Raw genomic sequence first — 57671 nt, 5'->3', positions numbered from 1 at the left:
GGACCACAAGCCCTTTGAAACCTCCACCCCGGTGCGCCGGCTGCTGATCGCCGGCGGCGGCACCGCCGGCTGGATGACGGCCGCGCTACTGGGCAAGCTGCTCGGCAAGCAGTTGCAGATCCAGCTCGTTGAATCCGAGGAGATCGGCACCGTGGGCGTGGGCGAGGCCACCATTCCGGCCCTGCACACCTTCCACGAGCTGCTCGGCCTGGATGAGCCTGAGTTCATGGCCGCCACCCAGGCCACGATGAAGCTGGGCATCCAGTTCGAAGGCTGGCGCGCGCCGGGGCAGGACTACATCCACTCCTTCGGCATGACGGGCAAAGACCACTGGAGCGCCGGCTTCCAGCACTTCTGGCTCAAGGCCCAGCGCGAAGGCATCGCCCGCCCCTATGGCGACTACTGCCTGGAGCTGCGCGCCGCCGAGGAAAACCGCTTCGCCCACCTGCCGCGGCACGGCATGAACTACGCCTACCACCTGGACGCCGGCCGCTACGCACGCTTCCTGCGCGCGCTGGCCGAGCGCCATGGCGTGCAGCGCATCGAGGGCAAGATCGCCCGCGTCGAGCAGATCGAACCCTTCGGTGCGATCCAAGCCCTGGTGCTGGCCGATGGCAGCCGGCTCGAAGCTGACTTCTTCATCGACTGCACCGGCTTTCGCGCTCTGCTGCTGGGCGAGACCCTGGGCGTGGGCTACGAGGACTGGAGCCACTGGCTGCCCTGCGACCGCGCGGTGGCGGTGCAGACCGCCAGCGTGCGCGAGGCCCCGCCCTACACACGCTCGATCGCCCATCACTTCGGCTGGCAGTGGCGCATTCCGCTGCAGCACCGGGTGGGCAATGGGCTGGTCTCCAGCAGCAAGGAGCTTTCAGACGCCGATGCGCCGGAGGTGTTGAAGCAGAACGTCGAAGGCGAGCTGCTGATCCAGCCGCGCCTGCTGCGCTTCACGCCCGGCCAGCGCCACCGCGTGTGGTCGCACAACTGCGTGGCGGTGGGCCTGTCCAGCGGATTCATCGAGCCGCTCGAATCCACCAGCATCCACCTGATCCAACGCGCCGCCATCCGTCTGGCCCAACTCTTCCCGGCCGGCGGCATCCGCGCCGTCGATGTCGAGGAGTTCAACCGCCAGGCTGCGCGCGACATCGAGCACATTCGCGATTTCATCGTGCTGCACTACCACGTGACCGAGCGCGACGATTCGGACCTGTGGCGGCATGTGCGCACGATGGAGATCCCCGCCACGCTGCGCCACCGCATCGAACTCTTCCGCGAATCCGGCCGCGTGTTCAGGCCGGCGGATGAGTTGTTTGCGGAGAACTCGTGGATTCAGGTGATGCTGGGGCAGGGCATCGTGCCCAAGGCCTATCACCCGGTGGCGGATCTGATGGGGCGGGCCGAGCTGACGCAGTTCCTGGAGCAGATTTCGCGGGATGTGGAGCGGACGGTGGGGAGCTTGCCGTCGCATCAGGAGTATGTGGAGCGGCTTTGTGCGCCGGTGCGGGCGAGGGAAGCTGCCCTGGTTGCTTGAGCTTCCGATTGCTGCCTTCGTGAGAGCCCTCGGGGGCTTCACCCCCGAACCCCGACCCGCATTTCTTTGCTGCGCCAAAGAAACGCGGGGCAAAGAAAGGCGCTCAATGCACGCAGCCGACCTAGGGTCGGCCGCGACTGCACGGCTGGCTCACATGGCTCCCACACCCCTTCTCTGCCTGCGAAAACCCGGGCACTAAGCTGGCCGGAGTACCGGCCGACTAGACCACCGCAAACCATCGCGGGCTTTCTGCGATGAACAGACTCCCAACGAGTGGTTTGGCTTGGGCTTTTGCTGGTTGGGGGTCTGTTCTTCGTCGCTCGGAGGTCATGGTCCTGGGTGCCAGGGACGACCGGTACTCCGGGCGCCTTCGTCGTCCTGCCCGTCGAAGTCAGATGAGGGCTCGTGTCAGTGTGAGCCCAAGCACCGCCATCACAGTTCGCCCCTAGGGCGACTGTGCGCATTGGCGCCTTTCTTTGCCCCGCGTTTCTTTGGCGCAGCAAAGAAATGCGGGTCGGGGTTCGGGGGTGAAGCCCCCGAGGGCTCTCACGATCGAGCAATGGATTGCCGCCCAGCGAACACTTCAGGAACCCCACGAAAACCCCCGGTTTCGCCTTCTCGACATTGACAGCACCATCAACAGTCCCTAGAGTCATGAAAGCGCTTTCATTCATCTCATGACCGATCCCAAAACCGCCGCTCCACCCTTGCCCCGCCGCAGCACCCTCGCGCTCGGCCTGGGTCTGGCACTGGGTGCCGGTCAAGCCCGGGCGCAGGCCCCGCAGCACCTCACCGTCGCCGCCTACCCCAAGCTCGACGCCATCATCAAAGCCGCCCTGCCGGCCTGGGAAGCCCAGCACCCCGGCGTCAAGGTGGAGGTGGTGAGCCGCGAGATGAACGACCACCACACGGCGATGGTGACGGCGCTGTCCACCGGCAGCCACCTGCCGGACCTGATGACGCTGGAGGTCGGTTACCTGGGCCGCTTCGCGCAAGGGCGCGGCTTGCTGGACCTGCGCCAGGCGCCCTTCCATGCCGAGCGGTTGGAAAAACGCTTCGTACCCTACACCTGGCAGCAGGCCCACAACGCCCGTGGCGAGCTGCTCGCCCTGCCCTCGGACATCGGCCCGGGCACCCTGCTCTACCGCCACGACGTGCTGACGCGCGCCGGCCTCACCGAGGCCGATCTGACGACCAGCTGGCAGGGCTTTCTGGCAGCCGGCCAGCAGATCCGCACCCGCACCGGCGCCTTCCTGCTGGCCCATGCGCGCGACATGAAGGACATCCTCATCCGCACCGGCATCCAGCCCGGCGAGGGCCTGTACTTCAGCAAGGACAACCGCGTGCTGGTGCGCAGCCCGCGCTTCGTGCGCGCCTTCGAGCTGGCCGCCCAGGTGCGCCGCGAGGGGCTGGATGCCAAGGTCTACAACTGGTCGAGCGACTGGACCGAGGGCTTCCGCCGCGGCGTCATCGCCACCCAGATGATCGGCGCCTGGCTGGCCGGCTTCCTGAACAGCTGGCTGGCACCCAAGACGCGCGGCCTGTGGCGCGCCGCCCAACTGCCCGAGGGCAGCTTCGCGGCCTATGGAGGCAGCTTCTACGCCATGCCCGCCAAGGGCGATTCCAGCCGGCGCGCCCTGGCCTGGGAGCTCCTGCAACACCTGACGCTGAACCGCGAGCTGCTGCTCAACGCCTTCCAAGCGCACGACATCTTCCCGGCCCTGGTGGACACCTTCGACGACCCCTTCTTCGACGAGCCCCTGCCCTTCCTGGGCGGCCAGCCGGCGCGCCGCATCTGGCGCGAGGCCGCGCGCCACATCCGTGCCGTCGAGGTGCACCGCCAGGACGCCTTCGCGGACGAGGTCATCAACACCGAGCTGGACAAGGTGCTGGTGCGCGGCAAGGACGTGGCCAGCGCCCTGGGCGATGCCGAACGCCTGCTGGCCCGCCGCGCCCACCGCTGAACGCCATGACACGCTTCTTCATCACGGCGCGCAGCGCGCCCTACTGGTTCCTGGCCCCCTTCCTGCTGCTGTTCGCGGTGTTCGGCCTGTTCCCGCTGCTGTTCTCGCTGGGCCTGGCCTTTGCGCGCTGGGAACCCACCAGCGGCATGGGCGCGATGGAGTGGGTGGGCCTTGAGAACTTCGTCTTCGCGCTGCAGGACGAATGGTTCTGGAAGTCGCTCGGCAACACGCTCTGGCTGGGCCTGGCCAGCGCGCTGCCGCAGCACCTGATCGCGGTGCCGCTGGCCTGTGCGCTCAACGGCCTGCACCAGCGCGCACGCAACACCCTGGTGGGCATTTACTTCATGCCCTACATCACCTCCACGGTGGCCATCGCCATCCTGTTCAGCTCGTTGTTCTCCACCGACTACGGGCTGATCAACGCGGCACTGAAAGCGATGCGCGCCGTGCCTGGGCTGGAGTGGCTGCTGCCCGCGCAGGCGATCGACTGGCTGAACGACCCCGACCGCCTCAAGCCCGCCATCGCCACCGTGGTGTTCTGGCGCTTCGTCGGCTTCAACACCGTGCTGTACCTGGCCGCGCTGCAGACCATCCCGCGCGATCTGTACGAGGCCGCCACCATGGACGGCGCCGGGCGCTGGCAGCGTTTTGTCTACATCACCCTGCCGGGCCTGAAAGCGATGCTGCTGTTCGGCGTGACGCTCTCAGTCATCGGCAGCCTGCAGCTGTTCGAGGAGCCCTTCATCCTCACCAACGGCCGCGGCGGCAATGACCAGGCTGGCATGACGAGTGCGGTCTATCTCTACCGCCTGGCCTTTGACTTCAACGACTTCGGCGCCGCCAGCGCCATGGCCTGGCTGCTGTTCGCCCTGCTGGCCCTGGCCACCTGGGCCACGCAGAAGGCCTTTGGAGAGCGCGCATGAAGAGCGACACCATGACCCCGCGCGCCGCGCAGTTGCTGGTGGCCCTGGGCGCCGTCCTGATGGCCGCGCCCTTCTATGTGATGTTCGTGTTTGCCACGCAGTCGCGCGCCGAGATCTTTGCCGTGCCGCCGCCGCTGTGGTTCGGCGACGACCTGGCGAACAACTTCCGCATCCTTACCGAGCGCATCCCCTTCTGGCGCAACCTGGGCTGGAGTCTGTACGTGGCGCTGGCCTCCACGGCACTCACGCTGCTGTTCTGCTCGATGGCGGGCTACGCCTTCGCGATGTTTGAGTTCCGCTTCAAGCGGCCGCTGTTCGCGCTGGTGCTGGGCACCATGATCCTGCCCAGTTTCATGAGCATGATCCCGAGCTTCATGATCATGGACCTGCTGGGCTGGATCGACCAACCCCGCGCGCTCTACCTGCCCGGTGCGGCCAACGCCTTCGGCATCTTCCTGATGCGCCAGTACGTGAAGAGCGCGGTGCCCAAGGAACTGATCGAGGCCGCGCGCATGGACGGCTGCAGCGAGTTCGGCATCTACGCCCGCATCGTGCTGCCCCTGCTCAAGCCCGCCATGGGCACGCTGGGCCTGATCGCCTTCATCGGCAGCTGGAACAACTTCGTGGGCCCGCTGATCGTGATGCGCACGCCCGAGAACTTCACCCTGCCGCTGGCCCTGCGCCTGCTGCAAAACCCGGTGGACACCGAATGGGGCGCGCTGATTGCCGGCGCCGCCATTGCCACCCTGCCCCTGCTGCTGCTGTTCGCCCTGGCCTCGCGCCAACTGATTGCCGGCCTGACCGCCGGTGCCGTCAAGTAGTCCACCCCATGCTCTCCCCACAGAAGTTCCCCATGTCCGACCCCACCGCCGACCTGCGCTTCCCGGCCGATTTCGTCTGGGGCGTGTCCACCAGCGCCTTCCAGATCGAGGGCGCCGCCCAAGCCGACGGCAAGGGCGAATCCGTCTGGGACCGCTTCTGCCAGCAGCCCGGCGCGATTGCCGACGCCAGCAACGGCCTGGTGGCCTGCGAGCATTACCAGCGCTGGGCCGAGGACCTGGACCTGATCGCCAGCCTGGGCGTGAACGCCTACCGCTTCTCGGTCAGCTGGCCGCGCGTGCAGCCCACCGGCCAGGGCGAATGGAACCGCGCTGGCCTGGCCTTCTACGACCGTCTGGTGGACGGCATGCTGGCCCGTGGCCTGCAGCCGCACCTGACGCTGAACCACTGGGACCTGCCGCAGGCCCTGCAGGAGCAAGGCGGCTGGGCCAACCGGGCCACGGTGGACCGCTTCGTGGACTACGCCTTGGCCATCGAGCGCCGCCTGGGCGACCGCCTGGCCTCGCTGGTGACGCACAACGAACCCTGGGTGATGGCCGAGCTGGGCCACCACCAGGGCATCTTTGCCCCCGGTGTGAAGGACCGCGCCACCGCCATGCAGGTCTCGCACCACCTGCTGCTCAGCCACGGCCGCGCGCTCAAGGCCCTGCGTGCCCACGGGGCCAAGGCCAAGCTCGGCATCGTGCTGAACCTGGCCCCGATGCACCCGGCCACGCCTTCGCCGGCCGACCGCGCCAAGGCGCAGCTGGAAGACGGCCTGCTGGCGCGCTGGTACCTGGACCCGCTGTGCCGCGGCCGCTACCCCGCCGACGTCTGGGCCAGCCTGGGCGACGCCGTGCCGCAGATGGCCGAGGGCGACCTGGCCGAGATTCAGCAACCGCTGGACTTCCTGGGCGTCAACTACTACTCGCGCACCGTGCAATCGGCCGACGGCAGCTGGAGCAACCAGCAATCCGGCCGCGAGCTGACCGACATGGGCTGGGAGATTTACCCCGAGGGCCTGACCGAGCTGCTGCTGCGCCTGCAGCGCGACTATCCGCAACTGCCCAGCCTGTGGATCACCGAAAACGGCGGCGCCTTCCCCGACGAGCTGAAGGACGGCCGCGTGGCCGACGAGGCCCGCACCCGCTACCTGCAGCAGCACATCGCCGCCGTGCACGAAGCCATGCAGGAGGGCGTGCGCGTGGGCGCCTACATGGTCTGGAGCCTGCTGGACAACTTCGAGTGGGCCTTCGGCTACAGCAAGCGCTTCGGCATCGTGCATGTGGACTACGCCACCCAGCAGCGCACCCCCAAGGACAGCGCGCGCTGGTACCAGCAGTTCCTGCAGCAGCAGAAGAAGAAAGCCTGACCATGGCCGCCTTGAGCCTGCACGGCATCCACAAGCGCTACGGCGACACGCACATCATCAAGGGCGTGGACCTGGAGGTGCGCGACGGCGAGTTCCTCGTCTTCGTCGGCCCCTCCGGCTGCGGCAAGACGACCACCCTGCGCATGATTGCCGGGTTGGAGGACATCAGCGAGGGCGAGCTTCGCATCGACGGCCAGCGCGCCAACGAACGCCGTCCGGCCGAGCGCGGCGCGGCCATGGTGTTCCAGAGCTACGCGCTCTACCCGCACATGAGCGTGGCCGAGAACATGGGCTTCGCGCTCAAGATGGCCGGTGTGAAAAAGGCCGAGCGCGAAGCGCGCGTGCGCCAGGCCGCCGAGACCCTGCGCCTGACCGAGCTGCTGGATCGCCGCCCCGCGCAACTGAGCGGCGGCCAGCGCCAGCGCGTGGCCATCGGCCGCGCCATCGTGCGCCAGCCCAAGGTGTTCCTGTTCGACGAGCCGCTCTCGAACCTGGACGCCTCGCTGCGCGTGGACATGCGCATCGAGCTGGCGCGCCTGCACCAGCAGTTGGGCGCCACCATGATCTACGTGACGCACGACCAGACCGAGGCCATGACCCTGGGCGACCGCATCGCGGTGTTCAACGGCGGCCGCATCGAGCAGATCGGCGCGCCGCTGGAGCTGTACGAGAAGCCCGCGACCGAGTTCGTCGCCGGCTTCATCGGCGCGCCGCGCATCAACCTGGTGCCGCGGCCGGCTGCGGATGCTGCCGTTGCGCATCGGGCGCTGTGGGCGGCCTTGGGGCCGGCTGCGGAGGGCTGCATGAAGCTGGGCATTCGGCCGGAGCATCTGCGGCTGGCCTCTTCATCTGAGGAAGGCGTGGTGGCGCAGGTGGAGCTGGCCGAGCATCTGGGCGACACGACCCTGGTCTATGCCCGCGTGGCGGGGCTGGAGCAGGCCTTGATCGTGCGATTGGGCGATGAAGGGCGGGCGGTGCAGATGGGGGCTGAGGTGCGGCTTTGCGCGCGGCGGGAGGCGGTGATGGGGTTTGATGGGGTTGGGATGCGGTTGGGCTGAGTTTTTTGGCCTTCTTGGGAGCCCGCCGGGTCTCGCCCCGGCAGGCGAGTTCCTTTTGGCTTGACCCAAAAGGAACCAAAAGGTCAAGCCCCGATGCCTGCGCCCCTGGCTGCGCCAGGGGTTCCCTGCGGTGCTCGAAGAGCGGGCCCGGCGCAAAACTCACTGCGTTCGCTTCGCTCACTCCGCTCAGACAGTTGCGCCAAGTCAGAGCACGAGGCGCGCTGGCGCGCGCGGGCCCACTCTTCTGTGCTCCTCGGCTTGGCATAGGGGCAACTCCGAACAGCCAGCAGCCGAATACCGAACAGCCCGGACTGCAAGCAGCGTGTCGTTTCCCCGGCTGTTGGCTGTTGGCTGTTGGCTGTTGGCTGTTGGCTGCTAGGGCTGCTGCCCCTATGCGCTGCCGAGAAGCGCAGCTTGGCTGGGCAGCGCGCGCCAGCGCGCGATCCCCAACCGACTCGGCCCAACTGTCTGAGCGGAGTGAGCGCAGCGAACGCAGCGAGTTTTGGGCCGGCCCAGCCAAGCGAGCATCGCAGGGGACCCCTTGGCAAAGCCAAGGGGCTGCGCATCGGGGCCGTGTTCTTTGCTTACTTTCTTGCACGAGCAAGAAAGTAGGTCGTCTGCCGGGGCGAAATCCCGGCGGGCTCTCACTCAGGCCACAACAACCAGCGACAAAGCCGACAAGTCCTGATCCCGAGAAGAGCACCCCACCAGCAGACGGAACGACCCCGGCTCCACCACCCGCCGCCCCTCCGCATCCACGATCCAGAGTGAATCCACCGCCAAGTTCAGCACCACCTCACGGCGCTCACCCGCCGCAAGGCAGACCCGCTCCCAACCCTTCAACTCCCGCCGCGCCCAGGTCGCACTGGTCACCTCGTCCTCAACGTACAGCTGAACCACCTCCACCTGCTCCCGCGGCCCGGTGTTGTGCAGTTCCAGCCGCACGCTCACGGTCTCACCCACGCGAGCCTGCGCGCGATCCAGGGAAGGCGGCCCGTACTCAACCCGCCCGTAGCCCAACCCGAACCCGAATGCAAACGCCGGCTCCTGGGTCAGGTCGGCATAGCGATCGCCATGCTGACCGCGCACCGCGTTGTAGAACACCGGCTGCTGGCCCACGTGAACCGGGATGCTGATGGGCAGGCGGCCGCTGGGGTTCAGCAGGCCGAACAGGGCCTCGGCCACCGCCTGGCCGCCCAGCATGCCGGGGTTGAAGCACTCGATCAGCGCCGGCACGGCCTGCAACGCGGGCGGCAGCACCAGGGGCTTGCCGTTGATCAGCACCGCCGCCCAGGGCTTGCCCAGGGCCGCGATCCCCGCCAGCCACTCGATCTGGCCGTCCTGCAGCTCCAGCGTGGCCGTGCTCTTGAATTCACCGTTGTAGGCCACCCGGTCGCCCACCACGGCCACGATGAACTCGGCCTCCTCGGCGCTGTCGACCAAAGTCCAGCCCGCCGGCAGCAGGGCGCGCACGCCATCGCGCACCGTCACCGTGGCTTCGCGCGGGTGGCGGTCGCCGCTCGGGCCCACCATCTGGCCGCTGCCCAGGCTCCAGTCGCCCAGCTGGGCGTCGGGGTCGTCGGCATTCGGCCCGAGCACGGCGATGCGGCGCGAACGCGCCGGGTCCAGCGGCAGCAGGGGCGCGCCTTGCCAGGGTTCATTGCGCAGCAGCACCAGGCTCTCGCGCGCGGCGCGCAACGCCAGCTCGCGGTGCGCGGCACAGCCCACCTGGGTGCGGATGCGCTCCGGGTCGCTCAGGCCGGCGTCCTCGAACAGACCCATGCGGAACTTGAGCGTCAGCACGCGCCGCACCACGGCATCGATCTCGGCCTCGCTCAGCAGCCCGCGCGCCACGGCTTCTTGCGCGCCCTCGAAGAACTCCGGCGTGGCCATGATGAGGTCGTTGCCGGCGCGGATCGCCAGGGCTGCGGCCTCGGCGTAGTCGGCACAGACGCGCTGCGAGTTCACCAGATGGCCGAGGTTGTTCCAGTCGGTCACCAGGATGCCCTCGAAACCCCATTCCTCGCGCAGCACCTCGGTCAAGAGCCAGCGGTTGGCGGTGCTGGGCACGCCGTCGATGGCCTGGTAGCCGGTCATGAAGGCCATGGCGCCGCCGCGCGCGGCGCGCTCGAAGGGCGGCAGGAAGGTCGAACGCAGCTTGCGCCGGCTCAGCTCGGCCTCGCTGGCATCGCGCCCGCCCAGGGTTTCGGAGTAGCCGGCGTAGTGCTTGGCGGTGGCCAGCACGGCATCGGGGTCGTGCAGGCCCTGGCCCTGGTAACCCTCGATCATGGCCAGCGCCAGCGTGCCCAGCAGCAGCGGGTCCTCGCCAAAGGTTTCGTTGACGCGGCCCCAGCGCAGGTCGCGCGCCAGGCAGAGCACCGGGCTGAAGGTCCACTTGAGGCCCGTGGCGCGCATCTCCACCGCCGTCACCCGCGCCACCTCGCGCGCCAGCTGCGGGTTCCAGCTGCAGGCCAGCGCCAGCTGGGTGGGGAAGATGGTGGCGCCGGCCCAGAAGGAGTGGCCGTGGATACCGTCGTCGGCCAGCAGCAGCGGGATGCCCAGGCGGGTCTGCGCGGCGGCGGCCTGGGCGGCATCGGCATCGCTGCCGTTGATGTGCAGCAGGCTGCCGACGTGGAAGTCACGCACCAACTCGCGGTAGACGCGCTGGCCGTCCAGTTGCATCAGCTGGCCGACCTTTTCCGGCAGGGTCATGCGGGCCAGCAGGTCGTCCACGCGGGCCGGCAGGGGCCGGCTGGGGTCGCGGTAGGGGAGAGGGTTCATCGCTTCTGGTAGACGCGCACGTACTCGACTTCCATTTGCTGCGGGAAGGCGCTGTCATCCACCGCGCCGCCCAGGTCGCCACCGATGGCGAGGTTCAGCAGCAGGAACTGCGGCTTGTCGAAGGGCCATTGCGCGGGCCCGCTGCCGGCGTTCTCGTAACGGGCGTGCTCCACGCCGTCGATGCCGAAGCGCACGCTTTGCGGCGTCCACAGCATCTGGTAGTTGTGGAAAGCGCTGCAGACGGTGGGCAGCTGCGTGCCGCCGCCCTTGCCCTGGCCGCCAAAGCCACTGCGCGTGTGCACGGTGGAGAACACATGAGCCGGGTCGCGGCCCAGGTGCTCCATCAGGTCCAGCTCGCCGCCGTCCGGCCATTCGCCCTGGGCGCCCAGGAACCAGATGGCCGGCCAGTTGCCCTTGGCGCAGGGCAGCTTGGCGCGAATCTCGAAGAAGCCGTACGTCCACTCGGCCTTGCCGCGCGTGATCAGGCGGGCGGAGGTGTAGGCCTGGCCGCCCCAGTCCGGCTGGCTGGAAAGCGACTCGCGCCGTGCTGTGATGACGAGGCGGCCCTCGCGCACCGCGCTGTTTTCGGCGCGGGCGGCGCTGTAGTACTGCAGCTCGCGGTTGAACCAGCCTTCCTTGTTGCGGAAGGTGTCGTAGACCCAGCGGCTGGCATCGGGCAGGCCGGCCTGGTCAAACTCATCGGCCCAGACGAGCTGATGGTCGTCCGGGCGCTGCAAGGCAGGTGCCGGTGCCGGAGCGGGAGCCGGCGCAGGAACCGGGGCAGGGGCAGGGGCTGGCACAGGCGGGGCCGAGGCCGCGCCGCCCCCGCCGCCACAGGAGGCCAGCAACACGACATGGGCCAGCCAGGCGCTGGGGCGCAAGCACTTCATCCGACACTCCGTGGGTGGTGAGTGCCGCAATCTTAATGAAACCGCTTTCATTTGTTCATTCGAAAGGGTATTCACCTAATCACCTTGCGTTATGGCCGACTCAATGCGGGCTTGCATCATGCAAGCGCTTTCATGAAAATCCCGCCATCTGTCCAACACGCCTTGCCGGAGCCGCATGAACACCACCCCCTTTCCCCGCCTGCTGGGTGACATCGGCGGCACCAATGCCCGCTTCGCCTGGCTCAGCCGCCCGGGCGCCGCGCTCAGCGATGTGCGCAGCTACCGCTGTGCCGAGCACCCGACGCTGGAGGCCGCCATTCGCCAATACCTGCACGAGCAAGGGGGCGAGAACCCGGCCGCCTGCGCGCTGGGCATTGCCAACCCGGTGGATGGCGACCAGGTGCGCATGACCAACCACCACTGGGCGTTCTCCATCCGCGAACTGCGCCAGGGCCTGGGCCTGCAGCGCCTGGAAGTGCTGAACGACTTCACGGCCCTGGCCCTGGCCTTGCCCGCGCTGCCCGCGCAGGAGCTGCAGCAGCTGGGCGGCCGCAGCGTGAGCGAGGCGGAACGCATCCGCCCCCACGCGCCGCTGGCCCTGCTGGGCGCCGGCACCGGCCTGGGGGTTTCCGGCCTGCTGCCGGCGGCGGGCGGGCAGTTCCTGCCGCTGGCCGGTGAGGGCGGCCATGCCACCCTGCCCGCCTGCGACGATGAGGAAGACGCCGTGCTGCGCCTGCTGCGCCAGGAGTTCGGCCATGTGTCGGCCGAGCGGGCGCTGTCCGGACCGGGTCTCAGCAACCTGGCCTGGGCCGCCGCGCGCCTGCGCGGCGCCGTGGCCGAACGCCTGGAGCCGGCCGCCGTGATTGAAGGCGCGCGCGCCGGCGACGCCGATTGCCAGCGCGCCGTGGGCTGGTTCTGCGCCTTCCTGGGCAGCGTGGCCGGCAACTTGGCGCTGACTTTGGGCGCGCAGGGCGGGGTTTACATCGGCGGCGGCATCGCGCCGCGCCTGCTGCCCGAGCTGCGCGCCTCGCGCTTTCGCGAGCGCTTCGAGGGCAAGGGCCGCTTTGCGCCCTTCCTGGCGCCCATCCCCTGCTGGGTGATCGACAGCCCGGTTTCGCCCGCCCTGCTGGGTGCGGCGCGGGCGCTGGAGCAGTAGATGTAGCCGCCCCGGCTGGGCACCAGCCGGTTGTCGCCAGCACGTGACCGGGCGTCGGGCCACCCTGGTGGGGCCCGAGTGCGCGCGCAGCAGGCATGGAGTAAAAAGCTGCGCTCACCCTGCCGCACCCCATGTCCGACGACGCCGCCCTGCCCACCGCCCTGCTGCACGAGTTGCAGGCCCTGCGCAGCGTGCTCGACATCACCGGCGCATACATCTTCTGCAAGGACCTGCAGGGCCGTTACACCTATGTGAACCAGCCGGTGCTGGACCTGTTCGGCCGCAGCCGCGAGCAGGTGCTGGGGCATGAGGACGGCGAGTTCTTCGATCTGGAGCGCTCCAACCAGCTGCGCGAGCATGACCAGCAAGTGCTGCAGACCGGCCAGCTGCTTGAGCAAGAAGAGCTGAACTATGTGCGCGAGACCGGCGAACAGCGCATCTACTGGACGGTGAAGAAGCCCGTGCGCGATGCACAGGGCCAGATCATCGGCCTGTGCGGCATCTCCACCGACATCACCGAGCGCAAACGCATCGAGGCCGAGATGGCCGAACAGCATCAGCTGCTGCAAACCGTGTTGGCCCATGTGGATGCGCACATCTATATGAAGGACGACCAGCGGCGCTTCCGCTATGTGAACGCCAAGACGGCCGCACTGTTCGAGCGCCAGGCGGATGACGTCATCGGCCGGCGCGACATCGAGGTGCTGAAGCCCGAGGTGGCCGACGCACTCTGGGCCATGGACCGCCAGGTGTTCGAGTCCGGCCAGGCGCAGAGCGGCGAAGAGACGCTGATCGACACCCATGGCCGCACCTCGCATTACTGGACGGTCAAAGTGCCGCTCAAGACCGAGGCCGGGCATCAGGTGCTGATCGGCTTTTCTTCCGACATCACCGAGTTGATCCAACAGCGCGAGCAGTTGCGCCAGCAGTCCGTCACCGATTCGCTCACCGGCCTGGCCAACCGCCGGCACTTCGTGGCCACGGCCGAGGCCGAGCTCTCGCGCACCCAGCGCCACCAGCGCCGCATCAGCCTGGTGCTGCTGGACATCGACCAGTTCAAGGCCATCAACGACCGCCATGGCCACACCGTGGGTGACGAAGCCCTGCGCGCCCTGGCCGAGGCGCTGCGCCCGCTGGTGCGCCGCGAGGACTTGCTGGCCCGCGTGGGCGGCGAAGAATTTGCCGTGCTGCTGCCCGACACCGCCCTGGCCGACGCCGCGCTCAAAGCCGAACAGCTGCGCGCCGCCGTGCAGGCTCTGCGCGTACCCACCCCACAAGGCGCGCCCCTGCAGCTCAGCATCAGCCTGGGCGTAGCCCAAACCGGCCCGAGCTGCGAGGCTTTGACGGGGCTCTATGCCGCCGCCGACCGGCGCCTCTACCGCGCCAAGCACCTTGGGCGCAACCAGGTGTGTGCGGCTGACTGACACACAGCCCGCTTCCTGCATTTGAAGGGTTGCCGGGGAGCGCAAGCGCCGCGGCCACGCCCTACAGTCGCCGGCCTCTGAGGGGAGGACAGGATGCGACGCTTTGAACTGATCGAGGGCAGCGCCAGCAAGTTCTGGGAAGTGGCGCTGAGCGGAGCTGAGCTGAGCGTGCGCTTTGGCCGCATCGGCACCGTGGGCCAGAGCAAAACCAAGACCTTTGACGACGCTGCGGCGGCGCTGAAGGAACACGACAAGCTGGTGAAGGAGAAGACCGGCAAGGGTTATGCGGAGGTGGGGGTGGCGGCTGGGGCAAAGCTGGCGGCGGCAGCCACGCCTGCGCCAACATCACCCAAGCCCGCTCCCGCGCCTGCGCTGGTGGGCGCCCTGACTCCGGCTGCTCCCAGGGCTGAAGCGCCGCCCACCCCGCCCACCGCCGCGGCCGACATCCCGTGGCCCCAAGGCGGCTTCCTGTGGACGCCCGCGCTGCGCGAGCGCCTGCCGGTGCTGCGCAGCCTGCGCATGCCTGATGAATCGGCGCTGTGGCGTTCGCTGCAGTTGGATTGGTCGCAGGAAGCCGGCATGCAATACCGCGCCCAGCGCTTCCAGGACACGATGCAGGCGGCTGGCCGCAGCTGGACCTTCTGGACCGCCGCGCAGATGCAGGCCGCCATGCAGGCCGAGCGCCTGCAGCAGGCCGACATCGAGGCCTGGAGCGAACGCCTGGCCCAGGCCGGCCAGCACTTCGCCGCCGTGCGCAGCCCCGAGCTGCCGCGCGAGCAGACCTGGAACGCCGGCGTGGCCTGGGCCACCGAGCAGGGCCTGCAGCTGCACGGCCTGAACTTCATGCTCGAAGTGGGCTTGGACCTGCTGGCCGTGGCGGGCAAGGCCTACGAGGTCTTGCGCTGCTTCCAGTTGCTGCGCGCGCGCATCGCGCGGGCCGATGAAGCCGAGCACCAAGGCGCCATCGAGCTGCTGGAGCGCGAGGCCGGCCACACCCCATTGCAGCGCGAGATGCGCGCCTTCCTGTGCCCGCACCGCGCCGACTGGGTGGCGCAGGCCCTGGCCGACCCACCGCAGGACGGCCGCGACTGGCTGCGCGAGTGCGTGATGCCGCCGCAGGACGCGCTGGCCTACCTGCGCCGCAATTACCAGAGCTACGACAACATGGTCGGCCCGCTGCTGCTGCAGACCCATCTGCATGGCGCCGCCGCGCTGCCCTTGTTCGCCCAGGCCGTGAACCTGGCGGCCAACAAGGACGAGGCCGAGAAGCTGCTCAACCTGATGCTGCGCCTGCGCGTGCCCGAGCTGCTGCCCGCCCTGGTGGGCCTGATGGCCCGGCTGGAGGCGCGCAACGCGCTGGACAAGCTGGCCGAGGAGTTCCCCGCCGCCACCCTGCTGTGCCTGCTGCAGGCGCGCAGCGAGGAAGCCGCCGCCGCGGCGCTGCGCCTGGCCCTGCGCGCCCCGGCCGCGCTGCAGGCCGTGCGCCCGCAGCTGGCCGGCAGCGCCCAGCTGGCCGCGCTGGAAGAGCGCTTGGCGCAGACCGCCATCGCCGAGGCTGAAGCCACCCAGCTGCCCGACTGGCTGCGCCAGCCGCCCTGGCTGGACAAGCAACGGCCCGCGCCCCTGCCCACGCTGGCGCTGCAGGCGCCGGCCACGCCGGGGCGGATCAACTGGGCCCCGGGCGAGCGCGAGCGGCACATGGCCTACCAAGCGCACAGCTATGTGCTGAACCGCAAGCACAGCGACCGCGTCGACCACCTGCTCAATGCCCTGCGCGTGCTGCCCCAGGCGCGCGCCGCGCTGCGTGAGGGTGGAGCGCTCGCACCCGAGGACGTGATGCCGGTGGCGAGCCAGTACATGGGCGAATCGCCCGACCTGGCCCTGCTGCTGCCTGAAGGCCTGGGCCTGTCGGTATGGAACGGCTACCCGGGCGCGCAGTGGTACGGCTGGGAAGGCATAGAAGCCCCTGTGCGGGCCCTGCTGGCCCGCCATGGTGAAGCCGCGCTGCCCGGCCTCTTGAGCCTGGCCGCCGCCCAGCCCGAAGTGGGCCTGCGCGTGGCCCAGCACATCGACCACCCCGGCCTGGTGCCCGTGGCCCTGGCCGCACGCCGCCTCAAGAAGGCCAGGGCACTGGCGCTGGATTGGCTGCGCCGCCACCCCGACACCGCCGCCCGCGGCGCCCTCCCCTTGGCCTTCGGCGCCGACAAGACCGCGCGCGAAGACGCCGCCTTCGCGCTGCGCTGGCTGGCCCAGCAGGGCTTGGCGCCGCAGCTGCAGGCGGCCGCCACCGAACTGGGCTGCAGCGAGGCCTTGCAGGCCCTGCTGGACTTCGACCCCATGCGCGTGCTGCCCGCGCGCCTGCCCAAGCTGCCCGCCTTCTACGTGCCCGCCACCTTCCGCCGCCCGCTGCTGCGCGAGGGTGGCGCGGCCCTGCCGCTGGCGAGCATGGAGGCGGTGGGCCTGATGCTGGCGATGAGCACGCTGGACGCGCCCTACGCCGGCATCGAGCGCCTGCGTGCGCTGTGCACCCCTGCCTCGCTGGCCGGCTTTGCCTGGGACCTGTTCCTGGCCTGGCTGAGCGCCGGCGCGCCGAGCAAGGAGGCCTGGGCCTTCCAGGCCCTGGGCCTGCTGGGGGACGACGACACGGCCCAACGCCTGGCGCCGCGCATCCGCGAATGGCCGGGCGAGGCGGCGCATGCGCGGGCGGTGCTTGGGCTGGATGTGCTGGCCGCCATCGGCAGCGATGTGGCGCTGATGCACCTCAACGGCATCGCCGCCAAGGTCAAGTTCAAGGGCCTGCAGGAAAAGGCCAAGGAAAAGATTGCCGCCGTGGCCGAACTGCGTGGCTTCACGCCCGAGCAATTGGCCGACCGGCTGGTGCCCGAGCTCGGCCTCGACGACGACGGCCGCCTGCCGCTGGACTTCGGCCCGCGCCAGTTCTTCGTGCACTTCGATGAAGCGCTGAAGCCCTTTGTGAAGGACGCGCAGGGCCTGCGCCTGAAGGACCTGCCCAAACCCACAAAAAGCGACGACGCCGCGCTGGCCGAGGCCGCCACCGAGCGCTTCAAGCAGGTCAAGAAGGACGCCAAGGCCGTGGCCGCCTTGCAGCTGCTGCGCCTGGAAATGGCCATGGTGGCGCAGCGCCGCTGGCCGGTGGCCGAGTTCACGCTCTTCTTCTTGCAGCACCCACTGATGCGCCACCTGGCCGCGCGTCTGGTCTGGGGCGTGTATGGGGCCGACGGCAACTTGAGCACCGCCTTCCGCATCGCCGAAGACTGGAGCCTGGCCGACGCCGAGGACAACTTGTTCGAGCTGCCGGCGGACGCACAGATCGGCATCGCCCACCCGCTCGAGCTGCCAGCCAGCCTGACCCAGGCCTTCGGCCAGGTGTTTGCCGACTACGAGATCCTCCAACCCTTCAAGCAGCTGGGCCGCGAGACCTTTGCGCTGCCGCCCGCCGAGGCGCAGACGAGTGAGCTGAAGCGCTTTGCCGCCAAGGTGGTGGCCACCGGCAGCGTGATGGGCCTGGTGAACCGCGGCTGGGAACGCGGCCAGGCGCAGGACGCCGGCTGGATCGGCTGGTTCAGCAAAGCGCTGGGCGAGGAGTGGGAGGCCGAGCTGCAGCTCGAGCCCGGCACCTACGTGGGCGACCTGAGCACCGAACCCAAGCAGCGCTTTCCCGCGCTGACCCTGCGCCGCCGCGGCAGCTGGGGCGCCGACGGCCAGGTGGCGTTTGCGCAGCTGCACCCGGTGGCGCTGAGCGAGCTGCTGCGTGATCTGGAGCTGATGGCTCCGCTGAAGGAATGACGATGAAGGTGCAACGCCCCCCCGCCGAACAGCTCTACGCCGACGAACTGGCCGCCCTGGCCGCCAGCGACAAAGGCCCGCGCCCGCCGGGCTGGCAGCTGTCCATGCCCGCGGTGCGCCGCTTCATCCTGGGCGAGGGCGCCGCACGGCCCAAGATCGTCTGCGCGCCCAGCCTGATCGAGCGCGCCATGGTCGGCCTGGCCTCCAGCCGGGCGCTCTTGCTGGTGGGCGAGCCGGGCACCGCCAAGAGCCTGCTGTCGGAGCTGCTGGCCGCGGCCATCTGCGGGCAGAGCACGCTGACCGTGCAGGGCAGCGCCGCCACCACCGAAGACCAGATCCGCTACGGCTGGAACTACGCCCTGCTGCTGAACGAAGGCCCAAGCCAACGCGCCCTGGTGCCCTCGCCGCTGATGCGCGCCATGCGCGAGGGCCGCATCGCCCGCTTCGAGGAAATCACCCGCTGCCCGCCCGAGGTGCAGGACGCCTTGCTTTCGATCCTCTCCGAACGCCTGCTGGCCGTGCCGGAGCTGGGCGAAGCCGTGTTCGCCGCACCGGGCTTCAACCTCATCGCCACCGCCAACACGCGCGACCGCGGCGTCAACGAGATGTCCGCCGCGCTCAAGCGCCGCTTCAGCTTCGAGACGGTGTTTCCCATCGCCGACCTGGACCAGGAACTGGCCCTGGTGCAGGCCGAGGTGGCCCGCCTGCTGGCTCAGGACGGCGTGCCGCGCAGCCCCGCACCCGAGCTGCTGGAGGTGCTGGTGACGACCTTCCGTGAGCTCCGCACGGGCCTGGATGCCGAGGGCCAGGCGGGGGAACGTTTGACGTCGGTCGTCAGCACCGCGGAAGCCGTGGCAGTGGCGCATGCGGTGGCATTGCGGGGGCATTACTTGCGCGGGGATTCGGGGCAGGCGGGGGACATCGTGGAGTTGCTGGCGGGGGCGGCGGCGAAGGACAACGCGGACGATCTGAAGAAGATCCGGCGCTACATCGAGCAGCGGGCTTCGAAGCGCAAGGGGGAGGCTTGGAAGGCGTTTCATGCGGCGAGGCATTTGTTGCCGGAGTGATGGCTTCAGTGGCTGCCTTGCTCTCTTCGTTCGCTCATCGTGAAAGCCCGCCGGGATTTCGCCCCGGCAGGCGACTCACTTTCTTGCTCGTGCAAGAAAGTAAGCAAAGAACACGGCCCCGATTCCGGTGCCCGGCCTGCGGCTGGGTCCCCTGCGCTGCGCGAAACGCCGGGCCGGCCCAAAACTCGCTGCGTTCGCGTTGCTCACTCCGCTCAGACAGTTGGGCCGAGCTTGATGGGAGGGCGTGCGTGCCGCACGCCGCCCGGCGTTTCTGTGCTGCTCGGCACCTCCATAGGGGCAGCAGCCAACAGCCAAATACCGAACAGCCCGGGCTTCCACCATCGCGCCGTTTCCCGGCTGTTGGCTGTTTGGACTTTGGCTGTTCGGCTGCTGGCTGTTCGCCCTTCGTAGCTGCCGAGCAGCACAGCGGCTTGGGGCGCGCGCGCAGCGCGCTTCAACTTCTGGACCAGGGCGGCCGTCCAAACGGAGAGAGCGAAGCGAACGCAGTGCGTTCCGCCCTGCAGCCCCAAGACGCGAGCAGCGCAGGGAATCCCCGGCCACAGGCCGGGGACAGCGGAGCGGGCGCGTGTTCTTTGCCTACTTTCTTGCACGAGCAAGAAAGTAGGTCGGCTGCCGGGACGAACTCCCGGCGGGCTGCACCGCAAGCACATTGCCGTCGGTAAACAAGATGGCAGTCACGATCCTCGGCATCCGCCACCACAGCCCCGCCTGCGCCCACCGCGTCCGCCACCACATCCGCACGCACCAACCGCAAGCCGTCCTGATCGAAGGCCCCGCCGACTTCAACCCAAGAATTCAAGAGCTGCTGCTCCAGCACGAGCTGCCAATCGCCCTTTACAGCTACGCCAACGAAGCCGAGCACAGCGCCCAGCAATGCTGGTACCCCCTGCTCGATTACTCGCCCGAATGGGTCGCCCTGCAAGAAGGCGCAGCAGCCAAGGCCGAGCTGCGCTTCATCGACCTGCCCCACTGGCGCTACCGCACCCGCAAGCCCGAACGCCGCCCGCAGCGCGACCGTTACGCCGAGGTGGTGCAGGCCCTGTGCCGCCGCACCGGCTGCGATGGCGACGACGCGCTCTGGGACCATCTGTTCGAAGCCCTGCCGCCCGACGACCCTGCGCTGGCGCAGCGCCTCGACACCTACTTCCAGGAGTTGCGCGACGATGAAGAGGCCGGCGACGAAGACGAACAGCGCGAGGCCTGCATGGCGCGCTGGATCGCCTGGGCGGCCGCGCGCTTCGAGCGCGTGCTGGTGGTCTGCGGCGGCTGGCATCTGCCCGCCCTGCAGCGGGCCTGGCCGCAGATCCAGCAAACCGAGGAGCCCATCAGCCCGCAGCCAGCCAACGAGCGCGAGGCCGGTTGCTACCTGGTGCCCTACGAGTTCCGCCAGGTCGATGCCCTGGGCGGCTACGCAGCCGGCATGCCCTCGCCCTTCTTCTACCAACAGCAATGGCGCCAAGGCGGCGCTGCCACCGCACGCTGGGCGCTGCGCCGCCTGGTGGACCGCCTGCGCGCCCGGCAGCAGATCGTCTCCACCGCGGACCTGATCGCCTTCGAGCAGCAGGCCCTGGGCCTGGCGCGCCTGCGCGGGCATGCCTGGCCGCTGCGCGTGGACCTGCTCGACGCGCTGCAATCCACGCTGCTGAAAGAGGCCCTGGACGAGCCCGCACCCTGGAGCGGCCGCGGGCGCCTGAGCCCCCGGCACCACCCACTGCTGCGCGAGGCCCTGCTGGCGCTGACCGGCGAGGGCGGCGGGCGCCTGCACGCCAGCACGCCGCTGCCACCGCTGGTGCACGACGCGCGCGAACGCCTGCAGGCCTGTGCGCTGGAGCCGCGTCGCGAGGCGCAGCACCTGGTGCTGGACCGCCGCCGCCCCGAGGACCTGCCGCGCGCCCGCCTGCTGTGGCAGCTGCGCCTGCTCGGCGTGGGCGGCGCGCGGCTAAAAGAAATGAAAGCCCCGCGGGCCGCGCGTGCGCTCGCCCCCGCCCTGGCCTTCGAGGAGCACTGGCTGCTGCAGCAGGACGAACGCTGGTTCCCCGACCTGATTGAGGCCGCCGTGCATGGCGCCACCTTGCAGGCCGCCGCCCAGCAAGCCTTGCTGCTGCGCGCCGCCGACGGCAACCCCGCCGCCCTGGCCGAAGCCTTGCGCCAAGCCCTGCGCGCCGGCCTGCACGGCCTGGGCCAGGAGTTCGCGCAGCGCCTGCAGGCCAGCCTGGCCCAGGCCCAGGACCATGGCGAGCTGGCCCAGGCCTGCATCGCCCTGGCCGAGCTGGTGCAGGCCGGCTTCTGGGGCGAAGACCCGCGCCCGCTGCTCGAGGCCACCCTGGTGGCCCTGGCCGAGCGCCTGCTGTGGCGGCTCGAAGGGCGCGACGGCGCCGGCAGCGCGGCCTTGATCGAGGCCGATGTGCGCAGCCTGCGGGCCCTGCAAGCCTTGCTGCGCCTGGATCTGCCCGGGCTGGACGCCGGGTTCCTGACCCACACCGCCGAGCGTCTGGCGCGCAGCGCCAGCAAACCGCCAGCACTGCGTGGCGCCGCGCTGGGCTTGTGCGTCAGCCAGGCCGAACAACCCACACCACCGGCCCTGCGCGCCGAGGTGCTGGCGCTGACGCGCGCCATGCCGCCGCGCGAGGCCCTGGGCGATTTTCTCTACGGCCTGTTCGCCTGTGCGCGCGCCCTGGCCACCGAGGACGAGGCCATCGTGCGCGCCGTGCACGCCGCTCTCGAAGGTCTGGGCCACGAGGACTTCCTCGTCGCCCTGCCCGCGCTGCGCGCCGCCTTCGCCGGCTTCCCGCCGCGCGAGCGTGGCGCCATCGCCGATCTCGTCGCGCCCCTGCTCGGCCTGCCGCCCGCGCAGCGTCAGCAGTTGCTGAAGTTGCGCCAAGGCACGCAGGCCTTGCTGGATGCCAAGCGCATCGAAGCCCAGGCTCTGGCCTGGGCGCGCGAGCATGGAGTCTTGCCATGAAGCCCCTGCCCGAACTCGATCTGCAGGAACGCTGGCGCCTGCTGCTGGGCGAGGCAGCCGCACCCAGCCTGGGCGCCTGCGGCGCCACCGCCCAGGGCATGGACCAGGCCCTGGCATGGTTGTATGGCCGTGAATGCGAAGGCGGCCAGGCCAGCGACCGCCTCGACCGCCATGGCGGCGACGAGGCCTCCAGCCTCACGGTGCCTGACTGGATCAACGCCATCCACACCCTCTTCCCCAAGGAGACCGTGGAGCGCCTGGAGCGCGACGCGCTGGAGCGCTATGGCATCGATGAACTCGTCACCAACCCCGAGGTGCTGCAGCGCGCCACGCCCAACCCCGCCCTGCTGCAGGCCGTGCTGCGCACCAAGCACCTGATGAACCCGCAGGTGCTGGCGCTGGCGCGCCAGCTGGTGGCCCAGGTGGTGAAGGAGCTGATCGACAAGCTGGCCACCCAGGTGCGCGCGCACTTCTCGGGTAAGCGCAGCCCGCACCAGTACAGCCCGCGCGGCAGCAGCGCCCAGTTCGCCGCCCGCACCACGCTCCAACGCAACCTCAAGCACTTCGACCCCGCCAGCCGCCGCCTGGTGGTGCAGCAGCCGCGCTTTCATGTGCAGCACCGCCGCCAGCTCGAACCCTGGCAGGTCTTCCTGCTGGTGGACCAGAGCGGCAGCATGCTCGGCTCGGTGATCCATGCCGCCGTCACTGCTTCGTGCCTGTGGGCCCTGCCCGGCATCAAGACCCACCTGATCGCCTTCGACACCGCCATCGTTGACCTCACCGACCATGTCGGCGACCCAGTCGAGCTATTGATGCAGGTGCAGCTGGGCGGCGGCACGCATATCGCCCATGCGGTGGGCTACGCGGCCGAACGCATTGAAGTGCCCCGCCGCGCCATCGTGGTGCTGATCAGCGATTTCTACGAGGGCCTGCCCGAGGCGCTGCTGATCAATCAGGTGCGCGCATTGACGGCCCAGGGCAGCAAGGTGTTGGGCCTGGCGGCGCTGGATGAGCAGGCGGACCCGGTGTTTGACCGCGAGCTGGCGGCCAAGCTGGTGGAGGCCGGGGCCGAGGTGGGGGCGATGACGCCGGGGCAGTTGGCGGGGTGGTTGGCGGAGAAGCTGAATTGATCAATCACATCCCGCCGCGACGGTTCAGAGGCGCGCTGACAAAGAATCCACAGGCTGCGTGCCAGGTGGAGTGCTTGGCCGGGCGATCCGCTTTAGCCCCCGCGCCCCAAGCTACGGCGACCAACCCACCAACCGAGCCAAGCTCCCATGGGCGCTGAGGCTGCCAGAAGGACGAAATAAGCCGTGATCAAGACATCCCGCCAACTGGCGGAAAGCTGCCACAGGTCAATCGGCTTCAGCCAGTGGGCTTCGGTACTCAGAAACGCAAGCAGCGCAAAGGTCATCGACGTGCCCACCGTCACCAGATGCGACGGGGCGCGATCCCACAGGTAGGCCACAAGTCCGAACGCGAGGCAGGGAATGGCGGGCATGCCCACGATGAACCAGCCCAGGGTTTGGTCGGCAACTTCCTCACCATGGCCGGCCAGGTTGCGTGTACGAATCAACAGCAAGAAGCCGATGGTGAGCAGGACGCTGAGCAGTGCTCCCGCAAGAAGCCGGCGCGCCTTCATGGCACGGACCAAAACCAGATCTGAGCGGAGCGGTAGTAGTCCGACCAACCCAAGGTCTCGCTGCTCACGCCCCATTGCAGACGCAGGTAAGAACCGCCTCCCGTCATGCCATCGCCATCAAACAAGTCAATGTGATCTCCGCTTCGGTCTGCAACCGAACGGTTCCAGTAATCCTTGAAGAAGACGATGCCCCGATCACGACGGAACTCGGGCAATTGAAGCAGGTACTTCTTGCGACGCTTGTCAAAGATTTCATCGGCACGGTAGCGCCGGACCCCGAAAGGAAGCCCTCCCGGGTTGCCCGCCAGCCAATTGGCCAGTTCCTCCGCGCGCAAGGCGTAGCGCACTTTGTCGGCAGGCTTGCCCGACTTCGCACCGGGAAAGCCACGCAAGCTCAAACCAGCGCCTATCAAAGCTGCACTCACGTTGATGGCGCACTGGTTCTCGTACACCGAAGTCGGAAACAGGCGCGGCTTGCCGCCGGAAACCGGGTGGTGATCCCACAAACTGTCGAATCGAATGCTCATCATGGCCAAGCGCTGAAAGCGGGCGCGCAGGGTAGCGAGCCAGCGACCCTGGCTGTGCAAGGAAGTGTTCGGACGCTCAAAAGGTCCGCACCTCTCAATTGCCGTAGCGAGTCGCCATTCGCCCAGGTAGGCAGCTGAGCTTGGAAAACAACTGGTCACGCCACCCTCTCAGGCAGCCCACACAGTACGCCCCCTTCTCCGCCCGTCTGCCGGCCACGCATGCGCATCCCATCTCAGCGCTCCATCGCCCTCGCAATCTCAAACAGCTCTGCGAGCCAGGCCTCGCTCCGCCGCTACGCACTGGCCAGCAGCTTGAAGCCGGCCTTTGTGATCGATCCGGTCGCGCCAGCGCTGAATGCGCCACCACTGCTGCTGGACGAACTGCGGCGCCAACTGCCGCTGTATCCGGTCTTCCTGCCGGCCGACGATCTGCAATACCTGCTGCCGCCCGGGAACGGGCTGGAGCTTTGGAACGGTGACTACGCGGGCCAGGCACTGGCCGAGTCCTTGCTGCCCCTAGCCCAATCCTTGGAGCGGCCCGGTTTTGTGTCCGACGAGCTGGAGCCCTTGGAAGGGCCTTATGGCCTGATTCCGACTGCCATCGCTGAGGTGAAACGTCGCTTCGGCAGGGGTCCGAGCACAACGGCGTTGCGCAGCGCGTTCAAGCGGGGCGAGCTGCGATGCCAACGCGACCTGCAGCGCTGGCTGCTGAACTGGGAGTACGCGCAGTTTGGCGACTCAGCCATTCAGCCCGAAAGCCGCGCCTATGTGGATGGCAGCCTTTTGTGCACCTGGCCGGGCGTGGTGGTGCTGCTGCCCTTGCGCCACAGCTGGGAGGCATTCGCCCATCTGCTCTGGTGGGGCAGCCAGTGGCATCTGCCCGCCAAGATTGCCGCCCTGCGGCGCTGGCATGAACGCTACGGCGCCGAACTGTGCTGCGCGGGGGGCACCACCCTGTACCTGCGGGTGCGGCGCCGCCCAGCCAGCCTGGAGGAAGCCTTTGAACTGGCTGTCGAACACTGGTACTTCGCCAGCGACACCCTGGGGCTGCCCGGCGTTTCGCTGCGCGAGCACGCCCGGGTGCTGCTCAGCCTGGACCACTGGTACTTCCATCAGCGGCCCTGAAGCGCAGAGACACTGCAGCGCCGCCCTGTCCGCGCCCCAGCATGCGCCCCGACCTCCTCCCCCTCAGCCCCGAAGCCCTGATCCAGTTCACCAACGCCGGCCTGGTCAAGCGCGCCGTGCGCGAACTGGCCGGCGGCTACCGGCCCGAGCTGGCGCTGGACGAAGCCGCCACCTTGACCGCGCGCTTCAGCGATGGCGTGGAGATCCTGTGGCCGCAGGGCCAGACGATTGCGCAAGCGCGCTGCAACTGCGGTGCCAGCGGCGTGTGCCGGCACCGGCTGATCGCGGTGCTGGCCTACCGCGAGCAGGCACCGGCGGCAGCAGCCCCGACCAACCCCGCGCTCGAAGACGTGAGCGATGCCGAGTTGGCCACTGCGCTGACGCCCGCCGTGCTGCAGCAGGCCGAGCGCACACGCGCTTCCGGCCTGCGCGTGGAGCTGCGCCGCGCGGCCGATGGTGAGCCTTGCGACACCGCGCGCTTGGCCCAAGCCACGGTGCGCTTCTGGGCCGGCGGGGCGTTGGCCGCGGCGCGCTGCGACTGCCTGCGCGGCAGCGCCTGCGCCCATGTGGCGCTCGGGGTCTGGGCCTTTCGGGCGGCGCAGGGCGCACCCAGCGTGCAGCTGGCCCCGCCGCAGAGCGCTCGGGCGCTGGACCGCGGGCCCTTCCTCGAAGCCGTCGAGACCCTGCTGCGCCTGGGCGTGACGCAAGGCAGCGGCGCGCTGGGCCAGGGCCTGAGCCAGGCCCGCGCGGCCAGCAGCGGCGCGGCCTGGTTGGAGCTGCTGGTGGCCGAGTTGGAGGCCTGGGCCGAGGCCTACGCCCAGCGCGGCGCGCGCTACGACGCCGCCGATGGCGTGGACCTGCTGGCCGAGCTGGCGCTGCGCCTGGCCGCCGGCGGCCAGCCCGGCCAGGCCGGCGCCGTGCTGGGGCTGGGCCAAGCCGGTGAGACGGCCCTGGACCGCCTGCGCCTGATGACCCTGGGCGCGCGCACGCGCCGTGACGGCCCGCAGCGCCAGACCGAGCTGGTGCTGGCCGATCTGGACACCGGCACCCGCCTGGTGCTGCGCCACGACTGGAGCGTGAGCGAGGGCAGCGATGCCGCCGCCGAGGCCCAAGCGCGTGCACGCGAACGCCTGGCGCCCGGCCTGCTGCTCGAAGCCCTGGCCCAGGGCCAGCTGCTGGCGCAAGGCGCCGCCCGGCGCGCCGATGGCAGCCTGCGTCTGGCGCGCGCACGCAGCAGCCAGAACAGCGTGCTGCCGCAGACGGCGGACTGGAGCCTGCTGGGTCCGCCGGTGCGCTTTGACTCCGTGGCCGCGCTGCGTCGCGAGGCCCGCGCCCACCCCCATGCCGCGCTGCAGCCGCGCCACGCGGCGCGGCGCTTCATCGTCTTCACGCCGGCCAGCACCGAGATCGACTGCGCCTACGACCCGCAGGCCCAGAGCCTGCTGGCCACGCTGCAAGACGCCGCAGGCGAGCCCCTGCTGCTGCAGCGCACGCACGAGGGCCATCTGCCGCTGGCGCTGGACAGCCTGGCCGCAGCCTTGAACGGCCACCACGGCCCGCTGCGCCATATCGCCGGCTTGCTGAGCTGGCAGGACGGCCTGCCCTGCCTGGAGCCCTGGGCCCTGGCCTGCGACCAGGTGCTGGTGCCCGACTTCGCCAGCCAGCGCCCGGGCGTGCTGGCCAGCCTGCCGCTGGGCCACGCCGCGCAAGCCGGCACGGACCCTTGCAGCCGGCTGCTGGAACGCCTGCGCCAGCACCTGGCCACGGCCCTGCACACCGGCCTGGCCCAGGCGCCGGCGCACTGGCGGCCCGAGGGCGAGGCCTTGGCGGCGGCGCTTCAGCAGGCCGGCTTCAAGGCCCTGGGCGAGCAGCTGCTGCAGGCGCAGACCGCGCCAGCCGGCCCCGCGCGCGCTGAGGCCTGGCTGCGGCTGCTGGCACTGGCGCAGCTGCACCGCGATGCCAGTGAGCAGGTTGCGATGGCCGAGCCAGGGGACGAGTCGCCCTGAGCTTTGATGCAGGTCATTCAACACCCAATCTCCGGCGCTTCCCGAGCCTCTGCGCGCCCAGGAAATCGGGCTGGCAAAGACAATTCGCGCATGCGGAAGCAATGGAAGAACGCGCGTGTGGCCACCAAGGTGGGCCTGCTGGGTGTGGGCCTGCTGGCGGTGGCGCTGGCGTCGATCGGGCTCACACTCTGGATAGGCTGGCAGCTTGAAGGCGGCGCTGCTGCGGTGAACGAGGCCGGCCGCCTGCGCATGCAGACTTGGCGCATCGCCCACGCAGTGGCACTGCAGAACCAGGCCGAGGCCGGCACCCACTTGCAGCAGGTGGATCAGGCACTTCGGCTCATTCGCGACGGCGACCCCGCACGCCCCTTGTTTTTGCCGCGCGATGCCACCACCGCGCAGGCCTTCGAGTCGGTGAGCCAAGGCTGGCTGCAATTCCACAGGCTGGCGGCCAACCAACCGGCCCAACTCTCCAGCGCCGACGTGGACGGCATGGTGAAACGGGTAGATCACTTGGTGGCCGCCATCGAAGCCCAGCTGGCCGGCTGGAACACCCTGCTGTCCTCGGTGCAGCTGGCCCTGGTGGCCTTGGCGATCGCAGCGGCGGTCGCTTTCTTGTACGCCGCCCACCTGTTGGTGTTTGCGCCGGTGGACCGGCTGCGGCGGGGTCTGGCCGCGCTGGAGCGGGGCGATCTGAGGGTTCGCGTGGCCGAAGGTGTGCGCGACGAGTTCGGGGACCTGGCACGCGGCTTCAACCGCATGGCGGAGCGGCTGCAAACGCTGTACGCCGGCATGGAGGACGATGTGCGCAGCAAAACCAGCGAACTGCGCGAAGAAAAACATCGCCTGGCGGCCCTTTACGACGCCAGCGCCTTCGCGGCGCGGGCCGCCTCGCAGCAGGAACTGGCAACCGGCTTCACCGAGCGGCTGCGCCGGGTGGCGCGCTGCGATGCCGTGGCCATCCGCTGGCTGGACACCAGCCAGCAACGCATGGTGCTGCTGGCGGCCCAGGGCCTGCCACCGGCCCTGCTGGAAGCCGAGCGCTGCCTCAAACCCGGTGACTGCCATTGCGGCTCGCCGCAGACCAGAGCACGTGTCATTCACATCTTGCCCGAGCACCCGCCTACCAGCGCCTGTGCGAAGGCTGGTTTTGTGACGGTCACCAGCGTGGCCTTGCCCGTGCAGGGTCGGCTGATGGGTGAGATCGATCTGTTCTACCGCGAGGCTCCGCAGTTGGAGCAGGCTGACCGCGATTTGCTCGACAGTCTGGCCAGCCACTTATCCAGCGCGCTGGAGAGCCTGCGCCATGAAGCCCTGCGCCGCGAGGCGGCCGTGGCCGAGGAACGTGGGCTGCTGGCGCGCGAACTGCATGACTCGATCGCACAAAGCCTTGCCTTCATGAGGATCCAACTGCAGTTGCTGAAGGATGCGCAGGCCAGCGGCATAGCTGGCGACAGCCTGCGGCTGCTGGATGAATTGGAGCTGGGCCTGAAGGAGAGCAGCGCCGACGTGCGCGCCCTGCTGATGAACTTCCGCACCCGCACCGACGGCGACGACCTGCTGCCCGCCCTGCAGCAAACCCTGCAGAAGTTCCGCCTGCAAAGCGGCCTGCAGGCCGAATTGAAGGTGGACGGGCACGGCGCTCCGCTGCCGGCCGATGTGCAGGTGCAGCTGCTGCATGTGGTGCAGGAGGCCCTGTCCAATGTGCGCAAGCATGCGCAGGCGCAGTCCGTGCAGGTCCGCCTGGCGCACCAGCCGCACTGGCAGATCGAGATCCGGGACGACGGCTGTGGCTTCGACCCGCTGCACGACACCCCCGACGACAGCCATGTGGGGCTGCGCATCATGCGCGAGCGCGCAGCCAAGGTAGGCGCCACGGTGGAACTGCAGTCGCGCCCCGGCGCAGGTACGCAGGTGCGGGTGGCGCTGCCAGAATCCGCCGCTCTGAACCATGAATGAAGCCGCCCCCACCCCCATTCGCGTACTCGTCGTCGACGACCACACCCTGTTTCGCCGCGGCCTGATCGCCTTGCTGTCCACCCAGCCGCAGCTGCAGGTGGTGGGCGAGGCGGCCGATGCCTCGGCCGCCGAGCGCCTGGCGGCGGAGTTGCAGCCCCAGGTCATCCTGCTCGACAACCACCTGCCCGGTGCCAGCGGAGTGCAGGCCCTGCCAGCGCTGAAGGCCGCCGCGCCGCAGGCTCAGGTGCTGATGCTGACGATGAGCGAGTCTGAACAGGATCTCGGTGCCGCACTGCGCGGCGGCGCCTGTGGCTACCTGCTGAAGACGGCCGACAACGCCGAGCTGACGCAAGCCATCGAACGCGCCACCCGCGGCGTCTCCAGTTTCAGCAGCGAGATGGCGGGCAAGCTGGCCAGTGCCTTCCGCCAGGAAACCGAGGCCGCCGCACCGCCGCCGCCCGACCCCTTCGCCGGGCTGTCGCCGCGCGAGCGCGAGATCCTCGACCTGATCGCCCGCGGCGACTCCAACAAGCTGATCGCCCGCCAGTTGGGGATCGCCGAAACCACAGTGAAGATCCATGTGCAGCACCTGCTGCGCAAGCTGAACCTGGAATCGCGCGTGCAGGCGGCCGTGCTGGTCACGCAGCAGCGCGGCGCATAGTTCTTTCGAACGAGGGCCAGTTCGGGCTGCTCCTCCAAGCGGCGGCCCGGCGCTTGCCGTTTCGGTGAATGGGCCGCCTGGCGCCCGCGCGCCACAGTGCTTCTCAGCCATTCTGAGGAGTTCCACCCATGCGCACCGCCATCGATCGCAGAGCCTGGTCGGTGCTGATCGTCAGCACCCTGGCCTTCACCGTCTGCTTCATGGTGTGGATGATGTTCGGCGTCATCGGCATCCCGATCAAGAAGCAGCTGGGTCTGAACGCCACCGAGTTCGGCCTGCTGACCGCCATGCCGGTGCTCACCGGCTCCCTGGTGCGCGTGCCGCTGGGGATATGGACGGATCGTTACGGCGGCCGCATCGTCATGGCCCTGCTGATGGCCAGCACCGTGCCGGCCATCTGGTTGATGGCTTATGCCACGCAGTACTGGCACTTCCTGGTCATCGGCCTGTTCGTCGGTCTGGCCGGCGGCGCCTTCTCGGTCGGCACGCCCTATGTGGCACGCTGGTTCCCCAAGAAGCGCCAGGGCATGGCCATGGGGGTGTACGGCGCGGGCAACTCGGGCTCGGCGGTGAACAAGTTCATCGCGCCGGCCTTGCTGGTGGGTTTCGGCTGGACGATGGTGCCGCAGGTCTATGCCGCCGTGATGGCCGGCACGGTGCTGCTGTTCTGGTTCTTCAGCCACCACGACCCCAAGCATCTGGCGCCCAGCCATGTGAAGTTCCGCGATCAGCTCAAGGCACTGAAGAACCCCAAGGTGCTGAAGTACTGCCAGTACTACAGCATCGTGTTCGGCGGCTATGTGGCGCTGGCGCTGTGGATGGTGCAGTACTACGTCGGCGAGTACGGGCTGGACATCCGCGTGGCCGCGCTGCTGGCGGCCTGCTTCAGCCTGCCCGGCGGCGTGCTGCGCGCCGTCGGCGGTGTGCTGTCCGACAAGTACGGCGCGCACCAGGTCACCTGGTGGGTGATGTGGGTCAGCTGGATCTGCCTGTTCCTGCTCAGCTACCCCCAGACCGAATTCACCATCCACACCATCGACGGCCCCAGGACCTTCCACATCGGCCTGAACGTCTATGTGTTCACCGCCATCATGGGTGTGCTGGGCGTGGCCTGGGCCTTCGGCAAGGCCTCGGTGTTCAAGTACCTCAGCGACGAGTTCCCGCACAACATCGGCGCCATCAGCGGCATCGTTGGCCTGGCCGGCGGCCTGGGCGGCTTCATCCTGCCCATCCTGTTCGGCGCCCTGCTCGATTTCACCGGCATCCGCTCCAGCGCCTTCATGCTGATGTACGGCGTGGTCTGGGTCTCGCTGATCTGGATGTACTGGACGGAGGTGCGCAAGACCGAACTGATGGGGCAACACACCCAAGCCCCCCCGCTTTCCGCCTGAGCCGCGAGGATTCCCATGAAGCACAAGACCCCCGCGCCCGCTGCCAGCGGCGCCGACATCGCCGACTGGCAGCCCGAAGACGAGCGCTTCTGGGAGCAGACCGGCAAGCGCATCGCCTACCGCAATCTGTGGCTCTCCATCCCAGCCCTTCTCTGCGGCTTCGCCGTCTGGGGCATGTGGGGAATCATCAGCGTGCAGATGCTGAACCTGGGCTTCCCCTTCAGCCAGGCCGAACTGTTCACGCTGACGGCGATTGCCGGCATCTCCGGCGCCACCATGCGCATCCCGGCCTCCTTCCTGGTGCGCCTGGCCGGTGGCCGCAACACCATCACGCTGACCACCGCGATGCTGCTGGCGCCCGCCCTGTGCACCGGCATCGCGCTGCAGCACCCGGAGTGGCCGCTGTGGGTGTTCCAGCTGATGGCGCTGTGGTCGGGCGTGGGCGGCGGCAACTTCGCCAGCTCGATGTCCAACATCAGCACCTTCTTCCCCAAGCGCCTGCAGGGCACCGCGCTGGGCCTGAACGGCGGCCTGGGCAATTTCGGCGTGACGACGATGCAGATCCTCATCCCGCTGGTGATGACGATGCCGCTGTTTGGTGCCCTCGGCGGAGATTCGATGCCGTTGCTGAAGGACAGCGGCTGGATCTTCGGCAAGATCGCCGCCGGCACGCCGGCCTGGGTGCAGAACGCCGGCTTTGCCTGGGTGATCTCGCTGATCCCGCTGGCCATTGCCTGCTGGTGGGGCATGAACAACCTCAGCAGCGTTTCGCCCACCGCCGGCCACCCGATCAAGGCCTTCGCCAAGATCACCTACCTCTACACCCTGGCCTTCATTCCCTCGATCGCCATCCTCTACATCTACCTGCCGGCACCCACCGGCCTGGGCCTGATCAATATGTGGGTGGCGGTGCCGCTGGACATCTGCGCGGCGCTGCTGGTCATGAAGCTGGCCGCCTTCGGGCCGATGAAGGAAAACATCGCCAAGCAGTTCGCGATCTTCCGCAACAAGCACACCTGGTCGATGACGGCGCTCTACATCGTCACCTTCGGCTCCTTCATCGGTTTTTCGATGGCGCTGCCGCTGTCGATCGCGGTGATCTTCGGCGTCAGCCATGTGCCCGATGCGGCCGGCGTGATGCAGCACACGCTGAAGAACCCCAACGCGCCCTCGGCCTTCACCTACGCCTGGCTGGGGCCCTTCATCGGCGCGGCCATGCGCCCGCTGGGCGGCTGGATCGCCGACCGCTGGGGCGGTTCGCTGGTGACGCAGATCATCTCGGCCATCCTGGTCGTCGGCTCGGTGGCCGCCGGCTATGTGATGAGTCTGGCCTACAACTCGGCCACGCCCGAGCAGTACTTCCCGGTCTTTCTCGGCCTGATCCTGTTGCTGTTCTTTGCCAGCGGCATCGGCAACGGCAGCACCTTCCGCACCATCGGCGTGGTGTTCGACCGCCAGCAAGCCGGTCCGGTGCTGGGCTGGACCTCCGCGGTGGCCGGCTATGGCGCCTTCATTGCGCCGGTGGTCATCGGTGACCAGATCAAGGCCGGTACGCCGCAGCTCGCGATGTACGGCTTTGCGGTGTTCTACGGCCTGTGCCTGCTGCTCAACTGGTGGTTCTACCTGCGCCGCGGCGCAGAGATTCACAACCCCTGAGGAGCGGCGGCCGCGAAGGGGACCGAAATGAGGCCTGGCCTGCGCGCCCTGCACCCCGGCAACTTCGCGGCCGTCATGGCCACCGGCATCCTGGCGATCGGATGGGGCAACGCGGGGCAGTCCGCAGTGGCCGAGGCGCTGGCCGGGCTGGCGCTACTGGGCTGGCTGCTGCTGCTGGCCCTGAGCGCGCTGCGCCTGCTGCACCATGCCGATGCGGTGCGGATCGACCTGCTGAACCCGCGCATGGTGTTTTCCTTCTTCACCCTGGTGGCCGCCACCAGCATCGTGGGCCTGCTGCTGCACGCGCGCGGCCACCCGCGCCTGGCCCTGGGCTGCTGGATGCTGGCCTTTGTCGCCTGGTGTGCGCTGCTGTACCTGGCGTTCGCGGTGCTGACCTTCCGCACCCACGAGAACAACGTCAACATCGTGCATGGCGGCTGGCTGATCGCCATCGTGGGCACGCAGTCCCTGGTCGTGCTGGGCGCTCGCATCGCGGGCGATCTGGGTGGCCTGGCCCAGGCGATGGTGTTCGAGGCCCACCTGCTGTGGAGCCTGGGCCTGGCCTGGTACGGCATCTTCATCACGCTGTTCTGCTACCGCATCTTCTTCCTGGCGCTGAAGCCGCAGGATCTGTCGCCCCTGCTCTGGGTGGTGATGGGGGCGGCCGCCATCAGCACCACTGCCGGAACCACCTTGCTGCATGCGGACCCGGGACTGCGCTTTCTGCATGCGCAGCGCCCCTTCATCGAGGGCGTGACCCTGATGCTGTGGGCCTGGGCCACCTGGTGGTTGCCGCTGCTGGTGATGTTCTTCGTCTGGAAGCACGCCGTGCGGCATGAACCGCTGCGCTACGAGCCGGTGCTGTGGACCTTTGTCTTCCCGCTGGGCATGTACGCGGTGGCCAGCCTGCGCCTGGGGCAGGCCGCCGAGTTCGCACCGCTGGGCTGGGTGGCACAGGGCATGCTGGGGGTGGCCAGCCTGGCCTGGCTGGCAGTGGCCTGCGGGCTGCTGCGGCAGTTGCTGCGGGCGCGCACCGAAGCGGCCTGAGCGGCCTGAGCCGCTCGTCCGGCCCTAGTTCGAAAGAACGATGCCGCCCACCCCCGGCCTCGTCCCACTGCACTGCCGCCCCCGATCCGCCGATGGATGGTCGCGAACCCGGCCAGCAAGGAGCATCCGGAGCGTGAACCAGACCCTTCGCATCGGCCCCGCCTGGAATCCGGAAGATCCGGATTTCTGGGCCCGCCATGGGCGGGCGCTGGCGCTGCGCAATCTGGTTTTCATCATCCCGGCGATGGTGCTGTCCTTTGCCGTGTGGATGCTGTGGTCGGTGCTGGTGGTGCATCTGCCGGCAGCGGGCTTTCGCTACAGCACCAACCAGCTGTTCTGGCTGAGTGCGCTGCCCGCCCTGTGCGGCGCCACGCTGCGCGTCTTCTACGGCCTGGCCCTGCCCTGGGTGGGCGGGCGCCGCTGGACGGCGCTTTCCACCGCCAGCCTGCTGCTGCCGGCCGGCGGCATTGCCTGGGCCGTGCAAGACCCGCGCACGCCCTACGAAACCATGGTGCTGCTGTCGCTGCTGTGCGGCCTGGGGGGCGCCAACTTCGCCAGCGGTGTGGCCCACATCAGCGCCTGCTTCCCGGCGCATGAGCAGGGTGCCGCGCTGGGCGTGGGCGCCGGCTTTGCGCACCTGGGCGTGAGCCTGGCGCAATGGCTGGTGCCGGCCATCATTGCGCTCAATCTGTTCGATCTGCCGCAGCCGGCCGGCCAGGCGCTGTGGCTGGCCAATGCCGGCCTGGTGTGGCTGCCCCTGATCGCGCTGGCCAGCCTGGCGGCCTGGCTGGGCATGAACGATGTGCAGCGCGGCGATCTGTCACTGCAAAACCAGGCCCAGGTGTTCACGCGCCGGCACAGCTGGCTGATGGGCTGGCTCTACCTGGGCAGCTTCGGCAGCTTCATCGGCTTTTCGGCCGCCTACCCGCTGCTGCTGAGCCAGCAGTTTCCGAGCCCGAGCACCGCGCAGCAGCTGGTGTGGATCGGCCCCCTGCTGGGCGCGCTGGCCCGCCCGCTGGGGGGCCGGCTGGCCGATCGCCTGGGCGGTGCGCATGTGAGCCTGCTGGCCTTTGCCGCACTGGTGCTGGGTGTGCTGGGCGTGCTGGTCAGCCTGAGCGCGCCGGCCCGGCTCGAGTTTTTCGTGGCCAGCTTCGTGCTGCTGTTCGGCGCCGCGGGCGTGGCCAACGGCAGCACCTTTCGCATGATTTCGCTCGGCTACCTGCGCGAGGCCCTGGGGCAGGACGCCGACAGCCTGCGCGATGCCCAGGCCCGCGGCGCCGCCGCGCTGGGCCTGTGTTCGGCCATCGGCGCCTACGGCGGCTTCTTCATCCCCAAGAGTCTGGGCAGCGCCTTTGCCCTGGCCGGCGGCCCACAGGCCGCCCTGCTCTGCTTTCTGGCGTTCTACCTGAGCTGCATGGCCATCTGCTGGTGGTTCTACGGCCGCGCCCACGCCCCCCTTTCCTGCTAACGGAGAACAAGCATGTCCCATTTCCTGGATCGACTGAACGCCTTCCGGCTGCCGCGCGAAGAATTCGCCGGCGGCCATGGCGTGACCACCGGCGAGGACCGCACCTGGGAGGATGCCTACCGCAACCGCTGGGCGCACGACAAGATCGTGCGCTCCACCCATGGCGTGAACTGCACCGGCTCCTGCTCGTGGAAGATCTACGTCAAGGGCGGCATCGTCACCTGGGAGACCCAGCAGACCGACTACCCGCGCACGCGTCCCGACCTGCCCAACCACGAGCCGCGCGGCTGCGCCCGCGGCGCCAGCTACAGCTGGTATCTGTACAGCGCCAACCGCGTCAAGTACCCCATGGTGCGCGGCCGTCTGCTCAAGCGCTGGCGTGAGGCATTGAAGGTCTCGAAGAGCCCGGTGGATGCCTGGGCCTTGATCCAGGGCGACGCCGCAGCGCGCCGTGACTACCAGCAAATGCGCGGCATGGGTGGCTTCGTGCGCGCCACCTGGGACGAGGTGGACCAGCTGATTGCGGCCGCCAACGTTTACACCATCAAAAAGCATGGCCCGGACCGCGTGATCGGCTTCTCTCCGATTCCCGCCATGTCCATGGTCAGCTACGCCGCCGGCAGCCGCTACCTGAGCCTGATCGGCGGCGTCTGCATGAGCTTCTACGACTGGTACTGCGATCTGCCCCCGAGCAGCCCGCAGGTCTGGGGCGAGCAAACCGACGTGCCCGAATCGGCCGATTGGTACAACAGCAACTACATCATTGCCTGGGGCTCCAATGTGCCCCAGACCCGCACGCCGGACGCGCACTTCTTCACCGAGGTTCGCTACAAGGGTGCCAAGACCGTGGCGGTGACGCCCGACTACTCCGAAGTCGCCAAGTTGGCCGACATCTGGATGCACCCCAAGCAGGGCACCGATGCCGCCTTGGCCATGGCAATGGGCCATGTGGCGCTGAAGGAGTTCTACTTCGACAAGCGCAGCAGCTACTTCGACGACTACGCGCGCCGCTACACCGACATGCCCCTGCTCGTGATGCTGCAGGAGCAAACCCTGCCGGACGGCCGCAAGGTGCTCGCGCCCCAGCGCTATGTGCGCGCAAGTGACTTCCACAACAAGCTCGACCAAGCCAACAACCCCGAGTGGAAGACCGTGGCCTTCGACAGCAGCGGCCGCGTGGTGCTGCCCAATGGCTCGATCGGCTTCCGCTGGGGCAAGGATGGCCGCGACGACCAGGGCAAGTGGAATCTGGAAGCCAAGGAAGCCCAGGGCGATGCCGAGGTCAAGCTCAAGCTCTCGCTGATCGAAGATGGCGAGCAAGCCCATGAGGTGGTGGACGTCGCCTTCCCCTACTTCGCTGGCGCCGAGCACCCGCACTTCAAAGGCAACCAGCAAAACGGTGACGTGAACCTGCAGCGCGTGCCCGCCGCACGCCTGAAGCTGGGCGGCCAGGATGTGCTGGTGGCTACCGTCTTTGATCTGCAGGTGGCGCAGTACGGCATCAACCGCGGACTGGGCTCAGGCGCAAAGAGCTACGACGACGACGCGGCGTACACCCCGGCTTGGCAGGAAAAGATCACCGGCGTGCCGCGCGATCAAGTCATCACCGTGGCGCGCCAGTTCGCCGACAACGCCGACAAGACGCATGGCAAGTCGATGATCATCATCGGCGCCGCCATGAACCACTGGTACCACTGCGACATGAACTACCGCGGTGTGATCAACCTCTTGATGATGTGCGGTTGCATCGGCCAGAGCGGTGGCGGCTGGGCGCATTACGTGGGCCAGGAAAAGCTGCGCCCGCAAACCGGATGGACCGCACTGGCGTTCGCACTGGACTGGAGCCGTCCGCCGCGCCAGCAAAACAGCACCAGCTTCTTCTACGCCCACTCGGACCAGTGGCGCTACGAAAAGCTCGGCGTGGACGAAGTGCTATCGCCGCTGGCCACCGAAGCCCAGCGCCAGGAGTTCGGCGGCAGCATGATCGACCAGAACGTGCGCGCCGAGCGCATGGGCTGGCTGCCCAGCGCACCGCAGCTTGAGATCAACCCGATCGAACTGGTCAAGCAGGCCGAGAAGGCCGGCATGGACCCCAAGGATTACTTGATCCGTGGGCTGAAGGACGGCTCGATCAAGATGAGCTGCGAGGACCCGGATGCACCGCAGAACTGGCCGCGCAACATGTTCGTCTGGCGCTCCAACCTGCTGGGTTCCAGCGGCAAGGGCCACGAGTACTTCTGCAAGCACTTGCTGGGAACCAGCCACGGCGTGCAGGGCAAAGACCTGGGCCGCGACGAGGCCAAGCCGCAGGAAGTGAAGTGGCATGCGCAGGGCCCTGAGGGCAAGCTAGATCTGCTGGTGACGCTGGACTTCCGCATGAGCACCACGGCGCTCTATTCGGACATCGTGCTGCCCACCGCCAGCTGGTACGAGAAGAACGACCTCAACACCAGCGACATGCACCCCTTCATCCACCCGCTGTCGGCGGCCGTGGACCCGGTGTTCCAGTCGCGCTCCGACTGGGAGATCTACAAGGGCCTGGCCAAGGCCTTCAGCGAGGTCTGCGTCGGCCATCTGGGCGTCGAGAAGGAGATCGTGCTCAACCCGCTGATGCACGACACCCCCGCCGAACTGGCCCAGCCCTTCGACGTGCAGGAATGGAAGAAGGGGCAGGTCGATCTGATCCCCGGCAAGACCGCGCCGACCATGACCGTGGTGGAGCGCAACTACCCCGACACCTTCAAGCGCTTCACCTCGCTGGGCCCGCTGATGAACAAGCTGGGCAATGGCGGCAAGGGCATCGCCTGGAACACCGACACCGAGGTCGAGCAACTGGCCGAGCTCAATGGCGTGGACGCCGAGGGCCGCCCGCGCATCGTCAGCGACATCGACGCCTGCGAAGTGATCCTGCAACTGGCGCCCGAGACCAACGGCCATGTCGCCGTCAAGGCCTGGGACGCACTGAGCAAGTACACCGGCCGCGACCACGAGCACCTGGCCCTGCACCGCGAGGACGAAAAGATCCGCTACCGCGACGTGCAGGCGCAGCCGCGCAAGATCATCAGCTCGCCGACCTGGTCGGGCCTTGAAAGCGAGAAGGTCTCGTACAACGCCGGCTACACGAACGTGCACGAACTGATCCCATGGCGCACGCTCAGCGGCCGCCAGCAGTTCTACCAGGACCACCCCTGGATGGTGGCCTTTGGCGAAGGCTTCAGCACCTATCGCCCGCCGGTGCACCTGAAGGCCACCGCCGAGATGCACGGCGCCAAGCCCAATGGCAACAAGGAGATCGTGCTGAACTTCATCACCCCGCACCAGAAGTGGGGCATCCACAGCACCTACTCGGACAACCTGCTGATGCTGACGCTGAACCGCGGCGGCCCGGTGATCTGGCTGAGCGAAGAGGACGCCAAGGCCGCCGGCATCGAGGACAACGACTGGGTCGAGCTCTTCAACGTCAACGGCGCCATCTCGGCGCGCGCGGTGGTGAGCCAGCGCGTCAACCCGGGCATGACGTTGATGTATCACGCCCAGGAAAAGATCATCAACGCGCCGGGCAGCGAGATCACCGGCATTCGCGGCGGCATCCACAACTCGGTCACCCGGGTGGTGCTCAAGCCCACGCACATGATCGGCGGCTACGCGCAGTACAGCTACGGCTTCAACTACTACGGAACCATCGGCACCAACCGCGACGAGTTCGTCATCGTGCGCAAGATGAACAAGGTCGACTGGCTGGACACGCCAAAGGACGACCACCTCGCGCCTGCGTACCAAGCGCAAGGCGAGAACCCCTGATCACGACGCGAGGAGAAAAGACATGAAAGTTCGCGCCCAAATCGGCATGGTGCTGAACCTGGACAAGTGCATCGGTTGCCACACCTGTTCAGTCACCTGCAAGAACGTCTGGACCAGCCGTCCAGGCGTTGAGTACGCCTGGTTCAACAACGTCGAGACCAAGCCCGGCATCGGCTACCCCAAGGAGTGGGAGAACCAGGACAAGTGGAACGGCGGCTGGATCCGCAAGGCCGACGGCTCCATCCAACCGCGTCAGGGTGGCAAGTGGAATCTTCTGATGAAGATCTTCGCCAACCCCAACCTGCCCGAGATCGACGACTACTACGAGCCCTTCACTTTCGACTACGACCACCTGCACTCGGCCCCCGAGATGAAGCACGCGCCAACCGCGCGTCCGCGTTCGCTCATCACCGGCCAGCGCATGGAAAAGATCGAGTGGGGCCCGAACTGGGAAGAGATCCTCGGCGGCGAGTTCAGCAAGCGCAGCAAGGACAAGAACTTCGACCACATCCAGAAGCAGATGTACGGCGAGTTCGAGAACACCTTCATGATGTACCTGCCGCGCCTGTGCGAGCACTGCCTGAACCCGGCGTGCGTGGCCTCGTGCCCCTCGGGCTCGATCTACAAGCGCGAGGAAGACGGCATCGTCCTGATTGACCAGGACAAGTGCCGCGGCTGGCGCATGTGCGTGTCGGGCTGCCCCTACAAGAAGATTTACTACAACTGGAAGAGCGGCAAGGCCGAAAAGTGCATCTTCTGCTACCCGCGCATCGAAGCCGGCCAGCCCACCGTGTGCTCGGAGACCTGCGTCGGTCGCATCCGCTACCTCGGCGTGCTGCTGTATGACGCGGACCGCATCAAAGAAGCGGCCAGCGTGCCCAACGACAAGGACCTCTACCGCGCCCAGTGCGACATCTTCCTGGACCCGAACGACCCGAAGGTGATCGAGCAGGCGCGCAAGGACGGCATTCCCGACAACTGGCTCGACGCCGCCAAGGTCAGCCCGGTGTGGAAAATGGCGATGGACTGGAAGGTCGCGCTGCCGCTGCACCCCGAGTACCGCACCTTGCCGATGGTTTGGTACATCCCGCCGCTGTCGCCCATCACCTCGGCCGCCAACGCCGGGCACCTCGGCCAGAACGGCGAGATCCCCGACGTGAACCAGTTGCGCATCCCCGTGCAGTACCTGGCCAATCTGTTGACCGCAGGCGACACCCCGCCGGTGACCCGCGCCCTGGAGCGCATGCTGGCCATGCGCGCCTACCAGCGCGGCGTGCATGTGGACGGCGTGAAGAACGCGGCCGTGCTGCGCCAGGTCGGCATGACCGAGGCGCAGGTGCAGGACATGTACAAGATCATGGCCATTGCCAACTACGAGGACCGCTTCGTCATCCCGACGACGCACCGCGAGTACGCCGAGAACGCCTTCAATGTGCGCGGCGGCTGCGGCTTCAGCTTCGGTAATGGCTGCTCCGAGGGTGTGACCGAGACCAGCCTGTTCGGCTCGGAGAAGAAGCGCACCATCCCCATCAAGGCCACGATCTGATGGAGCGCACCATGAACGATTCGAAGCCGAACCAACCCATCGCTTACACCCTGCGCGTGCTCTCCGCGCTGCTGCGCTACCCCGACGCCGCGTTCCGCGCGGCCGTGCCCGAAATGCAGGAGGCCCTGGACCGCGAAGCTGCGCTGCACCTGGACCGAGTGCTGGAGCTGCACGCGCTGCTACGACGCCTGCAGCAGGACGACCCCTTCAACACCGAGGCCGAGTTCGTCGAGATGTTCGACCGCGGGCGCAGCACTTCGCTGCACCTGTTCGAGCACGTGCATGGCGATTCACGTGACCGCGGTCAGGCCATGGTCGATCTGACACAGACCTACGAGCGCGCCGGTCTGCTGCTCGACACGAGCGAGCTGCCCGACCATCTGCCCGTGGTGCTGGAGTACGCCAGCACCCAGCCGCCGCAGGCCGCGCGCGAGTTCCTGGCCGAGTTCGCGCACATCCTGCGCGGCATCTTCAGCGCCCTGCGCCGCCGCAACAGCGGCTACGCAAGCGTGCTGGCGGCTCTGCTAGAGCTGGCCGGCGAGCAGGCCGAGGCGGTGGAACTGCCGCCCGAGCCTGCGCTCGACGACAGCTGGGCCGAGCCCGAACCCTTCTCCGGCTGCAGCAGCCCGGGCCAGTCGCGCCCGGCTGACGTGCAACCGGTCCACATCATTCGCAAGCAGCCTTCCACCGCTTCGGGAGCATCAGCATGAGCGCCCTGCACAACTTCCTTTTCGTCGTCTACCCCTACATCTGCCTGGCGGTGTTCTTCATGGGCAGCCTGGCGCGCTTCGATCGCGACCAGTACACCTGGAAGAGCGACAGCTCGCAGCTGCTGCGCAAATCGGGCATGAACTGGGCCAGCAATCTGTTCCACGCCGGCATCCTGTTCCTGTTCGCCGGCCACACGGTGGGCATGCTGACCCCGCACGGCCTGTACGAGCACTTCATCAGCCCGGCCAACAAGCAGATGGTGGCCATCGTGGCCGGCGGCATTGCCGGCAGCCTGTGCTTCATCGGCCTGACGATGCTGATCTGGCGCCGCACCACCGACCCGCGCATCCGCCTGACCAGCCACCGCACCGATCTGGCCATTCTGTGGATCCTGTGGGTGCAACTGAGTTTGGGCCTGCTCACCCTGCCCTTCTCGCTGTCGCACAGCGACGGCTCGGTGATGCTGGCCCTGTCGGAGTGGGCGCAGCGCATCGTCACCATGAACCCTGATGCCAGCGGCATCGCGCACCTGGACTGGCCGTACAAGGTCCACATGGTGCTGGGCATGACGATCTTCCTGCTCTTCCCCTTCAGCCGTCTGGTGCATGTTTGGAGCGGACTGGCTTCGGTGTTTTATGTGCTGCGCCCCTTCCAGGTGGTGCGTGGCCGTCGCATGAACCTCAAGAAGAACTGAGCCTGCCGCAGCGGTCCTTTGAGCGGGCCGCTGCAGCAGTGCAGGAGTGGATCCCATGCTTGTATCCGTGAATGACGTTGTGATCACCGGCGCCGACGAGGCGCTAGACGAAGAACAGCTGCGCCAACGCGCCTACAGCGAGTTGCTGCGTCAGCGTGCGCAGCAACTCGGTTTGCTGGCCGCCGATGACCCCGCCCCCGAGCAGGGTGTGATGAGCGAACAAGCCAGCCAGGCTATCGAGGCCTTGATGGCGCAAGAGTTGGTGGGGCCCGAGCCCGACGAGGCGGCATGCCGGCGCCATTTCGAAGCGAACACACGCCGCTACGCCCAGGGCGAACGGGTGCTGCTGCGACACATTCTTTTCGCCGTGACCCCGGGGGTGGATGTGTCCCTGCTGCGCCAGCGCGCCGAGGCGCAGCTGATCGCCTTGCGTGCCGGCGAAGCCGCCGCCTTTACCGAGGCGGCCCGCACCTTGTCCAACTGCCCCAGCGGCGCCCAGGGTGGTCAGTTGGGTTGGACAACGGCACAGGAATGTGCGCCCGAGTTCGCGCGCGAGGTCTTCGGCCGCACCGAAATTGGCGTGCTGCCGCAGCTGGTGCACAGCCGCTTCGGCCTGCACATCGTGGCCATCGACGCGCGCGAGGCGGGCCAATTGCCCGCTTTCGAGGCGGTGCGCGAGGCGGTGGCGCAGCACATGCGCCAGCAGTTACAGCTCAGCAGCCTGCGCCAGTACCTGAAAACCTTGGTGGCCGGCGCGCGCGTGGAAGGCATCGAACTGGACCGCGCCGAGACCCCCCTGGTTCAATAAGCCCCCAGAGCCAAGACGCCATGCCGGATGAACTGATCGAGCGGCTGCGGCGCTTCCAAACGGACGCCTTTCCGCTGCAGCGTTCGCTGTTCCGGCATCTGGTGGACGAAGGGCAGCACCCGCTGACCCTGTTCATCGGCTGCTCAGACTCACGCCTGGTTCCCTACCTGCTCACCGGTGCCGGTCCGGGGGAGTTGTTCCTGGTTCGCAATGTGGGGGCCTTCGTGCCCCCTTACGACCAAAGCCAGGGCTTCCACGGCACGGCCGCTGCCATCGAATATGCGGTGCTCAATCTGCAGGTCGAACGCATCATCGTGTGCGGGCACAGTCATTGCGGCGCCATCCGCGCGCTCTACGACGATCTGCCGGAAGCAGCGCAGAACCTGCGCCGTTGGCTGGATTTGGGCCGCGAGGCGGCCCTGCCGATGGCGGAGACGGGGGCGGAAGTGATGCGGCGCACCGAGCAGCGCGCCATCGTGCTGCAGTTGGAACGCTTGATGAACTACCCAATGGTGCGGGAACGGGTTGAGGCCGCTCAGCTCAGCCTGCATGGGTGGCACTACGTGATTGAAGACGGCGAGGTGCATGTGTTCGATGTCGACCAGGGGCGCTTCGTGCCAGCAGCCGAGTCGCTTCATGCCGGCACCGGGCCCTACCGCTTCTTGCCCTCCGACGCCATGGATGCCAGCGGCGTGCCCTCGGGCTGACGCAGCGCCTGCGCTCCGCAAGCACGTGCTTCATTCGCTCCATTCTTTTGATCTGCCATGACGGTGAATGCCACTTTCGATCTGCGCCCCTTGGCGCCCCCGCAACGCCATCAACTGGCCTTCCAGTGTTTCGACACCCTGACCGCGGGCGAGTCTTTCGACCTGATCAACGACCACGAGCCGCGCGGCTTGCACGCCCAGTTCCTGCAGCAGCGCCCCGCAGCCTTTGACTGGCAGGTGCTGGAGGCGGGGCCCGCAGCCTGGCGCATCCGCATTCGACGCACGGCCGATGCCTTCGCCCCGACCGTGCACAGCGATCTGGACGCGGGCTGCTGCAACTGCAGCTGCCGCAGCAACTGAACCTCAGCGGCTGCACCGAGCGGCCGACGCACATGGCGAATTCCCACGCTCCTGAACCGTGCAAGCCGCAGCTGGTCTGTCCAGCCGGCTCTTTGCGCGCGCTCCAACTCGCCCTTCAGGCCGGCGCCGATGCCGTCTACCTGGGCCTGAAGGACGCCACCAATGCACGCAACTTTGCCGGCCTGAATTTCGACGCCGCCCAAGTGCGCGAGGGCGTAGCTCATGCGCGCTCGCAGGGTCGCCAAGTGCTGATGGCACTCAACACCTTTGGCGATGCGCGCGACCGCAGCCCTTGGGCGCGCGCCGTCGATCACGCCGTCGAACTGGGCGCCGATGCGCTCATCGTGGCCGACATTGCCGTGCTGGCCGACGCCCGCCGGCGCCACCCGCAGATGCGCCTGCACCTGTCGGTGCAGGCCTCGGCCACCCATTACGAGGCGATCAACTTCTACCGCGAGCAGTACGGCATCGAGCGCGCCGTGCTGCCGCGCGTGCTGACCCTGCAGCAGGTGCAGCACCTGATCCGCCACTGCGCGGTACCGGTGGAGGTATTTGGCTTTGGCAGCCTGTGCGTGATGGTGGAAGGGCGCTGCGCGCTCTCCAGCTACGTTACCGGCCAGTCGCCCAACACTGCGGGCGTGTGCTCACCCCCTCCGGCAGTGCGCTGGGACGAAGCCGCCGACGGCGTGCGCGCGCGCCTGGGCGGCGTGCTGATTGATCACTACCGCCCCGGTGAGCCGCGCGCTTACCCGACGCTGTGCAAGGGTCGCTTCGAAGTGGGCGACCTTCCCAACGATTACGCGCTCGAGGAGCCCACCAGCCTCAACACCCTAGCGCTGCTGCCGCAGTTGATCGAGGCCGGCGTCGATGCCATCAAGATTGAAGGACGCCAGCGCAGTCCAGCCTATGTGGCCGAGGTCACCAAGGTCTGGCGCGCCGCCATCGACTCAGCCTGGGCCGCCCACGGCGGCCACGGCCGCTACAGCGTGCTGCCGGCCTGGGACAGCGAGCTGGCCCGCTGGGCCGAAGGCCAGCAGCACACCCTCGGCGCCTACGACCGCCCCTGGAGATGATGGGCTCATGGAACTAACAGTCGGACCGCTGCTGTACTGGTGGCCGCGCGCCGCCACGCTGGATTTCTACGCCCAGCTGGCGGATGCGCCGGTGCAGGGCATCGTTCTCGGCGAGCTGGTCTGCTCACGCCGTAACGACTTCAAGTTCGACGACTGGCTGGCGCTGGCGCGCGAGCTGCGCGCCGCCGGCAAGGAAGTGCGCCTGGCCACCATGGCCCTGGTGATGAGCGAGGCGGAGCTGCGCGGCCTGCGTCGCGTCTGCGAGCAGGACGAGTTCCCGGTCGAGGCCGGCGATATCGGCGCCCTGCAGGTGCTGGCGCGGGCCGGCCGGCGTCCCTTCACTCTCGGCCCCCACCTGAACATCTACAACGCTGAGGCCCTGCAGGAACACGCCCGCTTTGGCGCGGACCGCTGGGTGCCGCCGGTCGAGCTCTCGCTCGATGCGGTGACGCGCATCAACCCGGAGCCCGGCCCGGTGGCCACCGAGGTCTGGGCCTTCGGTCGCCTGCCGCTGGCGTTTTCGGCGCGCTGCTTTACCGCCCGCCATCACCGGCTGCAAAAGGATGACTGCCAGTTCCGTTGCCGCGACGACGCCGACGGCCTGCTGCTCAAGAGTGGCGAGGGCGCCGCGTTTCTGGCGCTCAACGGCATCCAGACTCAGAGCGCCGCGCTGCAATGCCTGATCGCCCAGCGGCCCGCACTGCAGGCCGCCGGCGTCGGACGGCTGCGCCTGTCCCCCTGCGGCTCGGCGTTCAGCGAGGTCATCGAGCTGTTCGACGCGGTGTTCTCGCACGACCGGGACGGTCAGGACGCGCTGGCCGAGCTGCGGCGCCTGCCGCTGCCCGGCCCCTTGGTGGATGGATTTGCCCGGCGCCTGCCGGGCCTTGTGGAGGCCGCATGACGAACCTGAACCTTCCCAGCCTGCCGCCGCAATGGCGCGCCCGGATGGCCCGCCTGCCCAGCACGCCGCCGTCCTGGCTGCTGGCACGGGTGCTCGACCGGTTGCTGCTGCCGCGCCTGGACGGCGCCCAGCGCAGCGCCCTGCAGGGCCAGATCGTCGAAGTCGAACTGCTGGAGCTGGGCGCACGCGTGCGCCTGCTCTTGGGTGCACGGGGCTTTGCGGCAGCGGGCGACCAGGGCCAGCCCCGCTTGCGCCTGCGCGCCCGCGCCGACGCCCTGTGGCGCCTGCTGCGCGGCCAGGACGATGCCGATCGCCTGTTCTTCGACGGCGCGCTGGCGATGGAGGGCGACACCGAGTACGGCCTGATCCTGAAGAACACCCTGGACGCCATCGGCCCGCTGTGGACAGCGCCGGCCTTCGGCCGTCACTGACCCCGAGCGAAAGAAGCTCAGGGCATGACTTCGACGTACTCGTAGACCGCGCAGTCGGTCAGTTCGCGCCGCAGCGGCAGGCTCAGGCGATTGAACCAGGTCTGCGGGTCGTGGCGGTCGATCTCTTCGCCCATGAAGCGCAGCAGATCGCAGATCGGTTCAACCACGTTGCGGCGATAACGCAGATCGTTCTTGACGTAGCCGAGGTAGAGGTTCTTCATGCAATTGCTGCGGCACCAGCTATGGGCCGCGCAAGCGCCGCAGGGCATGGCCGGCGTCGCCTGCAAGGGGCTGGCTTGCAGCCAGTTGTCCTGCACGCTGCCCATCTGCATCTGCGGCGCGTACATCATGTCCGGGCAGGGAAAGATCTGACCGCTGGGCATCACATTGATCAGGTGCGAGGACACCCGGCATTGGGTGCGGCCGGCGTAGAGCTCCTGCGCGCGCCCCGGGAACAGCTTGTTGCGCACGCAGCCCATCAAGGGGATCAGCGGGTAGAGGCGATCGCTGCGCTCGAAGAAGCGCGCGATCAGCCGGCGCAGCACGGCCTTGCGGCGCTCAATCGAATCGTCGGCATACATCTCGTCGGCGACGAATTGCCAGTACAGATAGTCGAAGGGGGAGTCCGCGGCGACGAGGGCGTCGAGTTCCTCGAAGCCGGTGGCCGGATTGCCCCAGGTCACCCGCGCGGTGACCGAACCGCCGATCGCCGCGCGCACCTGGCGCAGGTTCTTCAACACCTGGCGGTAGATGCCGCGTCCGCGGTAGCCGTCGGTGATGGCCTCGCCGCCGTCAATGGACACCAGCACATTGGAGAGCCGCTCCAGCGCCCAGGGCGGCAGGTCGTCGAGCAAGGTGCCATTGGTCTGCAGCTGGAAGCGCCAGTGCGGAAAGCGCTGCATGACCTCGAGCATCAGCGGCCGGTTCAGCGTCGGTTCGCCGCCGTAGAAGGTCACGTAGACCTCCTTGTGGGCCAGATGGGTGGCGATGAAGCGCTCCAGCTGCTCCAGGCTGTAGTCCACCTGGGTCTGCGAGCCCAGCACCTCGCCCACACCGAGCGAGCAATAGCTGCACTTCAGGTTGCACTTCAGCGTGGTCAGCAATTGCAGTTCAACGCGGTGGCCCAGCAGGGCAGGCTGAGCGCTGCCGGAGCGGCGCTGGAAGTGGACGGGCGTGGCATGCATGGCGCGGCAGGGGTGGCGAAAAGCGGGGGCGGCAGCCTAGCCTCGCGCGGCCCGCTGCAGCCCCGGCGACGGGCTGCGCAAGCCCATCAAATGCAAAGGTATTGCTCAAGGGCAACGCTGAACAAGTCCCTGCGGGCGCGCCGCGATTTTTCGGGAGGCATGGCCAAGGCGCGAGCCGCAGCTCAGGCTGGTGGCCTGAGCAAGGCTTGCAACGCCGGCCAGCGCCCGAAAAATCGATGGCCCGCAAGGGTTTGCGTGATAACCGGCCTGCTCGGTCGTTGGCGTGCTCGGCCGTCGGGCCGCCAGCCCGACCTTCGCCCGCCGCCTACGATCCGGCCGGTTCTCACGCAAACGCGTCCCGCGAGGACTTATTCAGCGTTGCCCAAGGTCAGATCTTGATCTGTGCGGCATCACAGCAGCAGGTTTGACCTGGCGCAAGGACTCGCTGCGGCCCTGTGCGGATGCTCGGCGCATGGCAATGCAGGCGATGCGCTTGGCGACTCCCTCGCAGACCGATTTCTGCGTTGGGCGGCGGCGCGCTGGGTGGCAGCGTCCGATCGCGCTCCTGCTGGGTTTCCTGTGCACCCTTTCGGGCTGCGTGAGCCTGAGCCCGCCCAGCTTTGCGCATATTCACATCGGCCATGTGCTGAGCGGCTGGAGCGATACGCCGCAGCGCCAGGGTCTGCTGCGCATCGCGCTGCAGGATGCGCGGGTGGCCGCCGAGCACGCCGAATATGCCGTCCAAGGCGCGCGCGACCTGAACAGCGTGCGCCTGCACCTCGGCCATGTGGTGCAGGCGCTCGACCCCGCCCTCGAACCCCAAGGCCCGGGCAGCGGCTATGGTCTGGTGCGCGCGCTGGGCGGCCTGTCCGAGCACCTGGGCTACGCGGGCTCGGTGAGCGATGCCAGCGCCGCCCTCAAGGCCGGCCTGCCACCCCTGATCGACGGGCTGCAGCCACTGCGGCGCGAGGCACTGCTGTTGACGGCCCTGACGCGTGAAGGCCGGCGCGTTGCCGACCCGGGCCAGGCCTTGGCCTATGCCCAGGAAGCGCAGCAGCGGTGCCAGGCCTTGGAGACGCAGTTGGCGCAGCTGGGGCAGCGCCTGCAAGCCCTGCTGGCGGCCGAGAATCCGCCCTATAGCCCGGTGGCCGAGCGCTACTTGTTTGGTTTGATCCGCCTGCCTTCGGGCGAGTGGGGTTTCGCGGAGCGGCGCCGCAGCGCCGGGTCTTACTGATGCGGAGCGCGCAATTGGCGCTGGCTGCGGCTCGACTTGTGGCCGCCTGTCTCGGTGCGGCCGCCAGCGCCTACGGCGCCAGTCTGTCCGCCTGCGCGCCGAGCAGCCCGACGCCGCTGACACCGGCCTGCCGCAGCGCCATCGCGGCGGCCAGCGCGGATGAGCTGCTGTTGCACATCCAACCCTGGGTCAGCGAGCGGCTCTACGCGCCTGCGCTGCAAGTGCTAGATGCAGCACTCAGCCAGGCGCCGCAGCACGCGCTGCTACGCCAGCGGCGGCATGAGTTGCAGAGCCTTGCCGACGAGGCCGCCTGGAGCGAACGCAAGCCGACACAGCAGGTTGCGCCGGCCGATGTCGATCAGGCCCTGCTGGAGATCCGCTGCACCCGGCTGGCCGGCGAGGTGGCGCTGGCCGCCTGCGAGTACGCGCTGCGGCGCAACCCCGGCGACGCGCGTCTGCTGGTGGCCCGCGGCGACCTATTGCTGACCCTCGGGCGCGTGGCCGAGGCAGAGGCCGTCTACCGCGCCGCTGCGGCACGGGATCCGGCGCTCGCCCTGGAGCCGAAGATTGCCGCGGCCAGCGCGCTCCGCTCGCCCGCGCCGGGGCCCGGCAAGGCGAGCGACGTCGCGGCCCTGAGCGGCCTGGCCTTGGGTCGCTATCACGCACTGCTGATCGGCATTGACGCCTACCAGCAGCTCGAACCCTTGCGCACCGCGGTCAACGACGCCAAGGTGATGGCCAGCGTGCTGCGCAGCCTTTATGAATTTGAGGTCAGGCTGCTCAGCAATGCGACGCGCGCCGACATCGTCGAGGCCCTCGACGAACTGCGCGAGCGCCTGCGCCCCACGGACAACCTGCTCATCTATTACGCCGGCCACGGCTGGCTGGACACCGAGGCCGACAAAGGCTTCTGGCTGCCGGTTGACGCGCGCGCGGACCGGCGCACGCAATGGGTGTCCAACGACACGGTGCGCGACGCCTTGCGTGCGTTGAAGGCCAAGCATGTGCTGGTGGTGGCGGACAGCTGCTTTTCGGGGGCACTGACCCGCGGTGCGCTGCCCCGCGCGAACCGGGGCCGCGACTATGTGGAAAGAATGGCACGGCAGAAGGCGCGGCAGGTATTGAGCTCGGGAGGCTTGGAGCCCGTGGCCGACTCCAGCGGCAGCGGCCACTCGCCCTTTGCCGCGGCCTTGATCGGCGCGCTACGCGCCAATGCCGGCGTACTCGATGCCAGCAGCCTGTTCACCGAACTGCGGCGCCCCGTGGCGCTGAATTCAGACCAGGTGCCGCAATTCGCCGACATCCGCATGGCCGGGCATGAGGGCGGCGACTTTCTGTTCGTGCGGCGCAAGTAGCGGCCGCCGTGGGACACCCACGGCGCGCGTATGTCACAAACCGAAACAGCTTCGCAGTCGCACCGCCCACGCTTCTTGATCTGGTTCAAGGGCGGAAGGCACTGGGGTACAGACACTGCAAAACACTAGATGTAGCGCTTTCAAATTACCCAAGACACTACCGGTAGTTACATGTCCACGCCTCACCCGCAAGTTCTGAAGCGCGACGGCCGCCCGCAGTCCTTTGATGCCGAGAAGATCGTCCGGGCCATCGCCAAAGCCGGTCGGGCCAGCGGCGAGTTCGATGCCGCAGAGGCGGCGCGGTTGACCCGCGAGGGCGTGCTGCCACGTCTGCGGGACCTGCCAGTGCCTGGCATCGAGCAAATCCAGGATGCCGCCGAGGCCAGCCTGTTCGACGCCGGCTGGCGGCAGACGCTGCGCGCCTACACCGTCTATCGCGAGCAGCATCAGCGCCTGCGCGACGCGCAGCAGTCTTTGGTGGACGTGCAAGCCACGATGGACGAGTACCTGCAGCAGCGTGACTGGCGCATCCAGGCCAATGCCAACCAGGGCTGGAGTCTGGGCGGCCTGATCTTGAACGTCTCCGGCAAGGTGGTGGCCAACTATTGGCTGAACCATGTCTACCCGCCGGCCGTTGGCCAGGCGCACCGCGAGGCCGACCTGCACATCCACGACCTCGACATGCTCAGCGGTTACTGCGCCGGCTGGAGCCTGCGTACCCTGCTGCACGAGGGCCTGAACGGCGTGCCCGGCAAGGTTGAGGCCGGGCCGCCCAAGCATTTGTCGAGCGCGGTAGGACAAATCGTCAACTTCCTCGGCACCCTGCAGAACGAATGGGCCGGCGCGCAGGCCTTCTCCAGCTTCGACACCTACCTCGCCCCCTATGTGCGCAAGGACAAGCTGAGCTATGCGCAGGTGCGGCAGTGCCTCCAGGAGCTGATCTACAACCTCAATGTGCCTTCGCGCTGGGGCACCCAGACGCCATTCACCAACCTGACCTTCGACTGGAGCTGCCCAGCCGACCTGCGCGAACAGGTGCCGGTGATCGCCGGTGAGGAGCAGCCCTTCTGCTACGGCGAATTGCAGGCCGAGATGGACCTGATCAACCGCGCCTATATCGAGGTCATGACGGCCGGCGACGCCAAGGGCAGGGTGTTCACCTTCCCGATCCCAACCTACAACATCACCAAGGACTTCGACTGGGAACACCCGAACACCGAGGCCTTGTTCGAGATGACGGCCAAGTACGGCCTGCCCTACTTTCAGAACTTCCTGAACTCGGAGCTGGAGCCGCAGATGGTGCGCTCGATGTGCTGCCGCCTGCAGCTCGACCTGCGCGAGTTGCTCAAGCGCGGCAACGGCCTGTTCGGTTCGGCCGAGCAGACCGGCTCCCTGGGCGTGGTGACGGTGAACTGCGCGCGCCTGGGTTACCTGTTTGCGGGCGACGAGCCCGCGCTGCTGGCGCGCCTGGACGAGCTGCTGCAACTGGGCCGCGACAGCCTGGAAATCAAGCGCAAGCTCGTCCAGCGCCTGATCGACCAAGGCCTGTTTCCCTACACAAGGCGCTACCTGCGCACCCTGCGCAACCACTTCTCCACGCTGGGCGTGAACGGCATCAACGAGATGATCCGCAACTTCACGCGCGATGCCCACGACATCACGACGCCCGCGGGCCATGCGTTTGCCCTGCGCCTGCTCGACCATGTGCGGGCGCGCATGGTCGAGTTCCAGGAGCAAACCGGCCACCTCTACAACCTGGAGGCCACGCCGGCCGAGGGCACCACCTACCGCTTCGCCAAGGAAGACCGGCGCCGCTGGCCCAACATCCTGCAGGCCGGTGCGCAGGCCAAGCCGTACTACACGAACAGCTCGCAGCTGCCCGTCGGCTACACCGACGATCCCTTCGAGGCGCTAGAGCGTCAGGACGAGTTGCAGCGCAAGTACACCGGCGGCACGGTGCTGCACCTGTATATGAGCGAACGCATCAGCTCCAGCCTCGCCTGCCGTGAGCTGGTGCGCCGCGCGCTCACCCACCATCGCCTGCCCTACATCACTGTCACACCGACCTTCTCGATCTGCCCAACTCATGGCTATCTGGCCGGGCAGCACGAGTTCTGCCCCCGCTGTGACGAAGAGCGACTCGCGCGCAAGCGCCGCTCCAACCAGCCACAACCTGCCTGAAGGAGAACACCGTGAATGCTGTCATCGAAACTCAAGAAGAAGCCCTCACGCTGCGCGACGAGGAACGCCAGCGCTGTGAGGTCTGGACCCGTGTGATGGGCTACCACCGGCCGGTGGCCTCGTTCAACATCGGCAAGCAGGGCGAGTTCGGTGAGCGGCTCGCCTTCGAAGAGGGACGCATCGGCCCAGCATGAGCGCCGATCGCCTGGCCGTCGCCGGCCTGCAGGCCTTCAGCACCCTGGACTACCCCGACCAGCTGGCCGCGGTGGTCTTTTTGCAGGGCTGCCCCTGGCGCTGCGGGTACTGCCACAACCCCCATCTGCAGGCGCGGGGCGCCGGCGCGGGGCCGCGCTGGGCGACGCTGCGCGAGTGGTTGGCGCGGCGCCTGGGGCGGCTCGATGCCGTGGTGTTCAGCGGCGGCGAGCCCTCCCTCGACCCGGCACTGCCGGCCGCTCTGGCGGAGCTGCGCGCCATGGGTTACCGCATCGGCTTGCACAGCGCAGGGCTGGCACCGCGCCGCTTCGCCGCCCTGCTGCCCCTGATCGATTGGGTCGGGCTTGATGTGAAAGCGGCGCCGAGTGACGACGCCCTGCACGCGCGCATCACCGGCAGCCCCGCAGCGGCGCGCGCGCTGCGCGCCTCACTGGCAGCGCTGCAGCGCAGCGGTGTCAGTTACGAGCTGCGCAGCACCGTGCACCCGGAGTGGTTCTCGGATGCCGACCTGCTGCGCCTGGTCGCAGAGCTGCGCGACGCGCCCAACCATGTGCTGCAGGTGGCCCGACGGCCAGACGGTGCCGGTTGCTGGCGTGAACCTCCGAACTTTCCGTCATCCACCGTGCTTGCAGCAGCGCGCTCTATCCGCCCCGACCTGCTGGCACGAACCGCATGAGCCAGGCCGTTCGGATCAGCGTGGATCTGGCATCACATCGGCCAGATCCTCGAAGCCCGGCTCCTTGAACCACTCAGCCCCCAGCAATTCAGCTGGATGCTGGGTGCGGTCGCTGCCATTGCCGCAGCGCAGATCGTCGGCACTGCAGTATTGGTCGCAGCCCCAGCACAGGCGCTCCGGGTGCGCGGGGGCGATCGGGAAGCGCTTGCGCATCCGCTGCGCCTCAGAGACTGTGAATGAATCCGACGCGCCCGAACGGGCGTTCCAAACGGTGTCGATCTAGGCGCAAAGCACAGCCATAGCTCGGGCAATGGCGAGCATTTGCAACGACGAGCGGCGCCGTTTGGGGCGCACGAGCGGGAGTGGCGGATTTGTTCACAGGCTCTCAGCGCGCCAGATGCACCGCGTCGCCGGCCGTGTTGAAGGGAATCAGTCCGCCCAGTTCGCCGGTTTCGACGCGCTGAACCAGCAGATCCAGCACGCGCTGCACCTCGGTCGCGTCGATGTGGCCGGCCAGCGCCGCAGCAAACATCAGTGTCCAGGGCGGCCCGGCCTGTGCCGCCTCACTCTTCAGCGCTGCAAAGTCCACCAGCTCGGTAGGATCCTTGTCCACGCACATCAAGGGCCGCAGCACGCCGCCTTCCCCGGCCGCATGGGCCGCGCGCTGCGCGGCATTGGCATCCGGCTCGCATTCGGCGGCGGCAAACACCATCAGCAGGCGCTGCGGCTCGGGCTGGGCGCGGGCGGCAGCGAGCAGATCGTCAAAGCAGGCAATTTCCATGGGCGTAGAGGGTAGCCAACTAGCCCCGCCTTGGGCGGCACAGGTGAACGAGGCCGGGATCGGCCGAAAGGAGTAGGGCACGGCGGCTTGCCTCCTGCCACGGCCCAATAGGCAGCCGCCGATGCGCTGCCAAGAATCGGCGCATGAGCCTGTCCGTGCCACCGTCTGTGTCTCCGCTTGTGCTTCCAATGCACTGGATGAAGCGCCAGCGCCCGAGCGCCCCAGCGGCCGAAGCGGGGCAGCCCCTGCGGGATCGGCGGCAGCGCCCTTGGCGCGACCTGCGCATTTCGCTTACCGACCGCTGCAACTTCCGCTGCAGCTACTGCATGCCGCGCAGCCGCTTCGGCCCGGGGCATCGGTTTCTGCCGCAGACGCAGCTGCTGAGCTTCGAAGAGGTCACCCAGGTGGCGCAAGAGGCCTTGCAGCTGGGCGTGAACACCCTGAGGCTGACCGGCGGCGAGCCCCTGCTGCGCCGCGACTTGCCGCAGTTGGTGCGGCAACTGGCGGCACTGCGCACCCCTGCGGGCGCGGCGCCCGATCTGGCACTCACCACCAATGGCAGCCTGCTGACCGCGCTGGCGGAGCCCTTGCGCGCCGCCGGCCTACAGCGCCTAACCGTGAGCCTGGATGCGCTCGACCCCGAACTGTTCGGGCAGATGAACGCGGTGGGCTTCCCGGTGACCCAGGTGCTGCGCGGCCTGGAGGCCGCCCAGCGCGCCGGCTTCGATCGCGTCAAGGTCAATATGGTGGTGCGCAAGGGCCTGAACGATCACCAGGCCCTGCCCATGGCCGCGCACTTCCGCAACACCGGCATGGTGCTGCGCTTCATCGAGTTCATGGACACCGGCAGCCACAACAGCTGGCAGTGCGACGAGGTACTGCCCAGCCGCGAGCTGCGCGAGCGCCTGCACGCCCACTGGCCGCTGCGGCCGCTGGAGGCCACGCGCAGCGGCGAAACCGCTGAACGCTGGGCCTATGCCGATGGGGCCGGTGAAGTCGGTTTCATCAGCAGCGTCAGCCAGGCCTTCTGTGGCGACTGCACGCGGGCCCGGCTGACGGCCGACGGGCGTCTGTTCACCTGCCTGTTCGGAAGCTTCGGGCACGATCTGCGCCCGCTGCTGCGCGGTGCGCAGGGTGGCCCGGCCGAGCTGCGCGAGCGCCTCAGCGCCATTTGGCGCATGCGTGCCGACGCCTATTCCGAACAACGTGAACAGCTGCGCGCCACACAAACGACCACACGCGCCGAGATGCACGAGCTGGGCGGATGAACCCGGTACCTCCTCACCAGCCCCCGCTGGCGCCGCCGCCGCCGCGTCCGAGCCCGCCGGCGGCGGCGCCGCCCAGCTGCTGCGCCGGCCTGTTCCAGACCGTGCTGCACGGCTGGCAAGACCGCTTCCCGCTGCGCAGCTCGCCCTTTTATGTGATGGCCGCCAGCAGCGGCGCCACGCCACGCGAGCTGCTGGCCACCTGCGAGCGCCTACAGCGCAGCGGCGCACTGCAGCCCATCCGCGCGCACTGGGGCCCGGCGCTGCGGCGTGAGCGCTGGCGCCTGGGCTTTCACGCAGCGCCCCGCGCCACGAGGCCCCAAGCAGAGCCGCCAGAAAAGAGCTTGGCCGAAGAGCTACTTGCCCTGCCAGGCTGCATGCGCCTTGAGCACGGGACTGACCAGAACGGTCATGCCCAGCTGTGGGTGGAATTGGAAGCCCTTGACGAGCTGCGACTGCAGCATCAGCTGGACCGGCTAAGCCTAGCGCCTCAGTACCGGCTGCGCCTTCAGACCGTGCAGGACACGCGGCCTGGCCCCTACGACGATGAGGCGCTGGCCAGTCTTGTCGAGCGAGGCTTGCCCTTGAGCGCAGGCCCTTACGAGCGCTGCGCGCAGTTGTTGGGCCGCAGTGAGCGTCAGGTACTCGCTGCTTTGCGCAATTGGCAGCGCGACGGGCAACTCGCCCACCTAAGCCTGGCTCCCACGCCCACCCGCAGCACGCGAGTGGGGGTTCTGGCGCTTTGGAGCACCGCTATACCCGGCAGCGCCTGCTTGCACGCCTTGCAGCTGCATCAAGGGCTGCAGCGCCTGCTGCCCGCCGAGCCCACCCCGCAATGGCCCTGGCGCTTCGGTTTGGTGCTCGAGGCCGCGCAGACCTTGGCCGACCACCAACTCAACGCGCTGCTCGCACAGGCCGGCCTCTGTGAGCCGCCCGATCTGCGTGTGAGCCTTCGCATCGAGCGCCCGCGCGAGGGCGCACTGCTGTTTGGCATCTGAGCGCTACCGCCCTACTCCGCCTGCGCCCTGGTGCGCAGCGCCCACTGTGCAGGAGACCGAGATGGACCCAATTTCCGAACAAGATGGCTCGCAAGACTGGGCCACCGTACCCATAGCCACACTCATCGAACACATCCTGGCTCGATACCACAGGGTGCACCGGCAGCAACTGGCCGAGCTGATCCCCCTGGCGCGGCGGGTGGAGTCCGTGCACGCCGAGCACCCAGCGTGCCCGCTGGGCCTGGCAGAACATCTAGACACCATGGCTCACGAGTTGGAAAGCCACATGCAGAAAGAGGAGCGGATCCTCTTTCCTTTGCTGGAGCAGGGCCTGCCGGCGGCCGGTTTGCCGCCGGTCATGGTCATGCGCCAAGAACATGAGCTACATCTCAAAGCCCTTGAGCGCCTAATGGAACTGGCGCGCCAGCTTGAAGTCCCCGAGGGTGCTTGCAAGAGCTGGCAGAACCTGCTGATCGGCTTGGGCGCACTGCGCAGCGATCTGCTGGCGCACATGAAGCTGGAAAACGAAGTGTTGTTCGTTTAGGGATGCGCTGAATCAGTCCCCGCAGGTGTGCGCACCCGGAGCCAGGATGAATCGCCAAGCACAGCCATAGCCCCAGCTATGGCGAGCATTTGCAACGCCGCGATGCGCCCGCATGTAGGGTGGGCGCGTTGAGAGGGAGTTGTTCAGCGGTGCCACATGCGCCGTTCGACTGGGGGTTCACAGCACCCTCAAACAATCGGCTGGCCCTGGCGGGCCCGCTCGATGCACTCGATCAGGCGCTCTTCGGGGTAGGGCTTGCCCAGCAGCAGGGTGACGCCGGCGGCATCGGCCGCGGCTTTGCGGTCGTCGGCCGAGGTGATCATGATCACCGGCAAGTCTGCAATGGCGGGCGTGGCGCGCACATGGCGCGTGAGGTCAAAGCCGTCCATGCCGGGCATTTCGACGTCGGTGATGAGCACATGGGGCGGCTCGGCGGCGATGAACTCGATGGCCTGCTCAGCCGATTCGGCCAGCACCACCTTGTAGCCCTGCGGGATGAGCAGGCGGTTGGTCTTGACGCGCACGACCTTGGAGTCGTCCACCACCATGACGATGGTGTCCTGCGGGCTCAGGGGTGTGCGCGGAGCCGCGAGGGCAGCCGCTGCCGCGGCTTCGGCGGCTTCGCGCTCGGCCTGGGCTCGGGCGGCCGCTTCGGCAGCTTCACGCTCGGCCTGCGCACGGGCGGCCGCTTCGGCGGCTTCGCGCTCGGCCTGGGCTCGGGCGGCCGCTTCGGCAGCTTCACGCTCGGCCTGTGCACGGGCGGCCGCTTCGGCGGCTTCACGCTCGGCCTGGGCTCGGGCTGCCGCCTCGGCGGCTTCGCGCTCGGCCTGGGCTCGGGCTGCCGCCTCGGCGGCTTCGCGCTCGGCCTGGGCTCGGGCGGCCGCTTCGGCAGCTTCACGCTCGGCCTGGGCAGGGGCTGCTGCTTCGGCGGCTTCGGCAGCTTCGCGTTCGGCC

46 protein-coding genes (1 of these 46 running past the window's edge) are annotated in these 57671 nt (G+C 68.3%); 38 read left to right on the top strand and 8 right to left on the bottom strand.

The genetic code is table 11. The features are described 5' to 3' along the window. From ACE3QP_RS13030 to ACE3QP_RS13005, 6 genes are all read left to right on the top strand, one after another. Nucleotides 1–1528, top strand: the 3' portion of a protein-coding gene (locus ACE3QP_RS13030; protein WP_374436663.1) for a tryptophan halogenase family protein. The gene continues 2 nt to the left of window position 1, outside the view; the window shows 1528 of its 1530 coding nt (coding positions 3–1530); the start codon is cut by the window's left edge — 1 of its three bases falls inside, at nt 1; it ends in the stop codon at nt 1526–1528. Between the two features lie 677 nt (nt 1529–2205). After that, the gene (locus ACE3QP_RS13025) at nt 2206–3492 is read left to right on the top strand and encodes an ABC transporter substrate-binding protein (protein WP_374436661.1); all 1287 of its coding nucleotides are present in this window, start codon (nt 2206–2208) and stop codon (nt 3490–3492) included. 5 nt (nt 3493–3497) lie between these two features. Then, on the top strand, nt 3498–4415 hold the full coding sequence (locus ACE3QP_RS13020) for a carbohydrate ABC transporter permease (protein WP_374436659.1): 918 nt from the start codon (nt 3498–3500) through the stop codon (nt 4413–4415). Next, nucleotides 4412–5236, top strand: coding sequence for a carbohydrate ABC transporter permease (locus ACE3QP_RS13015; RefSeq protein WP_374436657.1), 825 nt, complete (start codon nt 4412–4414; stop codon nt 5234–5236). Before ACE3QP_RS13020 ends, ACE3QP_RS13015 begins: the two co-directional genes overlap by 4 nt. A gap of 32 nt (nt 5237–5268) precedes the next feature. Continuing rightward, nucleotides 5269–6606 (top strand): GH1 family beta-glucosidase, encoded by a 1338-nt coding sequence (locus ACE3QP_RS13010; RefSeq protein WP_374436655.1) that lies wholly within the window; start codon nt 5269–5271, stop codon nt 6604–6606. A gap of 2 nt (nt 6607–6608) precedes the next feature. Continuing rightward, on the top strand, nt 6609–7664 hold the full coding sequence (locus tag ACE3QP_RS13005; protein ID WP_374436653.1) for an ABC transporter ATP-binding protein: 1056 nt from the start codon (nt 6609–6611) through the stop codon (nt 7662–7664). A 648-nt stretch (nt 7665–8312) separates the two neighbouring features. On the opposite strand, the gene ACE3QP_RS13000 is transcribed toward ACE3QP_RS13005, so the two are convergent. Both ACE3QP_RS13000 and ACE3QP_RS12995 read right to left on the bottom strand, forming a co-directional pair. Beyond that, nucleotides 8313–10445, bottom strand: a complete 2133-nt coding sequence (locus tag ACE3QP_RS13000) for a glycoside hydrolase family 3 N-terminal domain-containing protein (RefSeq protein WP_374436651.1) — start codon at nt 10443–10445, stop codon at nt 8313–8315. Continuing rightward, a complete protein-coding gene (locus ACE3QP_RS12995) occupies nt 10442–11182 on the bottom strand; it encodes a family 16 glycosylhydrolase (RefSeq protein ID WP_374436649.1) in 741 nt (246 codons plus the stop codon). Before ACE3QP_RS12995 ends, ACE3QP_RS13000 begins: the two co-directional genes overlap by 4 nt. Before the next feature lie 328 nt (nt 11183–11510). On the opposite strand from ACE3QP_RS12995, the gene glk reads away from it, so the two are divergent. The 6 genes from glk to ACE3QP_RS12965 all read left to right on the top strand — a co-directional run bounded on the left by glk (nt 11511) and on the right by ACE3QP_RS12965 (nt 22902). Beyond that, nucleotides 11511–12491 (top strand): glucokinase, encoded by a 981-nt coding sequence (gene glk / locus ACE3QP_RS12990; RefSeq protein WP_374436647.1) that lies wholly within the window; start codon nt 11511–11513, stop codon nt 12489–12491. A gap of 131 nt (nt 12492–12622) precedes the next feature. Then, a complete protein-coding gene (locus tag ACE3QP_RS12985; protein ID WP_374436645.1) occupies nt 12623–13915 on the top strand; it encodes a diguanylate cyclase in 1293 nt (430 codons plus the stop codon). 93 nt (nt 13916–14008) lie between these two features. Continuing rightward, nucleotides 14009–17722 carry a DUF4132 domain-containing protein gene (locus ACE3QP_RS12980; RefSeq protein ID WP_374436643.1) on the top strand — a complete coding sequence of 1238 codons (3714 nt, stop codon included), beginning with the start codon at nt 14009–14011 and terminating at the stop codon, nt 17720–17722. Further along, a complete protein-coding gene (locus ACE3QP_RS12975; RefSeq protein WP_374436641.1) occupies nt 17719–18789 on the top strand; it encodes an AAA family ATPase in 1071 nt (356 codons plus the stop codon). Before ACE3QP_RS12980 ends, ACE3QP_RS12975 begins: the two co-directional genes overlap by 4 nt. A 688-nt stretch (nt 18790–19477) precedes the next feature. Next, the gene (locus ACE3QP_RS12970) at nt 19478–21772 is read left to right on the top strand and encodes a DUF5682 family protein (RefSeq protein WP_374436639.1); all 2295 of its coding nucleotides are present in this window, start codon (nt 19478–19480) and stop codon (nt 21770–21772) included. Continuing rightward, on the top strand, nt 21769–22902 hold the full coding sequence (locus tag ACE3QP_RS12965) for a VWA domain-containing protein (protein WP_374436637.1): 1134 nt from the start codon (nt 21769–21771) through the stop codon (nt 22900–22902). The genes ACE3QP_RS12970 and ACE3QP_RS12965 overlap by 4 nt, the downstream gene beginning before the upstream one ends. 92 nt (nt 22903–22994) lie before the next feature. Here the strand turns inward: ACE3QP_RS12965 and ACE3QP_RS12960 are convergent, their stop codons facing one another. Together ACE3QP_RS12960 and ACE3QP_RS12955 are read right to left on the bottom strand one after the other, a co-directional pair. Continuing rightward, complete coding sequence (locus ACE3QP_RS12960) at nt 22995–23414, bottom strand: hypothetical protein (protein ID WP_374436636.1); 420 nt, start codon at nt 23412–23414, stop codon at nt 22995–22997. Then, nucleotides 23411–23944 carry a T6SS effector amidase Tae4 family protein gene (locus tag ACE3QP_RS12955; protein ID WP_374436634.1) on the bottom strand — a complete coding sequence of 178 codons (534 nt, stop codon included), beginning with the start codon at nt 23942–23944 and terminating at the stop codon, nt 23411–23413. Before ACE3QP_RS12955 ends, ACE3QP_RS12960 begins: the two co-directional genes overlap by 4 nt. 324 nt (nt 23945–24268) lie before the next feature. Here ACE3QP_RS12955 and ACE3QP_RS12950 point away from each other — a divergent pair, with 324 nt between their 5' ends. From ACE3QP_RS12950 to ACE3QP_RS12865, 18 genes are all read left to right on the top strand, one after another. Beyond that, nucleotides 24269–25066, top strand: coding sequence for a DUF4253 domain-containing protein (locus ACE3QP_RS12950; protein ID WP_374436633.1), 798 nt, complete (start codon nt 24269–24271; stop codon nt 25064–25066). A gap of 41 nt (nt 25067–25107) precedes the next feature. Then, a complete protein-coding gene (locus ACE3QP_RS12945) occupies nt 25108–27072 on the top strand; it encodes a hypothetical protein (protein ID WP_374436631.1) in 1965 nt (654 codons plus the stop codon). Nucleotides 27073–27162: 90 nt separating this feature from the next. Then, nucleotides 27163–29031, top strand: coding sequence for a type IV pili methyl-accepting chemotaxis transducer N-terminal domain-containing protein (locus ACE3QP_RS12940; RefSeq protein ID WP_374436630.1), 1869 nt, complete (start codon nt 27163–27165; stop codon nt 29029–29031). Further along, the gene (locus ACE3QP_RS12935; RefSeq protein ID WP_374436629.1) at nt 29024–29692 is read left to right on the top strand and encodes a response regulator; all 669 of its coding nucleotides are present in this window, start codon (nt 29024–29026) and stop codon (nt 29690–29692) included. Before ACE3QP_RS12940 ends, ACE3QP_RS12935 begins: the two co-directional genes overlap by 8 nt. Before the next feature lie 128 nt (nt 29693–29820). Next, entirely contained in the window at nt 29821–31083 is a 1263-nt protein-coding gene (locus ACE3QP_RS12930; RefSeq protein ID WP_374436628.1) for a nitrate/nitrite transporter, read from the top strand. A 15-nt stretch (nt 31084–31098) separates the two neighbouring features. Continuing rightward, entirely contained in the window at nt 31099–32739 is a 1641-nt protein-coding gene (locus tag ACE3QP_RS12925; RefSeq protein ID WP_374436627.1) for an MFS transporter, read from the top strand. Nucleotides 32740–32766: 27 nt separating this feature from the next. Then, a complete protein-coding gene (locus ACE3QP_RS12920; RefSeq protein ID WP_374436626.1) occupies nt 32767–33786 on the top strand; it encodes a tellurite resistance/C4-dicarboxylate transporter family protein in 1020 nt (339 codons plus the stop codon). Between the two features lie 133 nt (nt 33787–33919). Then, complete coding sequence (locus tag ACE3QP_RS12915) at nt 33920–35254, top strand: MFS transporter (RefSeq protein WP_374436625.1); 1335 nt, start codon at nt 33920–33922, stop codon at nt 35252–35254. 12 nt (nt 35255–35266) lie between these two features. Next, a complete protein-coding gene (locus ACE3QP_RS12910) occupies nt 35267–39055 on the top strand; it encodes a nitrate reductase subunit alpha (RefSeq protein ID WP_374436624.1) in 3789 nt (1262 codons plus the stop codon). A 22-nt stretch (nt 39056–39077) separates the two neighbouring features. Continuing rightward, entirely contained in the window at nt 39078–40601 is a 1524-nt protein-coding gene (gene narH, locus ACE3QP_RS12905) for a nitrate reductase subunit beta (RefSeq protein WP_374436623.1), read from the top strand. 11 nt (nt 40602–40612) lie between these two features. Next, complete coding sequence (narJ, locus tag ACE3QP_RS12900) at nt 40613–41311, top strand: nitrate reductase molybdenum cofactor assembly chaperone (protein ID WP_374436621.1); 699 nt, start codon at nt 40613–40615, stop codon at nt 41309–41311. Beyond that, on the top strand, nt 41308–42006 hold the full coding sequence (narI, locus tag ACE3QP_RS12895) for a respiratory nitrate reductase subunit gamma (protein WP_374436619.1): 699 nt from the start codon (nt 41308–41310) through the stop codon (nt 42004–42006). The genes narJ and narI overlap by 4 nt, the downstream gene beginning before the upstream one ends. 55 nt (nt 42007–42061) lie before the next feature. Beyond that, on the top strand, nt 42062–42814 hold the full coding sequence (locus tag ACE3QP_RS12890; RefSeq protein ID WP_374436618.1) for a peptidylprolyl isomerase: 753 nt from the start codon (nt 42062–42064) through the stop codon (nt 42812–42814). A 20-nt stretch (nt 42815–42834) separates the two neighbouring features. Continuing rightward, nucleotides 42835–43521 (top strand): carbonic anhydrase, encoded by a 687-nt coding sequence (locus tag ACE3QP_RS12885; protein WP_374436616.1) that lies wholly within the window; start codon nt 42835–42837, stop codon nt 43519–43521. Between the two features lie 63 nt (nt 43522–43584). Continuing rightward, nucleotides 43585–43881, top strand: coding sequence for a DUF2249 domain-containing protein (locus tag ACE3QP_RS12880; RefSeq protein ID WP_374436614.1), 297 nt, complete (start codon nt 43585–43587; stop codon nt 43879–43881). Nucleotides 43882–43913: 32 nt separating this feature from the next. Further along, nucleotides 43914–44954, top strand: coding sequence for a peptidase U32 family protein (locus tag ACE3QP_RS12875; protein WP_374436612.1), 1041 nt, complete (start codon nt 43914–43916; stop codon nt 44952–44954). A 7-nt stretch (nt 44955–44961) separates the two neighbouring features. Continuing rightward, nucleotides 44962–45855 carry a U32 family peptidase gene (locus ACE3QP_RS12870; protein WP_374436610.1) on the top strand — a complete coding sequence of 298 codons (894 nt, stop codon included), beginning with the start codon at nt 44962–44964 and terminating at the stop codon, nt 45853–45855. Next, complete coding sequence (locus ACE3QP_RS12865; RefSeq protein ID WP_374436608.1) at nt 45852–46286, top strand: SCP2 domain-containing protein; 435 nt, start codon at nt 45852–45854, stop codon at nt 46284–46286. Before ACE3QP_RS12870 ends, ACE3QP_RS12865 begins: the two co-directional genes overlap by 4 nt. A 17-nt stretch (nt 46287–46303) precedes the next feature. Here the strand turns inward: ACE3QP_RS12865 and ACE3QP_RS12860 are convergent, their stop codons facing one another. Then, nucleotides 46304–47470 (bottom strand): radical SAM protein, encoded by a 1167-nt coding sequence (locus ACE3QP_RS12860; protein WP_374436605.1) that lies wholly within the window; start codon nt 47468–47470, stop codon nt 46304–46306. A gap of 598 nt (nt 47471–48068) precedes the next feature. Here ACE3QP_RS12860 and ACE3QP_RS12855 point away from each other — a divergent pair. The 5 genes from ACE3QP_RS12855 to ACE3QP_RS12835 all read left to right on the top strand — a co-directional run bounded on the left by ACE3QP_RS12855 (nt 48069) and on the right by ACE3QP_RS12835 (nt 53129). After that, a complete protein-coding gene (locus tag ACE3QP_RS12855; protein WP_374436604.1) occupies nt 48069–48704 on the top strand; it encodes a hypothetical protein in 636 nt (211 codons plus the stop codon). Between the two features lie 38 nt (nt 48705–48742). Continuing rightward, nucleotides 48743–50059, top strand: a complete 1317-nt coding sequence (locus ACE3QP_RS12850) for a caspase domain-containing protein (RefSeq protein WP_374436602.1) — start codon at nt 48743–48745, stop codon at nt 50057–50059. A gap of 171 nt (nt 50060–50230) precedes the next feature. Then, nucleotides 50231–52240: a ribonucleoside triphosphate reductase gene (locus ACE3QP_RS12845; RefSeq protein WP_374436600.1), complete on the top strand. Its 2010-nt coding sequence runs from the start codon at nt 50231–50233 to the stop codon at nt 52238–52240. An 11-nt stretch (nt 52241–52251) separates the two neighbouring features. Further along, nucleotides 52252–52434 (top strand): anaerobic ribonucleoside-triphosphate reductase, encoded by a 183-nt coding sequence (gene nrdD, locus ACE3QP_RS12840; RefSeq protein WP_374436598.1) that lies wholly within the window; start codon nt 52252–52254, stop codon nt 52432–52434. Then, entirely contained in the window at nt 52431–53129 is a 699-nt protein-coding gene (locus tag ACE3QP_RS12835) for an anaerobic ribonucleoside-triphosphate reductase activating protein (RefSeq protein ID WP_374436596.1), read from the top strand. Before nrdD ends, ACE3QP_RS12835 begins: the two co-directional genes overlap by 4 nt. A 15-nt stretch (nt 53130–53144) precedes the next feature. On the opposite strand, the gene ACE3QP_RS12830 is transcribed toward ACE3QP_RS12835, so the two are convergent. Then, the gene (locus ACE3QP_RS12830) at nt 53145–53342 is read right to left on the bottom strand and encodes a DUF3079 domain-containing protein (RefSeq protein ID WP_374436594.1); all 198 of its coding nucleotides are present in this window, start codon (nt 53340–53342) and stop codon (nt 53145–53147) included. Between the two features lie 172 nt (nt 53343–53514). Continuing rightward, a complete protein-coding gene (locus tag ACE3QP_RS12825; RefSeq protein WP_374436592.1) occupies nt 53515–53910 on the bottom strand; it encodes a ribonucleotide reductase subunit alpha in 396 nt (131 codons plus the stop codon). Nucleotides 53911–54107: 197 nt separating this feature from the next. On the opposite strand from ACE3QP_RS12825, the gene moaA reads away from it, so the two are divergent. The 3 genes from moaA to ACE3QP_RS12810 all read left to right on the top strand — a co-directional run bounded on the left by moaA (nt 54108) and on the right by ACE3QP_RS12810 (nt 56717). Further along, nucleotides 54108–55178 carry a GTP 3',8-cyclase MoaA gene (gene moaA, locus ACE3QP_RS12820; RefSeq protein ID WP_374436591.1) on the top strand — a complete coding sequence of 357 codons (1071 nt, stop codon included), beginning with the start codon at nt 54108–54110 and terminating at the stop codon, nt 55176–55178. Next, nucleotides 55175–56173, top strand: coding sequence for a hypothetical protein (locus ACE3QP_RS12815; protein ID WP_374436589.1), 999 nt, complete (start codon nt 55175–55177; stop codon nt 56171–56173). The genes moaA and ACE3QP_RS12815 overlap by 4 nt, the downstream gene beginning before the upstream one ends. A gap of 61 nt (nt 56174–56234) precedes the next feature. After that, entirely contained in the window at nt 56235–56717 is a 483-nt protein-coding gene (locus ACE3QP_RS12810) for a hemerythrin domain-containing protein (RefSeq protein WP_374436587.1), read from the top strand. 188 nt (nt 56718–56905) lie between these two features. On the opposite strand, the gene ACE3QP_RS12805 is transcribed toward ACE3QP_RS12810, so the two are convergent. Beyond that, nucleotides 56906–57671, bottom strand: a 766-nt coding sequence (locus tag ACE3QP_RS12805) for a response regulator (RefSeq protein WP_374436585.1), incomplete at its 5' end; no start/stop codon positions are given.

The sequence above is a fragment of the Inhella sp. genome (assembly GCF_041912635.1).
GTDB lineage: Bacteria > Pseudomonadota > Gammaproteobacteria > Burkholderiales > Burkholderiaceae_C > Inhella.
This window is presented reverse-complemented; position numbering and strand designations above follow the sequence as displayed.

What these genes read in the sequence shown, in the direction of transcription:
- ACE3QP_RS12910 (WP_374436624.1), top strand. Translation starts at nt 35,267, where the DNA reads ATGTCCCATTTCCTGGATCGACTGAACGCCTTCCGGCTGCCGCGCGAA.
- ACE3QP_RS12830 (WP_374436594.1), bottom strand. Translation starts at nt 53,342, where the DNA reads ATGCGCAAGCGCTTCCCGATCGCCCCCGCGCACCCGGAGCGCCTGTGC.
- glk (WP_374436647.1), top strand. Translation starts at nt 11,511, where the DNA reads ATGAACACCACCCCCTTTCCCCGCCTGCTGGGTGACATCGGCGGCACC.
- ACE3QP_RS12925 (WP_374436627.1), top strand. Translation starts at nt 31,099, where the DNA reads ATGAAGCACAAGACCCCCGCGCCCGCTGCCAGCGGCGCCGACATCGCC.
- ACE3QP_RS12985 (WP_374436645.1), top strand. Translation starts at nt 12,623, where the DNA reads ATGTCCGACGACGCCGCCCTGCCCACCGCCCTGCTGCACGAGTTGCAG.
- ACE3QP_RS13020 (WP_374436659.1), top strand. Translation starts at nt 3,498, where the DNA reads ATGACACGCTTCTTCATCACGGCGCGCAGCGCGCCCTACTGGTTCCTG.
- ACE3QP_RS12860 (WP_374436605.1), bottom strand. Translation starts at nt 47,470, where the DNA reads ATGCATGCCACGCCCGTCCACTTCCAGCGCCGCTCCGGCAGCGCTCAG.
- ACE3QP_RS13010 (WP_374436655.1), top strand. Translation starts at nt 5,269, where the DNA reads ATGTCCGACCCCACCGCCGACCTGCGCTTCCCGGCCGATTTCGTCTGG.
- ACE3QP_RS12970 (WP_374436639.1), top strand. Translation starts at nt 19,478, where the DNA reads ATGGCAGTCACGATCCTCGGCATCCGCCACCACAGCCCCGCCTGCGCC.
- ACE3QP_RS12835 (WP_374436596.1), top strand. Translation starts at nt 52,431, where the DNA reads ATGAGCGCCGATCGCCTGGCCGTCGCCGGCCTGCAGGCCTTCAGCACC.
- ACE3QP_RS12865 (WP_374436608.1), top strand. Translation starts at nt 45,852, where the DNA reads ATGACGAACCTGAACCTTCCCAGCCTGCCGCCGCAATGGCGCGCCCGG.
- ACE3QP_RS12955 (WP_374436634.1), bottom strand. Translation starts at nt 23,944, where the DNA reads ATGATGAGCATTCGATTCGACAGTTTGTGGGATCACCACCCGGTTTCC.
- ACE3QP_RS12875 (WP_374436612.1), top strand. Translation starts at nt 43,914, where the DNA reads ATGGCGAATTCCCACGCTCCTGAACCGTGCAAGCCGCAGCTGGTCTGT.
- ACE3QP_RS12810 (WP_374436587.1), top strand. Translation starts at nt 56,235, where the DNA reads ATGGACCCAATTTCCGAACAAGATGGCTCGCAAGACTGGGCCACCGTA.
- ACE3QP_RS13005 (WP_374436653.1), top strand. Translation starts at nt 6,609, where the DNA reads ATGGCCGCCTTGAGCCTGCACGGCATCCACAAGCGCTACGGCGACACG.
- ACE3QP_RS13015 (WP_374436657.1), top strand. Translation starts at nt 4,412, where the DNA reads ATGAAGAGCGACACCATGACCCCGCGCGCCGCGCAGTTGCTGGTGGCC.
- narH (WP_374436623.1), top strand. Translation starts at nt 39,078, where the DNA reads ATGAAAGTTCGCGCCCAAATCGGCATGGTGCTGAACCTGGACAAGTGC.
- moaA (WP_374436591.1), top strand. Translation starts at nt 54,108, where the DNA reads ATGAAGCGCCAGCGCCCGAGCGCCCCAGCGGCCGAAGCGGGGCAGCCC.
- ACE3QP_RS12930 (WP_374436628.1), top strand. Translation starts at nt 29,821, where the DNA reads ATGCGCACCGCCATCGATCGCAGAGCCTGGTCGGTGCTGATCGTCAGC.
- ACE3QP_RS12890 (WP_374436618.1), top strand. Translation starts at nt 42,062, where the DNA reads ATGCTTGTATCCGTGAATGACGTTGTGATCACCGGCGCCGACGAGGCG.
- ACE3QP_RS12885 (WP_374436616.1), top strand. Translation starts at nt 42,835, where the DNA reads ATGCCGGATGAACTGATCGAGCGGCTGCGGCGCTTCCAAACGGACGCC.
- ACE3QP_RS12920 (WP_374436626.1), top strand. Translation starts at nt 32,767, where the DNA reads ATGAGGCCTGGCCTGCGCGCCCTGCACCCCGGCAACTTCGCGGCCGTC.
- ACE3QP_RS12960 (WP_374436636.1), bottom strand. Translation starts at nt 23,414, where the DNA reads ATGAAGGCGCGCCGGCTTCTTGCGGGAGCACTGCTCAGCGTCCTGCTC.
- ACE3QP_RS12965 (WP_374436637.1), top strand. Translation starts at nt 21,769, where the DNA reads ATGAAGCCCCTGCCCGAACTCGATCTGCAGGAACGCTGGCGCCTGCTG.
- ACE3QP_RS13025 (WP_374436661.1), top strand. Translation starts at nt 2,206, where the DNA reads ATGACCGATCCCAAAACCGCCGCTCCACCCTTGCCCCGCCGCAGCACC.
- ACE3QP_RS12940 (WP_374436630.1), top strand. Translation starts at nt 27,163, where the DNA reads ATGCGGAAGCAATGGAAGAACGCGCGTGTGGCCACCAAGGTGGGCCTG.
- ACE3QP_RS12815 (WP_374436589.1), top strand. Translation starts at nt 55,175, where the DNA reads ATGAACCCGGTACCTCCTCACCAGCCCCCGCTGGCGCCGCCGCCGCCG.
- ACE3QP_RS12870 (WP_374436610.1), top strand. Translation starts at nt 44,962, where the DNA reads ATGGAACTAACAGTCGGACCGCTGCTGTACTGGTGGCCGCGCGCCGCC.
- narJ (WP_374436621.1), top strand. Translation starts at nt 40,613, where the DNA reads ATGAACGATTCGAAGCCGAACCAACCCATCGCTTACACCCTGCGCGTG.
- ACE3QP_RS12845 (WP_374436600.1), top strand. Translation starts at nt 50,231, where the DNA reads ATGTCCACGCCTCACCCGCAAGTTCTGAAGCGCGACGGCCGCCCGCAG.
- ACE3QP_RS12935 (WP_374436629.1), top strand. Translation starts at nt 29,024, where the DNA reads ATGAATGAAGCCGCCCCCACCCCCATTCGCGTACTCGTCGTCGACGAC.
- ACE3QP_RS13000 (WP_374436651.1), bottom strand. Translation starts at nt 10,445, where the DNA reads ATGAACCCTCTCCCCTACCGCGACCCCAGCCGGCCCCTGCCGGCCCGC.
- ACE3QP_RS12975 (WP_374436641.1), top strand. Translation starts at nt 17,719, where the DNA reads ATGACGATGAAGGTGCAACGCCCCCCCGCCGAACAGCTCTACGCCGAC.
- ACE3QP_RS12825 (WP_374436592.1), bottom strand. Translation starts at nt 53,910, where the DNA reads ATGGAAATTGCCTGCTTTGACGATCTGCTCGCTGCCGCCCGCGCCCAG.
- ACE3QP_RS12945 (WP_374436631.1), top strand. Translation starts at nt 25,108, where the DNA reads ATGCGCCCCGACCTCCTCCCCCTCAGCCCCGAAGCCCTGATCCAGTTC.
- ACE3QP_RS12980 (WP_374436643.1), top strand. Translation starts at nt 14,009, where the DNA reads ATGCGACGCTTTGAACTGATCGAGGGCAGCGCCAGCAAGTTCTGGGAA.
- narI (WP_374436619.1), top strand. Translation starts at nt 41,308, where the DNA reads ATGAGCGCCCTGCACAACTTCCTTTTCGTCGTCTACCCCTACATCTGC.